General features: G+C 40.2%; 51 protein-coding genes and 2 tRNA genes (1 of these 53 cut by a window edge). 12 read left to right on the top strand and 41 right to left on the bottom strand.

Features of this window, described 5'->3' with window-relative positions:
* Positions 1-24: 24 nt before the first annotated feature.
* Genes ACPUEN_RS02235 through ACPUEN_RS02245 form a run of 3 tightly spaced genes read right to left on the bottom strand, consistent with a single transcriptional unit; the run spans position 25 to position 1,994 of the window.
* Positions 25-843 carry a DUF3822 family protein gene (locus tag ACPUEN_RS02235; RefSeq protein WP_425638208.1) on the bottom strand — a complete coding sequence of 273 codons (819 nt, stop codon included), beginning with the start codon at positions 841-843 and terminating at the stop codon, positions 25-27.
* An 11-nt stretch (positions 844-854) separates the two neighbouring features.
* On the bottom strand, positions 855-1,436 hold the full coding sequence (locus tag ACPUEN_RS02240) for a hypothetical protein (RefSeq protein ID WP_111613510.1): 582 nt from the start codon (positions 1,434-1,436) through the stop codon (positions 855-857).
* Positions 1,437-1,484: 48 nt separating this feature from the next.
* Entirely contained in the window at positions 1,485-1,994 is a 510-nt protein-coding gene (locus ACPUEN_RS02245) for an NUDIX domain-containing protein (protein ID WP_425638209.1), read from the bottom strand.
* Positions 1,995-2,008: 14 nt separating this feature from the next.
* On the opposite strand from ACPUEN_RS02245, the gene ACPUEN_RS02250 reads away from it, so the two are divergent.
* Both ACPUEN_RS02250 and ACPUEN_RS02255 read left to right on the top strand, forming a co-directional pair.
* Positions 2,009-3,472 (top strand): ATP-dependent DNA helicase, encoded by a 1,464-nt coding sequence (locus ACPUEN_RS02250; RefSeq protein WP_425638210.1) that lies wholly within the window; start codon positions 2,009-2,011, stop codon positions 3,470-3,472.
* Positions 3,473-3,599: 127 nt separating this feature from the next.
* Entirely contained in the window at positions 3,600-3,995 is a 396-nt protein-coding gene (locus ACPUEN_RS02255; protein ID WP_425638211.1) for a DUF1573 domain-containing protein, read from the top strand.
* 599 nt (positions 3,996-4,594) lie between these two features.
* Here the strand turns inward: ACPUEN_RS02255 and ACPUEN_RS02260 are convergent.
* The gene (locus ACPUEN_RS02260) at positions 4,595-5,293 is read right to left on the bottom strand and encodes a hypothetical protein (RefSeq protein ID WP_425638212.1); all 699 of its coding nucleotides are present in this window, start codon (positions 5,291-5,293) and stop codon (positions 4,595-4,597) included.
* A 553-nt stretch (positions 5,294-5,846) separates the two neighbouring features.
* Between ACPUEN_RS02260 and ltrA the strand changes: the two genes are divergently transcribed.
* Positions 5,847-7,127, top strand: a complete 1,281-nt coding sequence (gene ltrA, locus ACPUEN_RS02265; protein WP_425638213.1) for a group II intron reverse transcriptase/maturase — start codon at positions 5,847-5,849, stop codon at positions 7,125-7,127.
* Positions 7,128-7,221: 94 nt separating this feature from the next.
* On the opposite strand, the gene ACPUEN_RS02270 is transcribed toward ltrA, so the two are convergent.
* From ACPUEN_RS02270 to ACPUEN_RS02310, 9 genes are all read right to left on the bottom strand, one after another.
* Complete coding sequence (locus tag ACPUEN_RS02270; protein WP_425638214.1) at positions 7,222-7,644, bottom strand: hypothetical protein; 423 nt, start codon at positions 7,642-7,644, stop codon at positions 7,222-7,224.
* 294 nt (positions 7,645-7,938) lie between these two features.
* Positions 7,939-11,595 carry a DUF7149 domain-containing protein gene (locus ACPUEN_RS02275; protein ID WP_425638215.1) on the bottom strand — a complete coding sequence of 1,219 codons (3,657 nt, stop codon included), beginning with the start codon at positions 11,593-11,595 and terminating at the stop codon, positions 7,939-7,941.
* Positions 11,596-12,071: 476 nt separating this feature from the next.
* Complete coding sequence (gene merA / locus ACPUEN_RS02280) at positions 12,072-13,724, bottom strand: mercury(II) reductase (protein ID WP_027375687.1); 1,653 nt, start codon at positions 13,722-13,724, stop codon at positions 12,072-12,074.
* Positions 13,721-14,080 (bottom strand): heavy-metal-associated domain-containing protein, encoded by a 360-nt coding sequence (locus ACPUEN_RS02285; protein ID WP_027375686.1) that lies wholly within the window; start codon positions 14,078-14,080, stop codon positions 13,721-13,723. The genes merA and ACPUEN_RS02285 overlap by 4 nt, the downstream gene beginning before the upstream one ends.
* Positions 14,081-14,127: 47 nt before the next feature.
* Complete coding sequence (gene merTP, locus ACPUEN_RS02290) at positions 14,128-14,733, bottom strand: mercuric transport protein MerTP (protein WP_027375685.1); 606 nt, start codon at positions 14,731-14,733, stop codon at positions 14,128-14,130.
* Positions 14,730-15,107 (bottom strand): ArsR/SmtB family transcription factor, encoded by a 378-nt coding sequence (locus ACPUEN_RS02295; RefSeq protein WP_027375684.1) that lies wholly within the window; start codon positions 15,105-15,107, stop codon positions 14,730-14,732. Before ACPUEN_RS02295 ends, merTP begins: the two co-directional genes overlap by 4 nt.
* A 342-nt stretch (positions 15,108-15,449) precedes the next feature.
* Complete coding sequence (locus tag ACPUEN_RS02300) at positions 15,450-16,169, bottom strand: hypothetical protein (protein WP_425638216.1); 720 nt, start codon at positions 16,167-16,169, stop codon at positions 15,450-15,452.
* A 158-nt stretch (positions 16,170-16,327) separates the two neighbouring features.
* Positions 16,328-16,765 (bottom strand): hypothetical protein, encoded by a 438-nt coding sequence (locus ACPUEN_RS02305; protein WP_425638217.1) that lies wholly within the window; start codon positions 16,763-16,765, stop codon positions 16,328-16,330.
* Positions 16,766-16,897: 132 nt separating this feature from the next.
* Complete coding sequence (locus ACPUEN_RS02310; RefSeq protein ID WP_425638218.1) at positions 16,898-18,262, bottom strand: tyrosine-type recombinase/integrase; 1,365 nt, start codon at positions 18,260-18,262, stop codon at positions 16,898-16,900.
* Positions 18,263-18,448: 186 nt separating this feature from the next.
* Here ACPUEN_RS02310 and ACPUEN_RS02315 point away from each other — a divergent pair, with 186 nt between their 5' ends.
* Positions 18,449-20,194, top strand: a complete 1,746-nt coding sequence (locus ACPUEN_RS02315; RefSeq protein WP_425638219.1) for an ABC transporter ATP-binding protein — start codon at positions 18,449-18,451, stop codon at positions 20,192-20,194.
* A gap of 390 nt (positions 20,195-20,584) precedes the next feature.
* Here ACPUEN_RS02315 and ACPUEN_RS02320 read toward each other — a convergent pair whose 3' ends face one another.
* The 11 genes from ACPUEN_RS02320 to ACPUEN_RS02370 form a co-directional block, all read right to left on the bottom strand.
* Positions 20,585-21,274: an HAD family hydrolase gene (locus ACPUEN_RS02320; protein WP_425638220.1), complete on the bottom strand. Its 690-nt coding sequence runs from the start codon at positions 21,272-21,274 to the stop codon at positions 20,585-20,587.
* A 216-nt stretch (positions 21,275-21,490) separates the two neighbouring features.
* On the bottom strand, positions 21,491-22,405 hold the full coding sequence (locus ACPUEN_RS02325; protein ID WP_425638221.1) for an alpha/beta hydrolase: 915 nt from the start codon (positions 22,403-22,405) through the stop codon (positions 21,491-21,493).
* A 101-nt stretch (positions 22,406-22,506) separates the two neighbouring features.
* Positions 22,507-22,848, bottom strand: coding sequence for an L-rhamnose mutarotase (locus ACPUEN_RS02330; protein ID WP_425638222.1), 342 nt, complete (start codon positions 22,846-22,848; stop codon positions 22,507-22,509).
* Between the two features lie 185 nt (positions 22,849-23,033).
* Positions 23,034-24,350 (bottom strand): L-fucose:H+ symporter permease, encoded by a 1,317-nt coding sequence (gene fucP / locus ACPUEN_RS02335; RefSeq protein WP_425638223.1) that lies wholly within the window; start codon positions 24,348-24,350, stop codon positions 23,034-23,036.
* 31 nt (positions 24,351-24,381) lie between these two features.
* On the bottom strand, positions 24,382-25,146 hold the full coding sequence (locus ACPUEN_RS02340; protein ID WP_425638224.1) for an SDR family oxidoreductase: 765 nt from the start codon (positions 25,144-25,146) through the stop codon (positions 24,382-24,384).
* Between the two features lie 15 nt (positions 25,147-25,161).
* Positions 25,162-26,265 carry a PDDEXK nuclease domain-containing protein gene (locus tag ACPUEN_RS02345; protein ID WP_425638225.1) on the bottom strand — a complete coding sequence of 368 codons (1,104 nt, stop codon included), beginning with the start codon at positions 26,263-26,265 and terminating at the stop codon, positions 25,162-25,164.
* A 12-nt stretch (positions 26,266-26,277) separates the two neighbouring features.
* The gene (locus tag ACPUEN_RS02350; protein WP_425638226.1) at positions 26,278-27,108 is read right to left on the bottom strand and encodes an amidohydrolase family protein; all 831 of its coding nucleotides are present in this window, start codon (positions 27,106-27,108) and stop codon (positions 26,278-26,280) included.
* The gene (locus ACPUEN_RS02355; RefSeq protein WP_425638227.1) at positions 27,105-27,965 is read right to left on the bottom strand and encodes a fumarylacetoacetate hydrolase family protein; all 861 of its coding nucleotides are present in this window, start codon (positions 27,963-27,965) and stop codon (positions 27,105-27,107) included. Before ACPUEN_RS02355 ends, ACPUEN_RS02350 begins: the two co-directional genes overlap by 4 nt.
* 197 nt (positions 27,966-28,162) lie before the next feature.
* Entirely contained in the window at positions 28,163-28,921 is a 759-nt protein-coding gene (locus tag ACPUEN_RS02360; RefSeq protein ID WP_111613537.1) for an SDR family NAD(P)-dependent oxidoreductase, read from the bottom strand.
* A 61-nt stretch (positions 28,922-28,982) separates the two neighbouring features.
* Positions 28,983-30,062, bottom strand: coding sequence for a Gfo/Idh/MocA family protein (locus tag ACPUEN_RS02365; RefSeq protein WP_425638228.1), 1,080 nt, complete (start codon positions 30,060-30,062; stop codon positions 28,983-28,985).
* A gap of 23 nt (positions 30,063-30,085) precedes the next feature.
* Complete coding sequence (locus tag ACPUEN_RS02370) at positions 30,086-30,703, bottom strand: peptidylprolyl isomerase (RefSeq protein ID WP_425638229.1); 618 nt, start codon at positions 30,701-30,703, stop codon at positions 30,086-30,088.
* A 98-nt stretch (positions 30,704-30,801) separates the two neighbouring features.
* Here ACPUEN_RS02370 and ACPUEN_RS02375 point away from each other — a divergent pair, with 98 nt between their 5' ends.
* Positions 30,802-32,022, top strand: a complete 1,221-nt coding sequence (locus ACPUEN_RS02375; protein ID WP_425638230.1) for a GAF domain-containing sensor histidine kinase — start codon at positions 30,802-30,804, stop codon at positions 32,020-32,022.
* Here the strand turns inward: ACPUEN_RS02375 and ACPUEN_RS02380 are convergent.
* Together ACPUEN_RS02380 and ACPUEN_RS02385 are read right to left on the bottom strand one after the other, a co-directional pair.
* The gene (locus ACPUEN_RS02380; protein WP_425638231.1) at positions 31,997-33,151 is read right to left on the bottom strand and encodes a 1-acyl-sn-glycerol-3-phosphate acyltransferase; all 1,155 of its coding nucleotides are present in this window, start codon (positions 33,149-33,151) and stop codon (positions 31,997-31,999) included. The two genes, ACPUEN_RS02375 and ACPUEN_RS02380, sit on opposite strands and share 26 nt — an antisense overlap.
* A gap of 201 nt (positions 33,152-33,352) precedes the next feature.
* Positions 33,353-33,434 (bottom strand) — tRNA-Leu (locus ACPUEN_RS02385).
* A gap of 228 nt (positions 33,435-33,662) precedes the next feature.
* Between ACPUEN_RS02385 and ACPUEN_RS02390 the strand changes: the two genes are divergently transcribed.
* From ACPUEN_RS02390 to ACPUEN_RS02405, 4 genes are read left to right on the top strand one after another with little or no spacing between them, the layout of a single operon-like run.
* A complete protein-coding gene (locus ACPUEN_RS02390; RefSeq protein ID WP_425638232.1) occupies positions 33,663-34,241 on the top strand; it encodes a TetR/AcrR family transcriptional regulator in 579 nt (192 codons plus the stop codon).
* 45 nt (positions 34,242-34,286) lie between these two features.
* A complete protein-coding gene (locus tag ACPUEN_RS02395; protein WP_425638233.1) occupies positions 34,287-35,606 on the top strand; it encodes a TolC family protein in 1,320 nt (439 codons plus the stop codon).
* A 28-nt stretch (positions 35,607-35,634) separates the two neighbouring features.
* Positions 35,635-36,747, top strand: coding sequence for an efflux RND transporter periplasmic adaptor subunit (locus ACPUEN_RS02400; RefSeq protein WP_425638234.1), 1,113 nt, complete (start codon positions 35,635-35,637; stop codon positions 36,745-36,747).
* 32 nt (positions 36,748-36,779) lie between these two features.
* On the top strand, positions 36,780-39,953 hold the full coding sequence (locus ACPUEN_RS02405; protein WP_425638235.1) for an efflux RND transporter permease subunit: 3,174 nt from the start codon (positions 36,780-36,782) through the stop codon (positions 39,951-39,953).
* 174 nt (positions 39,954-40,127) lie between these two features.
* On the opposite strand, the gene ACPUEN_RS02410 is transcribed toward ACPUEN_RS02405, so the two are convergent.
* The 8 genes from ACPUEN_RS02410 to ACPUEN_RS02445 all read right to left on the bottom strand — a co-directional run bounded on the left by ACPUEN_RS02410 (position 40,128) and on the right by ACPUEN_RS02445 (position 48,441).
* On the bottom strand, positions 40,128-41,006 hold the full coding sequence (locus ACPUEN_RS02410; protein WP_425638236.1) for a phytanoyl-CoA dioxygenase family protein: 879 nt from the start codon (positions 41,004-41,006) through the stop codon (positions 40,128-40,130).
* Position 41,007: 1 nt separating this feature from the next.
* Entirely contained in the window at positions 41,008-41,619 is a 612-nt protein-coding gene (locus tag ACPUEN_RS02415) for a Pr6Pr family membrane protein (RefSeq protein ID WP_425638237.1), read from the bottom strand.
* Between the two features lie 49 nt (positions 41,620-41,668).
* On the bottom strand, positions 41,669-42,433 hold the full coding sequence (gene map, locus ACPUEN_RS02420; protein WP_425638238.1) for a type I methionyl aminopeptidase: 765 nt from the start codon (positions 42,431-42,433) through the stop codon (positions 41,669-41,671).
* Between the two features lie 52 nt (positions 42,434-42,485).
* Positions 42,486-43,292, bottom strand: coding sequence for an SDR family oxidoreductase (locus ACPUEN_RS02425; protein ID WP_425638239.1), 807 nt, complete (start codon positions 43,290-43,292; stop codon positions 42,486-42,488).
* 106 nt (positions 43,293-43,398) lie between these two features.
* Positions 43,399-45,243 (bottom strand): cystathionine beta-synthase, encoded by a 1,845-nt coding sequence (locus tag ACPUEN_RS02430; protein WP_425638240.1) that lies wholly within the window; start codon positions 45,241-45,243, stop codon positions 43,399-43,401.
* 154 nt (positions 45,244-45,397) lie between these two features.
* Entirely contained in the window at positions 45,398-45,802 is a 405-nt protein-coding gene (locus tag ACPUEN_RS02435) for a hypothetical protein (protein ID WP_425638241.1), read from the bottom strand.
* Positions 45,803-45,927: 125 nt separating this feature from the next.
* Positions 45,928-46,944, bottom strand: a complete 1,017-nt coding sequence (gene pelA / locus ACPUEN_RS02440; RefSeq protein WP_425638242.1) for a pectate lyase — start codon at positions 46,942-46,944, stop codon at positions 45,928-45,930.
* A 108-nt stretch (positions 46,945-47,052) separates the two neighbouring features.
* Entirely contained in the window at positions 47,053-48,441 is a 1,389-nt protein-coding gene (locus tag ACPUEN_RS02445; protein WP_425638243.1) for a DUF1593 domain-containing protein, read from the bottom strand.
* A 136-nt stretch (positions 48,442-48,577) separates the two neighbouring features.
* Between ACPUEN_RS02445 and ACPUEN_RS02450 the strand changes: the two genes are divergently transcribed.
* Positions 48,578-49,411, top strand: coding sequence for a helix-turn-helix domain-containing protein (locus ACPUEN_RS02450; protein WP_425638244.1), 834 nt, complete (start codon positions 48,578-48,580; stop codon positions 49,409-49,411).
* A 51-nt stretch (positions 49,412-49,462) separates the two neighbouring features.
* On the opposite strand, the gene ACPUEN_RS02455 is transcribed toward ACPUEN_RS02450, so the two are convergent.
* The 5 genes from ACPUEN_RS02455 to ACPUEN_RS02475 all read right to left on the bottom strand — a co-directional run bounded on the left by ACPUEN_RS02455 (position 49,463) and on the right by ACPUEN_RS02475 (position 53,682).
* Positions 49,463-49,738 carry a type II toxin-antitoxin system RelE/ParE family toxin gene (locus tag ACPUEN_RS02455; RefSeq protein ID WP_425638245.1) on the bottom strand — a complete coding sequence of 92 codons (276 nt, stop codon included), beginning with the start codon at positions 49,736-49,738 and terminating at the stop codon, positions 49,463-49,465.
* Positions 49,735-49,971, bottom strand: a complete 237-nt coding sequence (locus tag ACPUEN_RS02460; RefSeq protein ID WP_425638246.1) for a ribbon-helix-helix domain-containing protein — start codon at positions 49,969-49,971, stop codon at positions 49,735-49,737. The genes ACPUEN_RS02455 and ACPUEN_RS02460 overlap by 4 nt, the downstream gene beginning before the upstream one ends.
* Before the next feature lie 101 nt (positions 49,972-50,072).
* Complete coding sequence (locus ACPUEN_RS02465) at positions 50,073-50,585, bottom strand: DUF4943 family protein (protein WP_425638247.1); 513 nt, start codon at positions 50,583-50,585, stop codon at positions 50,073-50,075.
* 184 nt (positions 50,586-50,769) lie between these two features.
* The gene (locus ACPUEN_RS02470) at positions 50,770-52,191 is read right to left on the bottom strand and encodes an alanine/glycine:cation symporter family protein (protein WP_425638248.1); all 1,422 of its coding nucleotides are present in this window, start codon (positions 52,189-52,191) and stop codon (positions 50,770-50,772) included.
* A gap of 399 nt (positions 52,192-52,590) precedes the next feature.
* Complete coding sequence (locus ACPUEN_RS02475; protein WP_425638249.1) at positions 52,591-53,682, bottom strand: transporter substrate-binding domain-containing protein; 1,092 nt, start codon at positions 53,680-53,682, stop codon at positions 52,591-52,593.
* 473 nt (positions 53,683-54,155) lie between these two features.
* Here ACPUEN_RS02475 and ACPUEN_RS02480 point away from each other — a divergent pair, with 473 nt between their 5' ends.
* Together ACPUEN_RS02480 and ACPUEN_RS02485 are read left to right on the top strand one after the other, a co-directional pair.
* Positions 54,156-55,496 carry a DUF3748 domain-containing protein gene (locus ACPUEN_RS02480; protein WP_425638250.1) on the top strand — a complete coding sequence of 447 codons (1,341 nt, stop codon included), beginning with the start codon at positions 54,156-54,158 and terminating at the stop codon, positions 55,494-55,496.
* Positions 55,497-55,575: 79 nt separating this feature from the next.
* Complete coding sequence (locus ACPUEN_RS02485; protein WP_425638251.1) at positions 55,576-57,063, top strand: sodium:solute symporter; 1,488 nt, start codon at positions 55,576-55,578, stop codon at positions 57,061-57,063.
* 276 nt (positions 57,064-57,339) lie between these two features.
* Here the strand turns inward: ACPUEN_RS02485 and ACPUEN_RS02490 are convergent.
* Together ACPUEN_RS02490 and ACPUEN_RS02495 are read right to left on the bottom strand one after the other, a co-directional pair.
* Positions 57,340-57,413 (bottom strand) — tRNA-Pro (locus tag ACPUEN_RS02490).
* 166 nt (positions 57,414-57,579) lie between these two features.
* Positions 57,580-57,671, bottom strand: the 3' portion of a protein-coding gene (locus ACPUEN_RS02495) for a hypothetical protein (protein WP_425638252.1). Its footprint extends 298 nt past the window's final position; only the last 92 of its 390 coding nucleotides appear in the window; its start codon lies off the right edge, out of view; its stop codon occupies positions 57,580-57,582.

The following is a 57,671-nucleotide window of genomic DNA, read 5'->3' on the forward strand; positions in this document are numbered from 1 at the left end:
ACTGGTCTTTTGAGCGTTTTTCATTTAGTCAAATTGCCAATTGGTTTCAAAAAGATTGACGGACTTCAAATGCTTGAACCCATGGGTATAATTTTGATTTGCATGGGGACTAAGTAACCTGAAATGATGGAAGTAGGCTTTTCCCCATTCTTCTGTAATCTCACTTTCTGAAGTTGCTCCAAAAAGACTAATGCGTACGTGATTACGATCAAATTTAAGTTGCTCAATGAAAATCAGAGTATACTTCAAAATGTCTTCTTTTGAATCTATCGAAAACATATTGAAAGCTGCGAGCTCCTGATTGGAGAATGCAGCAACATAAATTTGATTTCCAAATATGCTAATCAAGATCTCCTGTCCGATCAGATTGAACCTCTCTTTGAATAGATATGACAAGAAGGATACAGAACCATGATGAAAAGTCAATTCTGAAAAACGTGCTTGGAGGGATTTTTTCAATTTCCCGGCTATTCCAGATAATATCTGAAGATTATTGCTGTCTAGAGGGGTGCTGAAATAACTTGTATTAGGGCGCTGTTCGCTTGCAAACGACAAATAGGTAGCCTCTTCTCCAGGCTGAAATAAAACGCCAGGCACAAGACTAAAATCAGGCTGATGGAGATAGATCGTAGCAGGAATGTCATTTTTCAACAAGTGATCAGATATGACCAACTGTTCCAATGAATTCCAGTCGAAATTTAAATATTCGTGTATACAAATATTTGTTTGGTTCTTATCCTTCGCGAAGATGAATAAAGAATCCGGATACAAAAAAAGTGATAGGTTTGATGCATCTTCTACATCGAACCTATCACTTTTAAATACTTTAAGATTACTTTCCAAAATAGGAGGTTTTATTTCCAGTTACCTTCGGTAGAGGCATCTGTTCTTGAACCTACTTTCAAAGCTTTCTCATTATTGTTCAGTCTTCTATCTGGATTGATTGGAGCAGGATCTCTAATCTCAAATACAGAGATTTCATAGGAGTTTCTTTCCACTTTGTCAGCGAAGAATTCAAATTGTTTTCCTCCAGAACCTGGTACTACTACCAAGGCGTCTAGGTTGAAATCAGGATATTTTCTTTCGTTAAATAAAGAATCAATCACAGGTACGGAACCCAATGTATCAAACTCTACTGTGACTTCCTCAGCACCATAATCTAGCACTTTAGTAGTCTCAGTTCTTTGTACAAGCCAGATTTGACCATTTTGGATGAAATTCTTTAATTCAGCCCAATTAGCAGCATATCGTCCATTGGAAGCCTGAAATGCCAACTCAGCATCTCTAAGCATTTGCAATTTTTCTATGATTGCTGCTTCAGTAAGAGCAATTCTTTTTTCGTCCTCAACTACGTCGTCAACACCTTTCCAGAGAAGGTAGCCAAGACCAATTGCCACTACGAAGAAGACCAAGGATAGTACTTTTGATAAATTCATTTGATAAATTTTTAAGAATCTGGGTAAGGTTGAAGGTTATAAATCGTGCTATTTTAGAGAATTATTTCCAAAATTAAAATATCCTCGCAACAATACTAAGTCCTCCAGTGATTTTATTCCCCAAAAGATTTGATGAAGGGCTTCATTAGGCAATGACTGGATTTCATTTATACTCATCCACTTGATTTCTTCAATAATTTGAGAATCTGGATAAAGCTCTGGATCCGTTCCTAGTGCTAATTTTCCTCCAATTTTCTCCACGAGAAAGAAATGTTCCATCGCGTGAAGAGGCGCTGCCAGGTATTCGTTAACGAAAAGATAAGCTTTTACATCTACATCTAGGCCAGTTTCCTCAGAAAACTCGCGTTTTAAATTTTCCGACGCACTACTTCCATAATGCATTCCACCGCCAGGGACTGACCATAACACGCTGCCGTTTCCCATTAAATGTTTGATCATCAGGATTTTTTTGTCCTCGATCAGAATGCCATTTACGCGGGATCTTAAATGATTTCCAAACTTTGCTTCGATTTCTTTGCTGATTTTGTCTTTTGGCATTTACATTCGTTTGTATGAGTAAAGATAAGGAGTCAATGCCGAGGCCTTCGACATTGCTGAGTAAATATTTCCCTTTTGAGCCAACCTCAGGCCAGGCTGCCTTTTTCTCTAAGATGGATAAGTTTCTTCTCATGGAGCCTGAGACAAAACCAACCTTCGTCTTACGTGGGTATGCCGGTACGGGAAAGACTTCTGTGATCTCGGCAGTTGTGAAAGTGCTCCCCAAACTATTCATGCGCTCGCTTTTGCTGGCACCTACGGGTCGTGCGGCAAAAGTAATGAGTAATTACAGCGGACGTGCGGCATACACGATTCATAAGATTATTTATAAACCCAAGGCGGAAGATGGAAGTTTGGGTGGGGGGTTTATTCTTCAAAAAAATTATTACAAGGACACTGTCTTTATCATCGATGAATCCTCCATGCTGGCAGATGATGGTGGTATGTCCGGTAATTTACTCGGGGATTTGATCAGCTTTGTTTTCCATGGGCAAAATAATCGGTTGATCTTGGTCGGGGATACCGCGCAGCTTCCCCCTGTAGGATCTGAATTTAGTCCGGCGCTGGAAGCAGGTTATTTACTGAGACATTTTAGACTGAATGCTGACTTTATTGAATTGACCGAAGTGATGCGTCAGCGTTTGGAGTCGGGTATTTTATTTAATGCCACTAATCTGAGACATCAGTTGCAGCTGGAGAAGCAGGAGATCCAAATTAGCACGAGCCAGTTTAAGGATATGTTCAAAATGACCGGTGAGCGACTGGAAGATGGGTTGAGGTATGCCTATGATAAGTTTGATACGGAGAATACGACGATTATTACCAGATCCAATAAAGCTGCAGTCCAATACAACCTATATATCAGGAGGACCATCCATTTTTTCGAAGATGAAATCAGCTCGGGAGATTTGCTAATGATTGTTAAGAATAACTACACCTATATGGCTGAGTCAGAAAAAGTGAATTTCCTGGCAAATGGAGATATGGCGGAGGTGATGAAAATCCGGAATTTCGAGGAGTTTTATGGTCTTCGATTTGCTACCCTTGAGCTTCGGTTGTTAGATTATCCAGACGAGCCCCATTTTGAGGCTAAAGTAATCCTAGATACCCTTTATTCGCCCAGCCCTTCCTTAACAAGAGATCAGTACCGTAGTCTTTATCAGCAGGTGTCCGAAGATTATGCAGATGTAGCCAGTAAAGTGGAACGAAAGGAGTTGATTCGAAAAGACCCATTCTTAAATGCATTGCAAATCAAATTTGCCTATGCGCTGACCTGTCACAAGGCTCAAGGAGGACAGTGGAAAGCAGTTTTTGTTGATCAGGGGTATTTGCCAGAAAATCAAGTGGATAAAGATTTTACCCGTTGGCTTTATACGGCTATGACTAGAGCTACTGAGGAATTATACCTGGTGAATTTTGCCCCGGTTTTCTTCGTGAAGCCAAAGGAGATACAGGATTCTGACTTGGATAGTTTTTAAAATAATTAAGCTTCAGATTATCTTTTGGCAAGGTATTTTCATTTTATTAAATCTTACAGCTTGAAAAACCGTTATTTTGAAGTTGAGACAAAAAATTGAATATTTGAAAACCAAATACTATAAACAGATGAAAAAATTAGGAATCTTATTGACAGTCTTTGTGATGGCGATCGCATTTAATGCAAATGCGCAGGAACAAAGTGGTGCAGTACTCACCTTCAAGGAAAAATCTATTGATTTTGGTGATATCACGCAAGGCGATAAAGTTGAGCATACATTTGAATTGACAAACACCGGAAGCACTCCACTAATTATTTCCAATGTGGCGGTAACTTGTGGATGTACGGCTACTAGCTGGCCAAAAGAGCCAATTGCTCCAGGTAAATCTTCCGAGATCAAGGTATCTTTCAATTCCGCTGGAAAAATGGGCAAGCAAAATTCAGTTGTGAGGATTTATTCCAATGCCTCTGAACCGATTGAGAAAGTATCCTTGATATCTAACGTTTTGCCAAAGACGAAGTAATCTTTAACTGAAAAGATAATAGTTAAGCCTCCCGAGAAAAAATCGGGAGGCTTTTTTGTTACAGATAGCCTGTCTCGTTTCGAAAATACCTTTGTAATAACTTATGAAGCCGAAGTTTTAACACAGCTTCCAATTGACTGGCTCAAAGGTATCACCAAGAAAACCTTACCATACAGCTTTGAAGAGCGACTTCAAAAACTAAGAGAGGTATGTATGAGCTGGGTAAACAAGTACCGATTGGCCAGTATTCAGGCCAAGCTCAAACAACTCGATGAATGGCTGAGAAATGCGCAGCATTCATGAACACCATTGAAAATAAACTCACTGTGAATAAACCGTCTCAGATATTGCATCTGGTCCGCAGCGGCGGATCAAAGTCTTATACTGGTCACAACAATTTCACTCTCTAGACTGAGAAGAAAAGGCTATCTAAGTATGTTGGACTATTACTCTAAATCAAAACCTGAGATTCAGTGAACCGTCGTATACTGCCTGTCCCGATACTTCGGGAAGACCCGTATCCCGCACGTGCGGGAGTGGTGTGAGAGGTGCACCGTGGGCTTATAGCTCACGGCCGTCTACTCGATTAGCGGCTGGCTTTATTTTTCAATTTCATAAATTCCTGTGTCAGTTACAATAAATGTCCCTAAGTCAGTCTCTTCGTATTGCCACAGTTTCTCTTCAAAAGTTTCAATTAGTTCGAGTTCCTTAGTTTTATTGTCAAATCTGAACAGCTTGTTATTTCCCATATTTGGGATGTAAACGAATTTTCCCTTCACAAATAAACTCTCAGGATAGCTTAAAGGGTCGTACTTATCGTCCCAAGTGTATTCTCCAATTTTATAAATCTCTTTTCGGTCGGATATCGAAACTTGAGTAACTGTCTGACCTGTCGGAAATGCAAGCCAAAGAAAATCTGGAAATTGGTAGTCAATGTCGTAAATCGGGTGTCCTTGTCCAATTTCGTCAGCTCCCCACTCAAGTATTCTTTTAGCGTTTTTGTCAAATCCGTGAATTACTCCTTCTTGATAAAAACAGAAATATTGGTTTCCCTTTTCGTCTTTTGTCAATTGGTAACTTTCGATGTTCGAGGGAAGTTGTTCTTCAATTAGTTTATAATTTTCTCCAACTGTCTCTTTAGCAAAATATTCTTTGTCTACTTGTCGAAGCTCCCTTGATTCACCAAATGCAAAAAAGTCGGGATTCGCTCCGTTATTCCAACTTATCGTCAGAATTTCGGACTTTCCAATATAGAAGTTTCCTGTCTTTCCCTTGTCTGTTATTTTCTTTAATTGCATTTCGTTTTTCTGCTTGCCGCTAACGGCAACTGTATGGTGTGTATCCCGCAGGGTATGCACTATACAGAATGTGTGTGCCCAGCATGGGCATCTGGTATCGAAGATACCAAATTATTCCAGAGGGTGGAAGTCCCTTGCAGGCGAGTTGGTGAAGCCTGTTAGTAAGCCGCAAGCTGGTTTGCCGTGAGGCATGCAGTGAAGGAAGCGGGACTACAAAATCCGGTACTGACGAACAGAAACGGCATACGGAGGCCATTTAGGGAGGGTGAGCAAGCACATCTTTGTAAAGCCTCTGACCAACAATCTCTAGGTGGTAGATGCTGCAGGAATCGGAGGAAGGAATATGTCCTTACCTGGGGAGATCTCTTACTTCACGAGTTGAAGTTTGAGAAGTCAGCAGAAGCCATAGTACGGATCGGGAAACGAGCCGATAAAGAGAATCGGAGGACTCACAAGAAAAGGAAGGGCTGAACATTGAATCGCGTCCAAATTCGGATAGGAATGCTGAAAATTCAGGATAGCCTACCCTTAAGCGGACAAGGAAAACAAAGTAATGATAGCGAAAGTACTACAATCCAAAAACCTGTATAAAGTCTACCGCCAAGTGGTGGGTAATAAAGGTTCATCGGGAGTGGATGGTATGCAGGTGACCGAATTGAGGTCTTTTATAGACCAACGTAGGACAGCTGTATTAACAGACATCCTGAAAAGGAAGTATGCACCTCAAGCTATCAGAGGGGTGGAAATCCCTAAGAGTAATGGAAAAACCAGATTACTTGGAGTCCCATGTGTAGTGGACAGATGGCTTCAACAGGCGGTTAGCCAACAATTAGCCAGTCGATTCGAACTAACCTTCGAAGAAGAGAGCTATGGTTTTCGGCCTGGGAAGAACCTACATAGAGCAATAACACAATCACTGAAGCACATCAACGATGGCTATCAGGATATTGTGGACATTGACTTGAAAGGATTCTTTGATGAGGTACAACACTACAAGCTCCTTCAGCTGATCTACAACAGGGTAAAATGCCTCACAACCTTGTGGCTGATCCGAAAGTGGCTGAGAGCACCGATCCAGATCAACGGAAGGCTGCATAGACGCAGGAAGGGAATGCCACAGGGAAGTCCCCTTAGTCCTTTGCTGTCCAATATATTATTGGACGAACTGGATAAGCACCTTAAAAGGAAAGGGTTAAAATTCGTCCGCTATGCCGATGACTTCAGTATCTATACCCAGTCAAAAGCAGCCGCCCAAAAAGTAGGAAATGAAGTCTATCTGTTCCTGAAGAACAAACTGGACTTGCCTATTAATAGGGAGAAAAGCGGAATCCGAAGACCCTCTGACTTTGAACTGCTAGGTCATGGCTTCGTACCTACCTACAAAAAGGGAGAAAAGGGCAAATACCAACTGGTAGCGAAAAAGCAGAGTTGGGAAAACCTGAAACGTAAGCTCAAAGGAATCACCAAGAAAACCTTGCCCTACAGTTTGGACGAACGGCTTCAAAAACTAAGAGAGATATGGATGGGCTGGGTAAACAATTACCGACTGGCCAGTATTCAGGCTAAGCTCAAACAGCTCGACGAGTGGCTGAGGAACCGACTCAGATATTGTATCTGGCATGACTGGAAGAAACCAGAGCGAAAACGTAAAAACCTGATCAGATTAGGAGTGGATCAAGATCATGCTTACGCATGGAGTAGAACCAGAAAAGGAGGATGGGCCGTGGCTCAAAGTCCCATACTGGTAACAACAATTACACTTCCCAGACTGAGAAGAAAAGGTTATCTAAGTATGCTGGACTATTACTCAAAATCAAGGCCTGAGATTCAATGAACCGCCGTATACGAGACCCGTACGTACGGTGGTGTGAGAGCCTCTCCCTACTAGTGTTTGCTAGTGGGGCTGGCTACTCGATTGGCAGTAGTTTTTAATCCAAGCTATATAAGTTATAGACCCATTTCATATCATTGAAATCAACATATAATTGATTTCGTCCGTTTTGACTATTCAGTCTTACCAGACGTACTCTACAAGTCAACCCATCTTCGTTCACGCAATAAAAAGACCAAGTGTCATCACCGTCAGAGTCGGTAGTTTTCCCTTCGTCTTCAGCGACATCATAAACTTGGGTTTCTTTAGAATAGATTGTGAATCTGTCCTTGTCAATGTCCATCACAACCAAAACTGAAGTCTCTTCCCATTCTGACCAATCACTCCATTTATAGTCATTTACTTTAGTTTTAAACGCAACGGAAGTTGTTTTCAATTTGTACACTTGACCATATGTCAAATTTGTCACCAGGATAATAAATCCTAAAAGGAAGATTGATTTCAAATGTCTTGATTTCATACTTGTCTTTTTTTATTTCAAATTACTGCCAACGGTTTGCGGCTTGGCGTAGTGGCGGATTTTCACCACAAATGTTGATACGAAGCACTAATGTTTGTTTACCCACAAAACTGTCATACGAAGCACTAAACCCGCCATTACGCCAAACCGCTGTTAGCTGCTGCCCTTCTTGTCTGTCGTGGGTTTCGCTGTCTTTGGTGCGGTTGGACAGACACACTCTTTGCCAAGTTTTGGTCTGTGGGTCGGCTTGTGCGACTTGGCAATGTGTGTGGCTGTGAAGCGTTGGCTTGTTTGTCATTTTACACTTTCTTCTATAATTTCAATTTCGTCTTTTGTCAAGCCATAAATTTCATAAACAGCCATATTAATTTTTTCTTCTAATTCTTTAGTTTTCTTTACATCACTCTTGTCTGTAGCTAAAATTGTCTGAACAAGTTTTTTGATTTCATTGTGTTTCGATGAGCTTTCCTTAATTGGTAGTTCACTCAAAAAAGTCTTTGAAATATTTACTGTCAAAGTAGATTTGTTTGAAAACATAACTGAGTAATACCAATTCAGAATTTTTGAGTTTAACAATGCTAAGAAATAGTCTAACGAAATAGTTGCATCATCATTTAAAACAAGATTATTTACTGAGTTAAAAGTATAATACTGGTTTCTGTCAATTGTGCAAGTTAGTGGGCTTGTCCCGCCACTAATTCTTTGAATTATTATTTTGTCTGAAAGATAAATTTCCTCTTCTCTTGCTCTGTTTAAAAGTTCTCTGTCGTAGTTGATGTAATTATTGTCGAAGGAAATATTATAACGTCCAAAGTTTTTACCATAAAGAAGTGGTTTGTATTTGCTGTTTACTTTTGAACTCTTTACATATTTGTCCTTATCACCGTCTATTCCAGGAGAAATGTATTTAAAGTAGTTATTCAAAGGATTAGAATTTGCTTGGATTTTTTCAATTAATTTAATTTCAATATCGTTGAGAAGAATGTTAAAAGTGAAACTTACATTTTTCCTAAACAAACTTTGAGGAATTTCCGACTTAGTGTATTTGCCTTTCTCAAAATCTGAAATGTCTTTTATAATCTTTGTCTTTCCTGTGCTCTCACCTTTTTCGTAACTAAAAATTACAGTTGATACTGTTGCTTCTGAAAACACATTTGAACCTAAGTCTACAATTTCGGTAATCTTGCAATTGTCAAGAAGAAAAAGTCTAACAGCTTCATAGGTTGTTGCTCTTAGAATATTGTTTGGAATAATGAACGAAAAAACGGCATTGTTTTTCATCAATTCAAAAGACCGCACCATAAATAAACCGAACAGATTTATTTTCCCTGTTTGGATATTCAAACCTTTTGAAATTGCTTTAACTGAATGCTTACTTAGAAAATCTGCAACGTAATTTTTATAAAGATTGTCAAAATCAGCTTCTCTTGTAAATACATACGGAGGATTACCAATTATTAAATCAAAGCCAACATAGTCGCCATCATTATTTAAAACTTCAGGGAATTCAAAACGCCATTCAAAAGCATTCTCAAATATTTTGTTTGCTTTTATATCTTCAATTTCTCCTTCTATTTTTTTTGTTTCTTCTGTCAGGTCTTTAACTTTTTTATTCCATTCCGCTTTTTCCTTTTTGCTCATTTCAAAAAGTTGCCCTTGATTTGTCAACCTAAAAAGGTCGCCTGATAATTTTCGTAACTTTTTTACTTTGGGGTCTGTCATTGAAATTTCACTTCTAAAATCCGATTTAATGTCGGCAATCAGTCGTTCCATTTCTTTTTTCTGTTCTTTACTTTCGGCATTGCGGTATGTGTCTACTGCAATACGATACATATCTATGCTCCATTTGCCTTTGCTCTTTTTTAATGCTTGGCTCAAATCGGCATCCATTGAGAAACGGCTCACTAAAGAGTTGCCGCATTTTATATTGATGTCAATGTTTGGAAGTGTTTCAAGTTCTGTGGCGTTTTTGTAGTAAGCATTTTTTAATAGTTCAATCCACAAACGCAAACGGCAAATTTTTACTGAGTTGGAATTGATGTCAACACCGAAAAGGCAATTTTCAATTATTGTTTGCTTTTCGTGGAAAAGCATTTCTTGTATTCTTTGACTTTCCTTGTTAGTTGGATTGTATTCAAATAGTTCACTTTCTTCGTCAGTTACAATTAGTTCATCATTTACAACTTCAACTTGATATTCTTTTAATCGTTTACCTTCTCTGTCTTGCAGAATTTTTAAGTCGTTTTTTACGGCAATCATTTCATTAAGTGCCGAAACCAAAAAATGTCCTGAACCAACGGCAGGGTCGCAAATTTTGATACTGTTTACAATTTCATTGGCTTCTTTGCGGTCTTCAATTTTATCGTAGAGTTCTTCAATGTTTTTACACTTCCACTTTTTTGTTTCGTTGAATTTCTGAACAACGGCTTTGCGAATAGTTTCACGACACATATACATTGTAATGAAACCCGGAGTAAAGAATGAGCCGTCTTTGTATCCGTTTATTTTCTCAAATATTAAACCGAGAACAGATGCGTTAATAAGTGCTTTGTTATCTTCTTGAATTTCTTCCGAACCTTCACTACTGAAATCATAGGCGTTCAAAAACTCAAATAAATATTCTAAAGTATTTAAACTTCCAGTTCGCTTTTTGCCTTGGTCATTCTTTAATACAGTAGTTGAAATAATTGGAATTTTCTTGTCATCCTTTAAGTTGCTAATGAATAAGGTTACTTGCTCTATGTCAGTAGGCTCGAAAAGTGATGAGTTTAGATATGGAACTTTTTCAAATGCTTTTTTTACATCATCGTTTCTGTCTTTAAACTTACGAGCCAACACTTGAAAGAACAAGCTGTTTAGGTCATCATAGGTTTTGATTTTATCTAAATTCAGAAAAGAATATGATTTGTCGCCTTTGTGATAAGTTATAAGTTGGGCTTCCAACAACTTTAAAAATAAAATCCTATTTATCCAAGTAATGCTTAATTCAAGTGCAACGCTGAATAATCTTTCTGGTATTGTGCTTCCGAATTGGCTTGGTTTTTCAAGACGGCTTAATTTATCTAAACTGTCAAGCTGAATAATTGCATCTTCGAGTATTGTTCCTGAATGTCTTTCGCCTGATTTATTTCTTTCAATAAGTTTTTTATTTCCTTCTTTGGTTTCGGTCAAGCCGATAATGTGCAACAACTCGCTATAAAAGCGTTTGTCAAGACTGTTGCTGTCGTTCGTGAAAGGAAGTTTTAAAAGATGTTCAGGTGATAAGAGTTTGAATAAAGCAATTAGCGAATTGTCGTCCGCTTTGTCATCATTGCGAAGTGGCTTTTGATAATCTTGAATATTGAAGTATGTAAATTCAATTTCTGCTGTTATGTCGGCAATAAAAGGCTCGGCAATTTGTTTGTAGAAAAAATCAGTTTTTGTGTCTGCCAAACGTCCGCCTTCAAATTCTGTAAATTGCTTTACGAGATTTTTGTTTTGAGCAAAAAGTCTATCGAATAGGGTAGCGTCAAAAATGAACCATTCGTTAATGTTGGTCGCTACCAAGTGTTTTACTTCAAGATTTTTATGTGTTATTCTTTCTCGTAAGTAGTAAAGCACTAATTCCTGAAACGCTTTTGCGTTCAGTTTTTTAGTGGTAATCATTTCTGATTTATTGGTCGGCTTTTTAGCTTCAATGATTACACCAACGGAACTTTTAGCCGTGTTTCCATTATGAATAACAAGGTCGTTTCGACCTTTAGTATTTATATAATGGTTTGGGTCGTAGTATGTTTTCTTTAAGAAGTCAATGACAAGGTTTTTATGAAACTCTTCGCTTTCGGTGTCATTTGTCCTGTCGAGTAAAGCAATTAGATTAGTCTTGAAACCTTCAATTTCAGTCCTGTTCGGTTTTACTTTTAAAAAGGCTTTGTTTAATGCCTTTCGTGGTTTCAATTCTATTATTTTCATCTACAATTTTATATTCTTTTTTCAGTCGGTTAAGATAAGTTTTTATGTCGAAACGGTGTCAGTGCGTTGGCGAAAAAATGGCTCTTTTGGTTTTGCGAAGGGTCGGCTTGTGTGTCGGGCAAAACCAAATGTGCCATTTTGTGCGGTTGGCTTTTCGGGTCGTTTTTCTGTCGGTTTGATGTTGCTCTGTCGGTCGTCATAGGGTTGCAGCTAACGGTTTCGTGTATGAGCAGTAGCGGATTTGAAAGTACAAACCTTTCAGTTTAGCACAAAGCTTATTAAAAGCACAGACCTTGATTTTACCACTTCACCCGCTATTGCTTATACACAATGTTGTGCGTTCGCCCTTTATTTTCAGTCGGTTTAGTAAATTTTCAAAGGTAGGATTTTTTGGGGTAGGGAAGGCACTCTCTCTTGCAAGTTTTGGTCAAGCGTTGGCTGGTGCGACTTGCAAGAGTGTGTGCCTTTGGGGCGGATTAACTGGCACAGCAACTTAATTTTGATACGTCTTTTCCGAAAGTTATTGCTGCTAATTTTATACCTTCTCCCAAAGTCAAATAAGGGTAGAAACTGTCTGCTAAGTCTTTCACCATTATTCCGTATTTGATTGCCATACTTAATTGTTGTATGAGTTCTCCACCTTCGGGTGCGACTACTCTTGCACCTATAAGTTTGTCAGTTTCCGAGTTACGAATGAGTTTGATGAAACCCCTTGTGTCGTTGGCTGCTATGGCTCTCGGTACGTCTTTCAATTCCAATTTTGACACTTCAAACGGAATGCCTTTTGATTCTGCCTGTGCTTCATCTAAACCTGCCCCTGCAATTTGTGGGTCAGTAAACACCACCCAAGGTAAAGAAGAATAATCGGCTTTATTATCTGTTCCTGAGAACGCATTTTCAACGGCAATTTTACCTTCAAAAGCGGCTGTATAAACAAATGCAGGGGTGTTGGTTACGTCACCTGCTGCGTAAATGTTAGGTAGATTGGTTTCCATTTTTTCATTCACAGCGATATGTCCGCTTTTGGTGAGTTCCAAACCAATGTTATCTAACCCTAATTGGCTTGTATTGGCTTTTGTGCCTGTGGCAATTACTACCTTACCTTTTTCTATAATTTGCGTAAATGAACCGTCAGGACATTTACAGTGAATGATGGTTTCATTCGCTTGTTTCTCGAATTTCACGGCTCTGAAATTAGGTAAGATTTCAATGCCTTCTTTTCGCATTTGGGTTTCCAATGCTTCACTGATGTCTGGGGTTTGTGTCCGTAGAACACGGTCGGTAAATTCAATGATTCGGACTTTAACGCCTAAACGATTGTACGCCATTGCAATTTCCAAACCTATGTAACCTGCTCCCATAATGGTCAAGCTTTCGGGTTTTTCTTCCAAGTCGAAAAGGGAAACGTTGGTCAAGTAGTCAATTTTGTCCAATCCTTCAATAGTCGGAATGTTGGTCGTAGCTCCCGCAGCAATTAAAAATTTGAAGGCTTTGTATTCCTTGCCATCAACCAAAATGGTTTTGTTGTCTTTGAATTTTGCCCAACCTTTTAGCATAGTCAGGTTTTCAAAATCGCTTACCACATCCATATATTTTTTCTCTTGAAGTGTGGCTACTAATTTTTTCTTGTCTTTGATGATTTGAGCGAAATCAATATCAACTCCTTTTGGCTTGATGCCTTCAAAGTTGGAATGTGTAGCGTGATAAGCCGACTCGCCTGCACGAATAAGATTTTTAGAAGGCACACAACCCACGTTGACACAAGTACCGCCAAAGTCCAAACCACCGTTTACCATTAAGGTCGATAATCCTAAACTTTCGGCTTTGATTGCTGCCGAAAATGCAGCCGAACCGCCACCGATAATGATTAAATCAAATTGATTAATTCCGCTGTTTCCATTATCAGGGATTTCACTTTTTACACGATAGTTTTTTGTGCCGTTGATGGTATTAATGATTTCTTCTTTGCTGGTTTTGGTAGGGTCAAAAGAACATTCGCAAGTAGCTTTTGGATAGCTCACATTAGCTTCTTTTACACCTTCATTTTTGGAAAGTAATTTTTCAATGCCTGTTGCACAATGGTCGCAGGTCATTCCTATGATGTCAAGTTTTATTATTTCTTTGTTCATAATGATTTCTCTTTTTGATTTTCCTTAATGATTTCGGCTTTATAGCCTGTCTGCTCAATAACCTTGATGATAGCGTCAGGATTTGTTTTCTTTGGGTCGTATTGGATGGTTGCCAAATCGCCCGGATATTCCACTTTGTGTTCAATAATGCCGTCCACTTCTTTGAGGGCATTTGAAATATGGTTGGAACAACCTGCACAAGTCATTCCCGTGATTTTCAGTTGCAGGGTCTTACCTTCTTGCTGTGTTGTATTTGCTGTTTGTGCTTTATTGTCAGTCGGTTTGCAACATTGTGCATTGAGCTGAGCAATTCCAATTAGGAACAAAGCACTCAATAGAATTAAATTCTTTTTCATTGTGTAATTATTTAATTAAGTTCTTAAATACAAAAGGCAAAAAAATACTATTTCTTGCCAACCACTTTGTAACCTGTACCGTTGATGGCTTCTTCAATTTGAGCGATACTCACTTTGGTTTGGTCAAATTCTACTTTGGCAATCGCTTCTTCATAAATCGCATCTACCTTAACAATGCCTGGCAATTTGTTCACATCATTTTCTACGTGTGAAGCACAACCATTGCAAGTCATTCCTTTTACATCAAAAGTTACCGTTTGGATGTCAGAAGCATTGACGATTACAACTTCCTTGTTGTCGTTTGAAGGATAGAAAATGTGTGCATAGTTTGGAAAAGCGAGCATCAAGGCTGCAAACACGGTTACAATTCCCAAGAATGTTTTGGTCTGCATAAAGGGTTTTTTTTCGTCTTCTTCGCAATCACATTGGATTTCTTCGGCTGTTCGTGGTTTGAGTTTCTGATACCAAGCAAAGCCCAATACCAAAACGGTGATACCGATTAGATAAGGTCTTGCTGGTTCCATCCATGAAAAGGTAGATGCCACTCCTGAAGCTCCTGAAATAAGAGCCAATACAGGTGTAATGCAGCAAAGTGATGCTGCTACTGCCGAAAGCACACCCGCTCCGACAAGTCTGTTGTTTTTCTTGTTCATACTGTTTCCTTTTTTGAATTGTTTATGATGTGTTTAAAAAATGGACGAAGTAAAGTAAGTTGCTCCTGTTTCAAAGAGTAGAAAATGGTTTGTCCTTCTCTTCTACCTTCAATGACGTTTCCGTCTTTTAGTTTTCTGAGGTGTTGCGAAACGGCAGGGATGCTCATTCCGAGAATGTCTGAAAGGTCGCAAGGACAAAGTTCGTTTTCTTCTTCTAAGAGAAATAAGATTTTTAACCTTACTTCGTTTCCTGCCAATGCTAAAAGTCCACTCAGTTGACTGAATGCCTTGTCGTTGGTTTGAAGTATTTCTCTACAATTGTCTATTTGAACCTTGTCGGCAAACACACGGATACACGATTGATTGTTTTCCATAATTTCCTTGTTTAGGATTTAATAACGCAGCAAAAATACAAATAGTTTTCTTATTTAAGCAAATACTTAATTATAGTTTTTAACAATTCTTCTTTGTCAGCGGTGGGTGATTTAGCTCTTTTGGTTTTTTAGCGTTGGCTTTGAGTGTCGGAAAAACCAAATGTGCTAAATGTGCGGTGGGTTTTTAGGGTGACGCACAACGGTTTGCAGCTTCCCGAAGGTGGCGATTTCAAAGCACTTCACTGTCAACCAAGCACAAACTTTGATAGTAGCACCAAGCTTGATTTAACCACTGAACCGCCACTTTTGGGTAGGTGCTGTTATGCGGTCGGCTTTCTTTTATTAGTCAAGTTGTATCTCAATTTTATTTCGTTTGGTGTCAATGTTAAACCAATTCTGTTTGTCTGGATTAGGCACACATTCTTTAATGTCTAAGTTTCTTGCGTATTTGCTTAATGCCTGGTCTCCAAATTTCAAAGTCAATTCATATTCTGTTTGTCCGTCTTTACCGATAAATGCTTTTAGGGTAATTTGTCTGTTGTCATTTACAAATTTTTGAGAATATGAACTGTCAGGTTGGTTTAATAAAATCCCGTCACACCAAAATCCTTTGATTTGGTCATTGTTTGAATACTCAAATACTTTACAAATTTCATATACTAAAAACTCACAAAAGTCTTGGTTAATAATTTTCTCCTGTCCGTTGTTTGATTTTTTTATTGAGCTATAATAGTTTAAGAAGCTTTCAACAATTTTATCAAAGTCTGATTGGTTGCAAAACTTTGTTGAAATGTCTATTAAGTCTGCAATGGAACTTCCTGCTTCAATTTGCCAAGCATTCTGTCCGTCAAATTCTTTTGTTGTAATTTTCTCAATGGTTAATGGAGTTCCAAAGTAGTCTTTAAGTTCTTTAATAAAGTCGGCAATTTCTTTTTGGTTATAAGTTGGCCAATCATTCATAGCGTTTAAGAACAATGTTGCAAATTCCTTTTCCTTATGGTCTTTTGCGTCAGATTCAACCATGTCAAAAAGTGTGGAATATGTAATGATTGTGTTGTCCATTGTCGTCATTTAAGCTGCCGCATAACGGTCTTGTATAACCGCAGTTACGGGTTTATATGCGTTAATTTTCGGTTTGGCACAGACATTAGCAATTCCGAGTGGATTCGGACGTAGTCGAATCCGCCGTAATTGCGGTTATACATTGTTACCTGCTGGCTTTAATTTCCATTTAGGTAGTCGTACTTCATTATTTCGTCAAGTTCATCATCAATATTTTCGTCAAATTTCAGATTGTAAAGCATCCATTCATTTTTAGCTTTATAATATTTGAAGATAAATCTTAAAGGTTGTCTTTCGTATTTTACAAGATATACCGAAACTTTTAGGCTTTCACCAAGTGATTTTTCGGTTAGTTTTTCAAATCCGATATATTCACCCATAAGATTTGCGTATTCTCGTAACTGGAATTTCACTTTTTCCGTTCCGTCCTTATTTTCGCCCATCCATTTATTAGTCCCGAATATATAGTCAAATGCAGAATCAGTATCTTTTTCATACATTTTAATAAATTTCGAAGTCAATTCTTCAGTTGAATTTTGGCTAAATGCAATTGAAGTCAGTAAAGTCAGACTTACTAGTAAAATTGTTTTTCTCATGTTTAGTTTTTGTTTTGTTCAGCTTGCAGGTAACGTTTGTATATCCCCAATTGGGGATATCTCCCCAAATTGGGTTGATATCCACAAGAACTTGGTGATATTTCTCATTTATTTTATGCTTAGTAAACTTAGTTAAATATCCAGATTATCCAAGGGGCTTTGTATTTGGTCAAATCCCTTGGTAGTGATATGGGTGTAAACCTGCGTGGTTTTTGGACTTTCATGTCCAAGCAGACTTTGAATGTATCGCAGGTCTGTGCCATTTTCCAAAAGATGCGTCGCAAAGGAATGTCTTAACGTGTGCGGAGTCACTTTCTTTCTGATCTTTGTCTTTGATACTGCCGCTTTTACGATAGATTCTATACTGGAGGAGGAGTATTTTATAGGGTTCGCCTTTGTACTACCTTGTCCTTCGAATAGGTAATATACAGGCCTTTCTCTTTTGATATATTCTCTCAATATCTCCAAAGTCCGCTTAGACAAGAGGGTGTACCTATCTTTTTTAGCTTTTGCTTGTTTGATGAATATCTGCATACGTTGGGAGTCTATGTCGCTGATCCTTAGATCAATTAATTCTGAGACTCTCAATCCTGCAGAATATATGGTCATTACTATTGCTTTATGCTTTAAGTTTTTCGTTGCGTTCAGTATTGCAATGATTTCTTCCTCACTGCAGACGACGGGAAGTGTTTTCTCCCGGAGGGGCCGGTCTACATGATAAAATTTGCGCTCACCTCCTTTTACTTTTTCGAAATAAAATTTGATAGCATTGATCGCTTGATTTTGGTAGGAACTGGAAACTCTTCGTTCGGTGACCAGATATCTCGAGAATTCCATTATTTCTTTTTCGCCCAACTGGTCTATTTCGAGAGCTGAAAAGTGATTGATGAATTCTTCAAATAGCGGAATATAGGCCCTGGCGGTACTGGGACTATACCTTCTTTCTTGTAATTTTTCTAGATAGGATTCCGGACATTTTTTATAATTGGATATGGATTCCCGACTTGCTTTAGGAGTTGTTAACTTTGGTTGCTCATTCACCTGTCTGAGACTCAAACCGAACTCTTTGATTTTTCTTTTAACTTCTTCTTCAAATTTTTCAGAATAGGGAATCGTCCACCACTTATTTTTCGCATCCCATTGATAATAGGGGATGGTTTTGATGTACTTGATTACCTCTGCAATGTAGCCGAAAACCAGCTTGATACGGCCTGAATTGGTACGAATCATCAGTACTTCATTTTGTTGAATGGGTTTGTCGGTGGAAGTTGGGTTAGGGATCTCTTCAGTGATCTCAAGTAGCTCTAACCGAGTCCCAAAATATCCGGTTAGCTTTTCCAAGTTCCCCGGATAATTGGGCAGTTCCCAGATGTAGTTTTGCTTATTCCATCGGACAAATGGAATCGACCGAACAACCGAAATATCAGCCTCATTTTTAGGCATTTTAAGAAGGATTTTTCTTCCAATTACACGGATTTCTATGGCTGTAGAGTACATGTTGAAAAAGTTAAAAATTCGTCTTACAAACTAATCCTTAGTAAAATACGCAAAAACGACTTTCAGTCGAAGCTGTTGGTTACAATCCTCTGAATTTGTTTTTTGGGGTTACTTCTCTGTTAAGTTCCTGTTGATTTGGAACTGTGCAATACTATTTGAGGTTGTTCACTCCAAACACACTATTTCATGGCCAGAACAGCAGAGCGCAAAGTCACCATGGGGCAGGTCTTTAAGACCATCATATGGCCCCGTAGAAAGCATTTATTTTTAGGCTTATTCCTGATCATCATCTCCAGACTGGCCAGCTTAGTCTTGCCAGGAGCCAGCAAAATCCTGATCGATGAAGTCATTCCTTCCAATGATCTCACCATGCTCAAATGGCTGATCGGAGGGGTGGTTTTAGCCATCGTCGTACAGTCGACTACTTCTTATGCACTGACGCAAATTCTCAGCGTGGAAGCACAAAACCTGATTTCCAAACTCAGATCTCAGGTTCAGGCGCACATCATCAAGCTCCCGATTCGCTTCTTTGACAATGCCAAAACAGGGGAGTTGGTTTCCAGAATTATGACGGACGTGGAAGGTGTTCGAAACTTAGTCGGGACGGGTTTTGCGCAAATGATCGGTGGGATTCTGACAGCTGTGATCTCCTTATTTCTTTTGATCAGTATCAGCCCGATGATGACGCTGTATGTACTGCTTCCGGTTGTGGTTTTTGGTCTGGTTTCGCTGAAGGCTTTCGGGAGAATTCGTCCTATTTTCCGTGAGCGTGGCAAAATCAATGCTCAGGTGACAGGAAGACTGACCGAGACACTTGGAGGGATCCGTGTGATCAAAGGTTTCAATGCCGAACAGCAGGAGATTAATACCTTTGCCAGAGGTGTGGATGAGCTTTTTCAGAATGTAAAAGCAAGTCTCACGGCAACGAGTTTCGTAACTTCTGCAGGTGCTTTATTGCTTGGATTAGCTTCTGCTGGCATCATGGGGATGGGAGGCTACATGATTATGCAGGGGGATATGACTTTCGGAGATTTCCTTGCCTTCACACTTTATTTGGGATTTATGATCGCGCCGATCGTGCAGATGTCCAATATAGGAAGTCAATTGACTGAAGCATTTGCCGGGCTGGATCGTACGGAGGAAATCATGAACACTCCGCTGGAGGCAGATGACCGCACCCGGAACCTCTCCTTGACGGAGTTTAGAGGGGACATCAAGTTTGACAAGGTTTCCTTCGCCTATGAGGAAAATAAGGATGTGATCAAGGAAGTGAGCTTTCATGCGCCGGCAGGTTCAGTGACAGCATTGGTAGGAACTTCGGGCTCTGGGAAAACGACTATCGCCGGTCTGGCAGCTACGTTTTTGAATCCTGATTCGGGCAAAATCACCTTGGATGGAAATGATCTGCAGATTGTAACCTTAGAGTCGTTTCGGTCTAGATTGGGAGTTGTTCTACAGGATGATTTCTTGTTTGAGGGTACGATCAGGGAGAATATCCTTTTCCCAAGACCAAATGCAAGTGAGGAAGATCTTCATAAAGCCGTCATAGCTGCTCATGTTCAGGAGTTTACTGACCGCTTTGAGGATGGTCTGGATACTTTAATTGGTGAAAGAGGAGTAAAGCTTTCCGGTGGACAGCGACAGCGAATCGCCATTGCACGGGCGATTTTGGCAGATCCTAGGATTTTGATTTTGGATGAAGCGACTTCTAATCTGGATACCGAATCTGAGACCTTGATTCAGGCGAGTTTGAAGGAATTGATGAAGGGTAGAACTACTTTCGTGATTGCTCACCGCTTGAGTACGATACGCCAAGCAGATCAGATTTTGGTGGTGGAAAAAGGCCATATTGTAGAGCGAGGCAAGCATGATGAGCTGATCGCGTTGGAAGGAAGGTATTACCAGTTGTATACGTATCAGTCGAGGATTTGAGAAAAGCAGAAGTCTAAAGTTAGAAGTCTGAAATCTTCGGTAAACGTCGTCAAGATGAGTTTTAATACTTAGTCCTGCAGAGCTTATTTTGTCATTTTTTGTGTTTTCCAGAAGGATTCTTAAGTTTCTATCCTTGCCATAAATCATTACCGAATTTCAGTTTTGTCCCATAGGGACAACTCGTCTATAGCCACGGGTTTCAACCCGTGGAAAATGATTTATAAATTATCTGGTGTTTTGGTAGATTTAACATCAATCGAAGATATGACGGTTCGCCAAAACCAATAAATGTTAATTTTTTGCCCCTAAGAACACATAGATTGATTTTTTTTTGTTAGCTCACCAGCGCTCTTGTGTCACTAACGGTTTTTTAAAATCACCTCAACATCCTCACATCCCTTTTATCAGCTGCAGCACCTCTGAGATGTGTTCGGCTTGTCGGAAATTGGCGTGTTTTACTTCATGGGCTATCATCTCATGCCCCCAGGTGATGTGGTAGGGAATGTGGATAGCGTGACCTCCAAGTTCCAGTACCGGTAGTACATCTGACTTCAGGCTATTTCCCATCATAAGAAATTCGGCTGGGGCTACATCAAGATGACGGATTAGCTTTGCAAAGTCTGCCTCCTTCTTTTCGCTCATGATCTCAATGTGATGGAAATAATGGTCCAAACCTGACTTCTTTAGCTTTTTCTCTTGATCAACCAAATCACCCTTGGTAGCCATCACAAGGCGATAATCCTGCTTTAACTCCTCCAAAACTTCTTCGACTCCCGGTAGTATTTCCACTGGCTTTTGCATCATGTCATAGCCGATTGCTAAGATTCTGTCAATCGCCTTTGCATTGATTTTATGGTCAGAAATCCTCAAGGCAGTCTGGATCATCGAAAGTATAAAACCCTTGATCCCATAGCCGTACAATCCAAGGTTTTCTATTTCAGTCAGGTAAAGTTCTTTGATACTGCTATGCCTAGGCATAAAGTTCTCCATCAAACTGGCAAATTCCTCCTCCGCTTCGCGAAAAAAGGGTTCATTCACCCAGAGCGTATCATCTGCATCGAAGGCTATTACTTTGATCATTTATGTTAATTGAAAGATTTTAAAATTGAATTGGTTGTAAAGTTGGAAGGTGGGAAAGTTGGCGTATCAAACTGAGCAGAGTCGAAGTTTTAGGTAGTTAGTTTTCTTAGAGCTGACCACTGTGACTGAAGACTAACAAACTGCGTCTGAACACTGCGACTGAACACTGAAAACTGAGACTTTGCAACCATATGACTTTGCCGCCTCACATCACCTTCACTCCAAATTCATCATCCAGTCCAACAACACCTCTCTCCATCCGTCAACAGGTCCTTTTCCCAAACCAAATCCAAACCCATGGCCACCCTTAGGATAGATGTGGAGTGAAGCTGGTACTTTGTGGGCATGAAGTGCTTTGTAATATAGAAAGCTGTTCTCAATAGGAACACCACTGTCGTCTTGGGCATGTACCAAGAAGGTAGGAGGTGTCTCAGCAGTCACATTCAATTCACCTGAAAAGCGGTCAATCAATTCCTGACTGGCATTTTCTCCGATTAGATTTCTTCTGGAACCTGAGTGTGCACTAGCATCTCTAAAAGAAATCACTGGATATGCCAGAATAGAGAAGTCCGGGCGTGCAGAAAGTGCATCGATAGCGTCTTTTGGTCTTTCTACCTCATGTGTATACTGCGTGCTGACAGTAGAAGCCAAATGTCCTCCGGCGGAGAAACCCAAAACGCCAATTTTTGAAGGATCAATCATCCATTCTGCAGCGTGATGTCTAGCCAATCTGATGGCACGTTGCGCATCGAGTAGGGGTACTTCTTTCGCGTCGGTCAGAGACTTGGAATCGGGAAGCCTGTATTTCACCACTATTCCTACGATGCCTTGCGTGTTTAGCCACTTGGCAAAGTCTCTTCCTTCCCAATCGTAAGCCAAAATGTGATAGCCACCACCCGGGAAAATGACGACAGCTTGGCCTGTACGCATTTGTTTGCTGGGTAGAAAAACTTCGATCTGCGGAATCTGAACATTTTCAATTCTGATAATTCCTTCCTCTACAGCTTTTTCCTCCAAACCCATATCCTTTTGAAGTGGGGGAGTTCCTTCCCAAAGTGGAAGGATGATTTCTTGGGCATGTACGAGGAGGCTGGTCGTAATTAAACAGAGTACTAATAGTAACTTTTTCATATGATTATAATTTGTCTTTTAAAGGCCATATGGAATCTCGCCTGGGAGATAATCATCCCTCTGTGTGTCGCTTCCGACATGCTCGATTTCATGTGTTTATTTTAGGCTTTGAAATCAAAAATCTTTTCCATTAACTGCCAGCGCCAATTGTCTGGAGTCCCTGGTAAATTGGTTTGGTATTGACCAAGAAAAGCTTCCCATTCCTGAACTTTCTCATTTGCATTGTCCAAGACAGCTTTCTTTTCGAAGGTAAAGCTTTCATCCCCAACCAGTATCATGCTCAATCTGTGACGCCAGCGATAGATACTCATCTGCACTATTCCTGCTACACGTATGCTTTCGAGGATTTCTGGAGCTACCGCTTTGTGACATTCCACATAAGCCTGAATCGCTTCCTCATCGTCTCTTAGATCGCAGATTAATACAAAGGTTTGGGTTTTCATTTTGGATTTAGGTTTATGCGATATGTGTAATTAAACAATGGGTTGGAGTTTTTGGTGTTTTTGTCGACAGTCCACAGACAACTGTCCACTGCCAGAAGTGTGAAACTCAAGACTTCTTTCTTTTTTTAACTAAAATGATTATTAATAATCTTCCAATTTTACAATCTTTCAATTGGTAAAACTTTTCAACCTTCCAACTTTGCCACTTTCTTAACTCTAAGGCTAAACAATAACACCATTACAAAACATGCTAAGGGAAGTATAAAGGAGAAATTGACCTCAGGCACGCCCAAAATCAACGTATCATCATAAGCAACTCCGCCGATATCCATAATCATTCCTTGCAGTGTAGGCATGATTGCGCCACCCACAATCGCCATCACAAGATATGCTGCTGCAAACTTTGAATCTTCACCTAAGCCGTCCAAGGCGATCCCATAGATAGTCGGGAACATCAAAGACATAGCAAACGAAATAGCAACTAAGGAGTATAATCCCAGCATGCCTGGGAGGAAAATAGCTCCTGCTGTGAATAGTATTGCGAGCACAGAAAAGATGCTGAGCAACTTGGTAGGTGAGATGTAGCGAAGCAAAAAGGTGCAAATCCAACGTCCTACCAAAAATATTACCAAAGCGGCATACCCGTAATTCACTGCATCGGCGATGGAAATGCCAAGTACTTCCGCGTATTGATAGATATAGGTCCAGACCATGATTTGAGCACCTACGTAGAACATCTGAGCAAATGTACCTTCAACGAAGTTTCTGTTTTTCAGCAAGCGCCCCATGGTAGCGCGGAACTCCACCTTTCCAGTTTCCTTATTTTCAGGCATTTTGACCAGCGCGATCACTACCAAAATCGCTATTACCACTAAGCCAAGCATTACATAAGGGTTTCGAATGATCAGCAGATCTGCTGTTCGGATTACTGCTTTAGCAGATTCATCCAGCGAGGAGAAAATGATATTCCCATCTGCATCGGTTGCATTCGATTGAAGGGCATTCAAGATAAACTGCTTGGCTACAAACAAGCCTGCCAATGCTCCCATTGGGTTGAATGCCTGAGCCAAATTCAAACGCTGCGTGGCAGTAGCTTCTGGACCCATGGATAAAATGTATGGGTTGGCGGTAGTTTCCAGGAAAGCTAAACCAAATGTCAGAATGTAGAGAGAAGCCAGGAAAAAACCGTAACTCTCCCAAGCTGCTGCTGGATAAAATAGCAAAGCTCCGAAACCATAAAGTCCCAAGCCCAATAAGATTCCAGTTTTATAAGAATACTTTTTGATAAAAAAGGCTGCGGGTAAAGCCATGGTAAAATAGCCCCCATAAAAAGCCATCTGTACCCAGGAGGCCTGGGTATTATTGAGTTCGAGGACTCGCTTAAATGCTGCCACCATGGGATTGGTAATGTCATTTGCGAAGCCCCAAAGAGCAAAAAGAGATGTAATGAGGATAAAAGGAAGGATTAATTCCTTGGGAACTAAGGCAGGTTTTTGGGTCATGGGTGGGGTTCAGGTTATGTGGGTTTCGAAGTTATAATGCTCGGTCGAGATGAGTGTATCCTCCATCTACAAAGAGATGTTGTCCAGTGATATGCCTGGCTTTATCCGAAAATAAGAATATCGCCATAGCTGCGATTTCTTCAGGAGTTGTCATTCGATTACCTAAAGGGATTTTGGCTGTGATCTCTGCAAGTCTTTCTTCAGGATTTGGAAATGTCTTGATCCAGTTTTCATAAAGTGGCGTGTATACTTCCGCTGGAATGATAGCATTCACTGTGATCTCGTAAGGTAGGAGTTCGACTGCCCATTCTCTGGTGAGAGAGAGCTGAGCGCCTTTGGCTGCGGTGTAGCCTGAAGTTCCTCCCTGCCCGGTTACAGCAGTTTTACTACTGATATTGACAATACTTCCCTTAGCTTTTTTCAAATGAGGCAAAGCAAAATGTGCCAAATGATAATAGTGATTTAGGTTTTTTGCAACAGATTTTTCAAATGCATCAGGGCTTCCATTTTCTAAGCCTACGCTATCATTTGCTCCTGCATTATTCACAAGCCCATCAATTCTTCCGTATTTTTCCAGTGTGAGTTTGACTGCTTTTTCTGCATCAGCAGCCTCGAAAAGTCGGATAGGAATCTGCAGTGCCTCACCTAAGGTGAGGATTTCAGCACCTTCTTTTTCGGAAGGATCTATCATCACTGGAATTGCACCTTCGGCAATCAATCCTCTGGAAATTGCTCCGCCGATACCTTTGGCTCCGCCAGAAATTAGGATGACTTTATTGGTTAGGTTTAGGTTCATTGTTGTTTTTATAGTTTAAACTTGGTCCCCCAATCTTTTTAATTCAGACTCCAGTTCATTTATGGTTGGCAAACTACTTTTTAAATTATCTGGAAGACTATCTAGAAACTTTATTTCACTAATTCCCATAGGCTTATTCATGTCTCGAAGAGCAAATTCTGCTTCTATATTGTTCTTGTCTTTGCACAAAAGAATTCCAATGGTTGGATTGTCGGAATCGTCTTTAATTAAACTATCAACTGCAGATAGATAGAAATTCAGTTTTCCTGCAAATTCTGGGATAAACTTTGTGTTTTTCAGCTCAATTACTACATAGCATTTGAGCTTAGTATGGTAAAAAAGCAAGTCTAGATAATAATCAGATTCACCAATTTCCAGATGATATTGGTTTCCAATAAAGGCGAAACCTTTACCTAACTCGAGTAAGAATTTAGTGATATGGTGGATCAGTTGGTTTTCAATATCAAGTTCTCTGTAGCTTGTATCTAAAGTAAGAAAGTCAAAAATGTATGGGTCTTTCAGGGTTTGGTTTGCCAGATCGGACAAGGGTTTGGGAAGAGTAGTCTTAAAGTTAGTGATCGAATTACCTGTTCTTTGGTAAAGTTTTGACTTAATCTGGCTATCCAAAACATCTCTACTCCAGTTGTTTTCGATGGTTTGCTGAATGTAGAAATTAGCTTCTGTTCTTGTTTTTATTTTATTGATTATCAGCTTTATATGCCCCCATGGGATTGAGGGGATAGTAGCTTTATCCATTTCGTCCCCAAGCTGGGGGCTAATTGAATTATAATCACTTTCTAATTCGTCCCCAAGTTGGGGACGAATTAGGGTTTTAGGTTTAGAGTTTGAGTTGAAATAGTCGTAAAAAAGACGACAGTACTTGAGATTAGTGACAGAAAACCCATTCATGTCAGGGAATTCACTTCTTAGATCTTTTGAAAGAGTGCTCAAGAATTTAGTGCCCCATTCCGTTTGTTTCTCACTAATGGACTTGCCTAGATCCCAATAAAATTGAATCAAAATTGAATTTACTGTAACAGCCGCTTTGATCTGAGTAGAGCGGATTGTACTCTTGAGATCTGTTAGCCATTGTTTGTAATCTGAAGAAAGTAAGTCCATAACCTCACTAATTTATAATCCAATCCCGTAAAACTCCGCCGCAGTATTTCCCATGATTGCTTCTTTTTCTGTTTTGGAAAGTCTATCGGTAAACCGCTCCACCACTTCCAAGACCTGTTCGTATTCTCCTGCGATTTTGCACACAGGCCAATCGCTTCCAAACATCAGTCGCTTCGGACCGAAAAGCTCCAAGACCACATCCAAATAAACTTGTAGCTCTGTTGCCTTCCAATTCTTCCAATCTGCTTCGGTGATCATTCCAGACACTTTACAGGAAATATAATCCCGCTCGGCAAGTGGAGCCATTTCCTTTTTCCACTCTCTCCAAATACCCAGTTTAATATTTGGCTTGGCTATATGGTCGATTACAAAAGGTTGTTCCGGTGCTTTTTTAACAAACTGATATGTGGCTTCCAATTGATTGTGAAAAATCAGAATGTCATAAGTATAACCTCGCTTTCCGATTTTCTCTATGCCTCGGATAAACTCCTTTCGAAGCATGTAATCGACCGGTTTTGATTGAAGAATCTCTCGATAACCTTTCAGTTTTTTTTGCGAAGCAAACTGATCCAAATCCTTGTCTACATCATCACTTCCCAAGTCTACCCAGCCTACGACAGCTTTGATTTGCTCGTATTCTTCAGCGAGATCACATAGAAAGGCAGTTTCCCGGAAACTCTCATCTGCCTGCACAGCTACACAACCGTCAATTTTATGTTCCTTTAAAATTGGGATCAGATCATCAGGAAGAAAATCACGTTGGATCACCTTCATGTCGTCGGTGATCCAGGAGTGTTTTTCAGGATTGTATTTCCAAAAGTGCTGGTGGGAATCCAGTCTCATGCTTCAGGATCGTTGATGGCAGTTTGTCTAGCTTCTCCAAGTCCTTCAATGCCAAGTTCTACCACATCACCCTCTTTCAAGTAAGTAGGAGGGGTAAGGCCGAGACCAACGCCTGCTGGAGTTCCGGTAGAAATCACATCGCCAGGAAGCAAAGTCATGTATTGACTCAGATGCTCGATCAATTCGGGAATATCAAAAACCAGGTCAGAAGTATTGCTATCCTGAAGCATTTTGCCATTCAGTTTTAGCCAAAGTCTCAGGTTATGTGGATCTTGAATTTCTGTTTTGGTAACCAAAACTGGCCCAAGTGGAGCGAAGTTGTCTGCACTTTTGCCTTTGACCCACTGACCTCCGTGATGTAGCTGGAAATCTCGCTCAGAGACGTCATTATGTACACAGTAGCCCGCCACATAATCCATTGCATTTTCCTTGCTCACATATTTTGCTCGTTTGCCGATTACCACTGCCAATTCCACCTCCCAGTCCGTTTTTACCGAATTCTTAGGTATTAAAATAGGGTCAAATGGGCCGCACAGTGAAGAAGTGGCTTTCATGAAAATGATTGGGACTTCAGGTACTGCCATACCAGATTCTATGGCATGTTTACGGTAATTCAGCCCTATGCAAATGATTTTGGAAGGTCTGGCAATAGGTGAACCCAGTCTGGAATCTGCAGGTATTTCGTTTAGATTTTCTTCGTTGGCTTCCAGCCATTCCTGAAGTCTCGCTAGTCCATTATTTGCGAAAAAGTTTTCGTTCCAGTCTTCCTGAAAACCAGAGCAATCTAGGTATTTGCCTGATGCACTCTGGATTCCTGGTTGTTCTTTACCGGCTTCGCCGAATCGTATAAGTTTCATTTTTAAGTATTAAGTAGTTAGTATCAAGTATTAAGACTCAAGATATTAGATTTTAAAGAAAGGAGATAGGAGAAGGGAGATTAGAGATTGAGCCAAGAGCCTATATAAAAGAAGTTTGAGTAACTAATTAAATTGAGCTAAATAAATGCGTTGAGGCTTTCAATCTCAAATCACAAATCGTAAATCTCAAATCAACTTCACATTTTCAGCCCCAAGAATCCTCCATCAATCGGAATATTCGTTCCTGTGATAAATCCTCCAGTTTCTGCACTTACAAAATAGGCAAGTTCAGCGATTTCTGAAGGGGTTGCCATTCTACCAATAGGCTGAGTTGCAGCTAGTTTTTCAAACATTTCCTTCTCTTGGCCTGGATAATTTTTGGCCAAAAAGCCATCTACAAATGGCGTGTGAACTCGTCCTGGAGATAGGCAATTACAACGAATCCTGTCTGCTACATAATCTCTGGCCACGCTTAAAGTCATGGAAAGTGCCGCGCCCTTGGTCATGCTATAAGCAAATCGATCTGGAATACCGATTGTCGCAGCGACAGAAGCCATGTTTAGAATTGAACCTCCACCATTTTCTTTAAGTTTAGGAAGCGCCGATTTGATGCAATTGAACATGCCCTTTACATTCACCTGAAAAACCCGGTCAAAATCTTCAGAAGAAGTAGTCTCTGCATTTCCGATATGGGAAACTCCGGCGTTATTGATCAAGGTGTCTATTTTGCCGGGAATGGACTGAATTAGGGTTTCTGCCTCTGCTGGATCTGCTACACTTCCACACAGAAAAGTCACATCAAAACCTTTGCTACGCTCATCCTGAGCTACCTTTTCTCCACTATCAGGATTGATATCTATGAAGTAAACTTTCGTGTTTTTGGCTGCAAAAAGCTGGACCATAGCTAGGCCAATTCCGGAAGCCCCGCCTGTAATAAGTACTGTTTTATTTTTCATGTCGTTTCCAAAAAGGAAAAATAGGGTCTTTGGCCTAGACTCCCAAAATATATTCTAAAGATTATAAGTTAACTGTTTCTCCGGTTTTCACCGATTCGTCACAGGCAAAAGCTATTTTCAGACTGTTCAATGCATCTTCCAAGTGGTCGTCTAGATCGATATTCTCTTGAATTGCTTTTAGAAAATACTTTTGCTCCCGATTGCAAAGTTCCTGGTGATTTGGCTCGTCTTTCAGATCTATCCAGTTGTCAGGCTTGGTAAATTTGTTTTGCGAATCAATATCAGCATGATGAACCCGGATGGATTCTGTCTTGGTATGGGAATCCACATTATCTGATTGTCCGCTAACTCCAGCATTCTTTGCAGTGATGGAAACTGATCCTTTCGGACCGAAAACGTCTTTCACAAAAAAAGCAGTCTCACTCACCATCGGTCCCCATCCTGCTTCATACCAACCCACCGAACCATCTTCAAAGCGAATCTGAAGTTGGCCATAATTGTAGTTGTCAATTGAAATATCTTCGGTAAGTCTAGCGCCAATTGCAGAAACTGAAACAGGTTTTGATCTCGTCATCTGGCACATCACGTCTATGTAGTGCACACCACAATCCACAATCGGACTAAGGCTTTTCATTAAGTTCCGATGCACATCCCACATGAATCCTTGACTTTGCTGATTGAGATTCATACGCATCACTAATGGTTTGCCGAGTTTTTCTGCTTCGGCTATAAAGCGGATCCAAGAGGGATGGTGCCTCAAGATATATCCTACGACTACCTTTTTGTCCACTTCTTTGGCTTTTGCAATAATCCGCTCGCAACCACTGATGGAATCTGCAAGTGGCTTTTCTATGAAAATATGGCAACCAGCTTCCAAAGATTTGAGGGCAAATTCCTCATGGGTATCAGGATAGGTTGAAATACTCACTGCATCGGGATTGGACTGAGCTAAAGCTTCATCGAAGTCTGAAAAAAGTGGATACTCAGCATTAAGTTGCTTATTCAATTTACTATTGGAATCACCTCTGGATACCAACCCACAGATTTCAAATTCAGGGAAATTGTGGTAAGCAGTAGCATGGGCAATTCCCATATTTCCACAACCAACGACGAGGATTTTGATGGGTTTAGAGGTACTCATTAATTTTTTTGGTTTGGATCAGCTTATTGATTCTTTTGAGTTGTCAACTCGCTATAAGCTGATTGGCTTATTTGAATTATTTTCACTTTGAGAGGAATAGACTTTATTGGTTCATCATTATTATCTCGCTTTGCACGAACAATTTGCTCTATCGCACTCATCCCCTTAATCACCTGACCAAAAATCGTGTAATCTCCATCGAGTCTGGGAATTCCTTCCGGGTTTTGTACAATATAAAACTGGCAGCGAGCAGATAGTTTTCCCGGATTGTCATCTCGCCCGGCACCTACGGCTCCATAAACATGCTTTAATTCAGGGACGAACTCAGGCTCCAAGAGATATTCTGGATCACTAAACCCTTCGGGAGTATCTGGACACCCTCCCTGCGCCACAAAGTTTGGAATGACACGATTAAAGGTCAAAGAGTCCCAATAGCCAGCATTTGCGAGTTCGATAAAGCTTTCTTTATGATTGGGAGTTCGATCATCTAGTTCGATCAAAATCTCTCCATAAGGGGTCACAATCTGACCAACCAGGACATTTTCATTGGATGTCTGTGCAAAGGATTTACTTTCTGAGAAAAGTAAAATGCTACTAGCTAAGAATAAATGAATTACTAACGATCCAGATAATCTATTCATTCGTAAATACTTGATTGGAGAAAAAGTAATTGCCATTACATTTGGATAGGGAATTGAAATAAGGATTTTTTGTGTCTGTGATTATTAAAAGTAGTAAAATGAATCAAATATCTTCCTTGCATGAGACTGAATTAGAAAGGCTATTAGCCCTAAGTAATCTGGGAATTGATTATTATGAGCCAAAGCAAGGATTAAATTTTCTTACGGAGTTAGCCGCTAAAATCAGCGGAACAGAAATTTCTCTAGTCAATCTTATCGATTCATTTACCCAATGGAGTGTGTCCTCCTATGGGATAGATATCACTCAAATGCCGAAAGAAGACTCTGTTTGTCAATTTACAATTCAAACTCCCGGCAACGAAGGTTTTGAAGTAGGAGACTTGAGTGCTGATGAACGCTTCAAGCACGTCTTTTATGTGAGAGATGCCCCAAATCTCAAATACTATATGGGAGTGCCCTTGACCTCACCAGAAGGATATAATCTTGGAGCGCTCTGCGTTATGGATAGTCAAATAATGCATCTATCTGAAGAGGTAAAGGATGTTTTGAGATTGATAGCGAGACAAATTGTTGACAGATTGCGAGTAAATAATTTGGTAGCTAATCTGAAAAATAAAGTAAAAGAGGCTGAATTGAACCAGAAGAAATTGGCTCATGATATTCGAGGTCCAATAAGTGGGGTGATTGGTTTGACAGATTTAATCCTTGATGAAGAATTGGCTGCTAGTTCTCAAGAGATAAAAGAATATACTGAAATGATCAAGCAAAGCAGTATTTCCTTGCTTGATTTGTCAAAGGATATTCTTTCAAAAGAATTTGATGATAACGCCAATCGAAGCCCCGAATTAAATGAGGGAGAAACCAACTTGGTAAAACTGAAAGAAACGATTGTGCGTCTTTTGGCTCCTCAGTTAAAAGTAAAAAATATTGACTTCAATGTGCTACTAGATCAGGAGAATCAATTTGAGTCTTTCTCTAAATTATATGTCCTTCAGATTTTAGGGAATTTACTTTCCAACTCTATCAAATTCACTAAAGCAGGAGGTATAATTACCCTAAAAATGAACCTGACGCGAAATGAATTGGATTTGATTCTTGAGCTGATTGTTGAGGATAATGGAATTGGTATGAGTAGTTCTAAAGTAAGCGAAATATTAGATGACGGAACATCTACTGATGAAGGAACTCGAGGAGAAATTGGGTTTGGGTTGGGTTTGAACTTGGTTAAACAGCTCGTAAATCAACAAAATGGTATCTTGGAAATTGACTCCAAGCTAGGCGTTGGAACTAAATTCAGGATTGAGATGAAGGTGAATTAGTTTGCAATGCTGCTTTTTGATTGTTGACAGGATTAGCATACATCGACAAAAAGCTTTGAATCAGAAATTCATTCTTCGTATTTACTTTTTCAATCATCCTTTTTTCGAAGGACTCTTTTTCGGCTGCAGTATAGAAGTTTACATACTCCTCATCTCCATAAAGTAGGTCGTGAGCAATATAATTGCTTGGCCATAATTTATAACCAGACCATATTTTCTGATCAATGCATTCGGCAAGTTTACTGAGTTTATCAGGCTGACTGAGTTCCATTTCAGAGATTGCTTTGATTTCCTTATCCAAAATACCATTTACCTGAAGGTGGATTCTCTTTTTGGTACCCATGATTCCTCTGAGAAGATTGAGAAAATCCTCATTTTCACCTTTCACATATTTCTCATCCCTGGACTTGGCTAGCCATTCAGGCATTTTCAATACGTCCGTAGGATCATATTCGTAGGAAATAGAGATTGGAACAACTTTAATTTTTTCAAAATAACCAAATGGATTTTGACCTTCTTCTGCGAGCGTTAGCATTTTCAAAACTCCACGGTGAGTAGCATCATTACCGTCCTTGGTGCGACCTTCCCGCTGCGCTGTCCAGACAGATCGATTTTCAGAAATCAGAGATTTTTTAATATAAGCTGAAGCCATCTGCGAACTTTCTAACAAAGCTCTTCCTTGGAGCCCGCGCTTAATGGCAAAATTCCTGTTAAGTCTTGAAAGTGTATGTAAAAATGGTTTTTGGATCAGATTATCTCCAATAGCAGAAGTAGTGAGGATTAGACTGTTTTCATAAAGGCAGGAATTCAGCAAGGAAGTATCCAGAATAATATCTCGGTGATTAGAAATAAAAAGGTAGGCAGTATTGGGTTGCAAGAGCTCAAAACCACCAGTACTTAATCCATCTGAGCTTTTTTCAATAACCTTTTGTACTCCCGGATAAATGAAGTTCACCTGAAAGTCGCGCAGCGAATGTGTATGAACCATTAAGTCTTTCCAATGCTCCGTAGAATCGTTTGGAAACGTAAAACTCATCATTGCCTCCAGCATAGGATCATTTACAATCTTTCGGATTGCAGCATTAGCTTCCGCATCGTAAAAAGGCCTGATTGAATCAAATTGCGACATAACTATCTATTGGGTGGTCTGCAAAAAGCAAATTTTAGCTTAGAAATCTAAGCTAAGTTACATCTATCGCAGTTAATTTGTATTAGAACTATCTAATGTGGTGATTATCGGGGGAGAATTCGGGAGGGTAATAATAATTACAAAAAAGAATTTTAGTTCTTGAAATTAAAAAACCTCCCAGAAATCTCTGAGAGGTCTTAGTGCGGATAGAGGGACTCGAACCCCCATGCCTCGCGGCGCTAGATCCTAAGTCTAGTGCGTCTACCAATTTCGCCACATCCGCAGCTATTTTCAATTGGGTTGCAATGTTAGTGATTCTAGTGTCGAAAAAATATAAAAACGAAAGTTTAAATCCGATCATCTGCTTTGGTAGCACAGAACCAATTCATTATCAACGGCTTTATTTTTCAGTCCTTTTTTAAATTTCACCGTTCTTAAATTTCCTAAATAATTTCCTCAATAACTGGAACTATTGCCAGTCCATTATGATTGAACGTTCATTCAGTCAATTATGGAAAATTTATTAGACAAGAAACAGAGCATCATTGAAAGCGCTCTGGAATTAGTGCATGCCAATGGATTTCATGGATGTCCTGTGAGCCAGGTAGCGAAAAATGCCGGTGTAGCTGCAGGTACTATTTATACCTATTTTGAAAATAAGGAGGATTTGATCGTGGGAATCTATGACTATGTCGCCGAAAAAATCACCTACTATTTAGCTGAAAGGGACGATGATTCCTTGGAATTCGAGAATAGGTTTTTCAATTATTGGAGGAATTTCACTGAATTCTATGAGCAGCATCCTGCCATTCATGGATTCTATGACCAGTTTTTGAATTCACCTTTTAATTCAGAGAAAGTTCAAAATCGGCCAAATATGTGGCATGAATGGGCTCACAAGTTTTTTCAGTCAGGTATGGACGAGGGAGCTATACGTGCGACTAATCCGGTGATTCTTTCCATTTTGGTCAATACCAATATCACTTCAACCGTGAGGATCAAAAAGAATTTTAAAACCAAGCTCGCAAAAACAAATGTGAATCTTGACGAAATATCTCAACTAATCTGGGCTGGGATCAAAACTGCTTAACCCAATAAACCTTTTTTAAGTTATTACCAACTAATTATTAATTACATGTTTAACAAACGTTTACTGTTGGTCGGATTGAGTGTACTACTCATGACCGAAGCTGTCTACAGTCAGGAAGAAAGTACAGTCGGCCAAGGCGTGTTGACCTTGGATCAGGTGATAGAATTTGCGCTGGTGCAAAGTCCAATTATCCGGCAAGCACAAATAGATGAGCAAATAGGGGATAGAGATATCCGGTCAAATTTGGCTGAATGGTATCCCCAGATCACCGCTTCGGCAGCTGGTGCCTACAATATCAAGCTTCAGCAGCAGATTATCGGCGAACAGTTGATTACGTTTGGTCAGGATTACAACTCCAATGTGTTATTGCAGGCAGATCAGACACTTTTCAACAGAGATCAGCTTTTTGCCACCAAGACTTCTAAGTATTACCGTCAGCAATTGCAGCAGGTAATAGAAAATGCACGGATCAACACGGTCGTTGATGTTAGTAAGGCTTTTTACTCCATTCTACTTTCCGAAGAGCAACTAAAAATTCTTGATCAAAATCTCAGTCGGTTAGAGAAGCAGTACAAAGATGCATATAGCAGGTTTGAAGCGGGCTTAGTGGACAAGACAGATTATCAGCGTGCCTCAATTGCCCTGACCAATGTGAGAAGTGATCGAAATAGAGTTGCAAACTCTTTTGATGCAAAGTATGATTACCTCAAGCAACTAATGGGGTATCCGGATAGTTTGGATTTTGTTATTGAGTTTGATGTGCAGGGAGCTGCAGGCAAAATTGGGGAAAATACCGCAGAACCATTGATGATGGAAAATCGGGTGGAATATCGATTGATGCAGACACAGCAAACGCTAAATGAGATCCAGAGAAGCTATGAAAAGTGGAATTACCTTCCGGAAATGTCTGCCTATTACCGATATAATTGGAATTACTTCAACAACACTTTCTCAGAACTGTACAGGGCTGCTTTTCCTGTTTCTTCGGTAGGTATCAATCTGGCAATCCCTATTTTTCAAGGTGGCAAAAGAGTTCATAGAGTAAAAGCAGCTGAACTGCAGGTAGATCGCGGCAAAATAGAAATCGAAAATCTTAGTAATCAGATTAAAACGGAGTATTCAATTGCTCTTGCAGACTATAACAGTAGTGTCTACGAATGGCAGCTCATTAGAGAAAATATGGAGATGGCAGAGGATGTTTATGACATCATTAAGCTTCAATACGATGAAGGAATCAAAGCTTACGTGGAATTAGTCGTAGCAGAGACAGACCTCCAAACAGCCCAGATTAATCATATCAATGCATTTTATCAAGTGTTGGAAGACAAGCTTGATCTAGAGCGAGCATTAGGAACTATCAAATAATTCGAATCCTCTTAAAATTTTATACCATATGAACTTATCATACAAACTTGCAGCTTTTTCGGTCTTGGTTTTAGCAGGATTCTCCTGCGGTCAAAAGGAGCAGGCAGAACAACAGGCATCACCTGCAGTGCCAGTTACCACCTACACGGTAGTTTCCAAAACGGTGACAGGAGTTGATGAATATCCATCATCATTGGTTCCGCTAAATGAAGTAGAAATAAGGCCTCAAATTGGAGGTTACATCACAAACATTTATGTAAAAGATGGCCAGGAAGTCAAAAAGGGGCAAAGACTATATGAGATCGACAGAAGTAAATATGCAGCTTCGCAGCAGCAAGCCAAAGCACTGGTAGAAAGTGCTGAAGCCAATCTAGCGAGATTGTCCAAGGATTACGATCGCTATAAGAGACTGGATGAGCAAGAGGCTATTGCAAAGCAGCAATTGGATCATGCTGAAAGTGCTGTGTTGGACGCAAAAGCACAGCTTAGCTCAGCCAAAGCTCAACTGGAATCAGCAAATACAGATTATCAATATTCAGTTTTAACTGCCCCATTTGATGGCACAGTGGGGATATCTCAGGTGAGATTGGGATCACAGGTTTCTCCAGGTCAGCCGCTATTGAATACCCTTTCATCTAATGATCCTATGTCATTGAATTTTGTAATCAACGAACGCGAGATTCCTAGATTCAATAAGTTGCTGAAAGCAGAAGACAATCCCGATTCACTTTTTAGAATCAGATTCAGCGACAATAGTATTTATCCTTTCAACGGTACATTCACTACGATTGACAGAGCTGTAGGACGGCAATCCGGTACCATTGCACTCCGAGTTCAATTTCCTAACCCCAACAGGGACTTAATTGCAGGGATGACGGTAAACCTGATGGTTCTTAATCAGGATTTAGGAGAGCAAGTAGTGATTCCTTACAGAGCCGTAACAGAGCAAATGGGTGAGTATTTTGTCTATCTGGTACAGTCTGATAATACGGTGAAGCAGCAGAATGTGATTCTTGGGACTCAAATAGGAGATGATATTGTGGTGAGATCAGGAGTACAAGAGGGTGCCAAAATCGTGGTGACTGGTATTCAGAAATTACGTGAAGGTGCTCAAATCACTGAGCAAACAGCAGCTCAATAAATGATTTTTTCAACAGACTTGATTAATTACTAATGATATCAGACGTATTTATAAAACGGCCAGTAACAGCAATGGTGATTTCTATCGTCATCGTGCTGGTCGGTGTTTTGGCAATTTTAAATCTGCCGGTCACTCAATATCCAGACATTACCCCGCCGGTAGTTTCTGTTTCTGCCAACTACACTGGAGCGGATGCGCGGACAGTTGAGCAGACGGTAGCGACACCAATAGAGACCCAGGTAAACGGTACTCCGGGGATGGCTTACATTTCATCGAATAATACCAGTACCGGTCAGATGCAGATGAACGTCACCTTCGAAGTAGGGACGGACATCAACATCGCAACATTGGATGTCCAAAACAGAGTTTCTATAGCAGAACCATCTCTTCCAGAGGCCGTGCGTAGACTCGGGGTGACCGTGAGAAAAAGAAACCCATCCATTATGATGGTATTGAGTATCACTTCACCGGAAAGAACTCACGACAGTAAATTCCTTTCCAACTATGCCAATATTTTCATCAAAGATGCACTTCTCCGTGTGAATGGAGTGGGGGATATTACACCAATTGGTCAGGATTTCAGTATGAGAGTTTGGCTCAAGCCAGACAAATTAGCACAGTATGGCATTACAGCGAAAGAAGTGACAGCCGCCATTCAGGAGCAAAACTTACAAGTTGCCGCTGGAAAAGTGGGAAGTATGCCGCAGTACGATACACAGGTTTTTGAATATCCAATTACCGTAAATGGGCGACTGGAAAGTTCGGAAGAGTTTGAAGATATCATCTTGAGATCAAATCCAGCAGATGGATCTTTGGTTTACCTGAAGGATGTAGCCAGAATCGAGTTAGGTCAATTTGACTACAGCAGGTATTCTACCTTGGATGGAGAAGAAGCTGCGATTTTGCTTGTCTACCAAGCTCCAGGAAGTAATGCTTTGGAAACTGCCGAGGGCGTTTATGCTGCTCTGGATGAATTGAAAAAAAGCTTTCCTACTGATATGACTTACACGGTTCCCTTTGAATCCGTATCCGTGGTGGAAGTCTCCATCAACGAAGTAATGAACACATTCGTGGAAGCATTGATCCTAGTGATTATCGTTGTATTCCTGTTCCTTCAGAGTTGGAGAGCAACATTGGTTCCAGTGCTTGCGATACCTGTTTCTATCATCGGTACGTTTATTTTCTTCCCGTTACTTGGATTTACCATCAATACACTGACCCTCTTTGGTTTCGTGCTAGCCATTGGTATTGTAGTGGATGATGCCATCGTGGTGGTGGAAGCCGTGCAGCATTACATTGATTCAAAGAAGATTTCGGCTAAAGAAGCAACCCGCTTGGCTATGAAAGATATCACAGCGCCAGTGATTGCCATTGCATTGATTTTGGCAGCGGTATTTATTCCGGTAGGATTTATTCCAGGTATCGTGGGTAGAATGTACCAGCAGTTTGCGATCACAATTGCAATCTCCGTATTGATTTCAGCATTCGTTGCCTTGAGTTTAACTCCTGCATTGTGCGTTCTCTTGCTGAAACCTTCTGAGGTGAATGAAAATGGTAAGGGCCTGAATAAGTTCTTCTACAAATTCAACTTATGGTTTGAGCGTACAACTGCCAGCTATACGAATGGTGTCAGAGCCAGCATCAAAAGAGCTCCGCTGGTTTTGATTTTACTGCTATGTATTTTCATAGGAACCTTTGGCCTGTTCCAAACGAAACCAACAGGATTTTTACCTACTGAAGATGAAGGGCGACTTTATGTGACGCTTCAACTTCCAGAGGGTGCATCAAGTAACCGAACTCAGGCGGTTATGCAGCACATGAATAGCATCTTGGAAGAAACTGAAGGGATCAATCATGTCACTGGTATTGGTGGATTGAACGTGATCAACTTTTCTTTCAAACCAAATGCGGCTACTTTCTTTGTTCAGATGGACCCTTGGGATGATAGAAAAGATCCCTCTCTCCAGCTTAATGGCATGTTGGCGACTTTAAACCAGAAGTTCGCTGCTATTACAGAAGGAAATATCGTTGTGGTTCCGCCACCAGCGATTCCAGGTTTGGGTAGTACGGGAGGTTTCAGTTTTATGTTGGAGCAACGATCTGCTACGGGTGATATTAAAGAGTTTGAAGCCACTATGGGGCAATTCATCGCTGCCGCAAATCAGCGTCCTGAAATTGCCATGGCCTATAGTTTCTTTACTGCCAAAACTCCTGGATACCATGTGACTGTGGATAGGGAAAAAGCCAAGAAATTGGGTGTTCCGCTGACTGAAATTTTCAACACGATGTCTAATTACATGGGAAGTTCTTATGTCAATGACTTTACTATTTACGGAAGAAACTTCCGGGTGGTAGCCCAAGCCGATACTGCTTACCGAGCTGGAATCAATAATCTGCAGCAATATTATGTCAAAAGTAATGGAGGAGAATCAGTTCCTTTAAGCGCCTTGATCAGCTATGAAGTAGTAGAAAATGCTCCGGTGATTTCTCACTATAATCTGTTCCGATCAGCTGAAATCAATGGCAACGCTGCACCTGGATATAGTTCTGGGCAAGCAATGGCAGCGCTGGAAGAAGTAGCGGCTGAAACCTTGCCTGCCGGGTACGGCTATGATTTTTCTGGTTTGAGTAGGGAAGAGCAATCCTCTGGAAACGCAACTATTCTAATATTTGCCTTGGCGATTGTGCTGGTTTCTTTGCTATTGGCAGCGCTGTATGAAAGCTGGTCTGTGCCTTTCTCCGTCCTGCTGGCTTTGCCACTTGGAGCTTTTGGGGCTATAGTTGCATTGCATTTTCTTCCGAAATTGGACAATAACATCTACGCACAGATTGGTCTGATTACGCTGATTGGTTTGGCCGCCAAAAATGCCATTCTTATTGTGGAGTTTGCCAAAGAACGGGTGGATGTAGGAATGCCACTACTTCAGGCGACTTTGGAAGCGGTGAAATTGAGACTTCGCCCGATTATTATGACTTCGCTGGCCTTTATTCTTGGTGTGGTTCCTTTGGCTATTTCCAATGGAGCTGGTGCTGTGGCAAGGCAGACGATTGGTTTAACGGTGATTGGAGGAATGCTTGCTGCTACCTTCTTGGCGATCTTCTTTGTGCCAGTCCTATATGTGGTGATCACCAAAATCGCCTATGGCAAAAAGACCCTAGCAGAGCTGGAAGCCAACTATGATCCAAGTAAGCACGAGAATCATTAAGTAGGCTAGTTATTTAAAATCGAAATCCCCCCCAAAAGCCATAATGCGCTAGATGGGGGGATTTTTTTATCCTAGAGCTTGCAGAGGAAGCATAGAGTCGATGCCTGATGCTATCTGAATTTATCTTTACAAACTGTCATATCTATGCAGAACTAGTCACACTGGATATTACGACTAATCATTGATAGGGAAACCATAATTGGCAGGAATAGGGGGCTCCCGATGTTGAAGGATTTGCTTGATTTCTTCTTCATCACTTTTCAAATCTTGTGGAAGGGACTCTAGAAAATCTTCTGGCCATATCACAGTTGATCTTCGTTTCACAATCCCCATCCAACGCCTACGTAATTCTGCCCATTCTTTGCTTTGAACACCTTGATCCAATATGGCGGCAGCTGGTCTCATTTCTACATAAATTGTTCTTCGAATGCCTTCTTTTCTTTTGACTTGAGATGCGTGAAGAACCATCATGTCTTGAATTAAGATATCTCCTGCCTTTACTGATGCACTCACCCGATTCGGGACAGTATATCCATGTTTTTGTGTCAATTTCCCTATGTCCTGCACTTCGTGTTGACTGTGTGGGACATAATCGACACATCCATCTCCTATGTCAGCGTCATCGAGGTAAATTCCAATATTTAGGTAAGGGAACTTACGAGAGTGTGGCGCATCCTGATGCCATGAAATGAAGGATTGTGGATGATTGTGTTTGAATAGCACGTCGCATTGCAAAGGCACTACATCTGGACCACACAGATCTTTTGCGATCGACATCATTATAGGAGAAGCCAATAACTCCAATACAGCTTCAGGGTAAACTCCCAATAAATCGTTAACTCTGGCAAGTAATGGCTTATCCTTCTCTTCGATAAAACTTGCGTTAGGAATGGGGGATGAGTTGGTATAGGATTTTAGCATTTCCTCATTTAGCTCAGCTATCAATTCTTGAAGGGTTGAAAGCAAGTTTGCTGGGAGAGCATTGGGTAAAACCAAAAATCCTTTTTCAAGAAACTCCGCTCTTTGCTCAATCGTGATAGTTTGAATATTCATTTCATCTTCTGATTAAAGATTTACCTAACCCAACAAACAAGGTAGAAATCAGAGTAAAAAGGAGTAAAAGGACGAGCGAATTTATCAGTACAGTGGTCATACCTAAACTGGTCACATCAACAAAGGGATAAGGGTAAAAGTTGGAAAAACTTCCTCGGACTAAAATATATAGTAGGTATGCTATCGGGTAAATTGCCCATTTAAAGATCTGTGAATAGTAAACTGATCTGGTCTTTTCATACCGTGCCCAGAATACAATTACCAAAACTGGAATGATAGAATGAAGTATTTCATCAACCAGCATTTGAAGTCCTTCGGGTTGCCAGATGTGTCTGAGCGCTACCTGATAAACTATACCTACCATGAAAATATAGACTGTGATTGCAGTAAGTATCCCAGCGTTGTTGATTTTACTGTCTTCTAGATTTTTAGCTAAAGTTACCCGAGTAAAGTATAGCGCAACAAGCGTGTTTGTCAATATGGTGAAAAAGCTGAAAAATCTAATAACTGCTTCAGGAATAGGAGTGACACGGTTTTCAAGCATTAAAATGAATTGAGTTATCACTGCAAACCATCCAAGCAGAGCAAAAAATAAGGCTAATTTTTTTTTCATTGTGCTAGTTGAGTTTGAACAAAAATCTGTTCATAAGGTGAAAGTAGGCTTAATCCCAAAACCCATTCGCTTCAGTCAAAACAACCGGTGCGCCATCGGTGATTAGAATTGTTTGTTCATGTTGAGTGACAAATCCACCTTTGTTTCCTACCAAAGTCCAGCCATCCTTCTCTGTCACAGCGACAGTGGAATTGGTGGAAATGAAGGTTTCTATAGCTACAGTCGTATTTTTCTTGAAGCGTTCTCTGTTGCTTTTGACCCTGTAGTTGAGTATGTCTTCAGGCCCTTCATGTAAACTTCTACCTACTCCGTGACCAGCCAAGTTTTTAATGACTTTAAAACCAGATTTTCTAGCTTCAGTTTCTATGATAAAGCCAATGTCAGCGATCTTTACTCCACCCTTTATGGCATTTATGGCTTTTTTCAAAATGTTCTGCGAGGCATCTACAAGTGGTTGATGATTATGAATATCTCTACCGATCACGAAAGAACCTCCGTTGTCTGACCAAAAACCATTCAGTTCTGCGGATACATCGATATTGATCAAGTCACCTTCCTTCAAGATTATTTTCTCAGATGGAATGCCATGTGCCGCTACCTTATTTACACTAATGCAGGTGTACCCGGGGAATCCATAGGTCTCAAATGGCGCTGATTTAGCTCCGTAACTTTTCAGGATTTCACCTCCGTATACGTCAAGTTCCTTGGTTGAAATTCCAATTTTGGCATACTCTATCATCAACTTTAGTGTAGTAGCCACCACTTCACTGACTTTTTTCATTCCGATCAATTCGGATTCTTTGGTGATTGACATATTCTTTTGTTAAAAATCAATGTAAAGTTACCCTTTATTGCTTTTGTAAGACTTAGTTCTTTCGACCGACGAAGTGCTCCATTGTTTTGTAAATGCCCATGACAGATCCAGCAAACCAGTCAAAAGCATTTATTGATAAGATACCTTGACCAATTCGGGTAAGTCTGTAGATATAGCCGGGTAGGGTTAGCATTCTTACGTTATTCTCGATTGCCTTAACGATGGTCAATGAGGCCGCCTCTGGTTCTAGAATTGGGATTTTGGATTGCACCCCGTCAAACATGCCTGTATTGATGTAATAGGGCATGATCGTGGTGATGTTAATGTTTTTGTTCAGTTGCTTCATCTCCAGTCTGAGACTATCTGACCAACCAATCAGCGCCCACTTACTAGCTGCATAAACAGACATTTTGGGATTGGAAATCAATCCTCCTGAAGAAGCAATGTTGCAGATATGACCAGAGTTCTGAGCTATCATGTCTCCCAGAAATTCGCTGCTGACTAACATGGGTGCGGTGGAGTTGATCTCCATAGTTTTGGTAATATCTACAGGCGAATGCTCATGGAAGTATTTGCCGACTACTATCCCAGCGTTGTTTATTACCACATCGACTATACCTATATCATTCTTGACATTAATAGCTGTTTGCTGTATCTCTTGTATGTTTGAAACATCCACTTGGAAGCCAACTACTACGCCTAGATGAGTAAATTCAGCGATAGTGCTATCTATGCCAGCTTGGCTTATGTCCCAGATGATTACCTTGGCCTTTCGCTCTAGCATCAGACGAGCCATTATTTTACCAATACCGGATGCGCCACCAGTAATCAACACTATTTTTCCTGCTAAATCCTTCATCTTTTTTTGGTGGGTGAATAAAATATAAAGCTGTTTTAGTAATGATTATGTGGTTTGATCTTTTCTCCTAAAGTTAAAAAGGAGGCATTAAATACCTCCTTTTTTATCAAATCTCATCTACAAATTTCTGAAATACTTCTTTGTGACGCTTCAGGTCCATGATTGGCGAGAGTGAGGCTCGGATGATGTAGTCCTTATCACCTTCCTTCGTCGTGCCTTGAGTTGAGGTGGCAGGAATGGTCCAATAACATCCTTTTAGCTGCCCGTAGCTCACGCAGTACTTGCTTTCATCTGGGATCTCAGTGATCATCATGTTGATCAACTTTAGATTTAACGCTCTTTTATATGCCTCTTTTTCTTCAGGAGAGTTTCCTTTTGTGGGAAGATCCAATGAAAATACGGAAGGTGTAAATCCTTGGTCTGCTAATTCCTTGGAGACAAAATTGATTTTGGCAGTGGGTAAAGTTTTCTGAATAAAGTTGACAAAATCATGGGTATTCACGTAAGCGTCTTTGATCCGCTGATTCATGGATGGCAATTGCTTGGCTAAAAGTTCGTACTGAAGTGATGTAGCTTCGTTGTCGCAAAGCTGGAGGTGTATCGCTATTTTATCCATCAAAGCTGCTGCTAGATTATTTGCGACGCAGTACCCGGCGGTACACTTACCGCCACTCGGGAATTTAGAGCCACTAGCATAAGATATGGCTTTCACTGTGGAGAGTATTTCACCTTCGCCTAAGAAAAGATAATTGGGACAGAAAGTTTGATCTAAAATGAATACCGAAGCAATTGCATTTTCGCCAGTTGGCGTTTTGCGTTCTTTGCTTAAAACAGCTTTTAGTTGCTCAAGGTTAGGGACTTCAACTCGTGGGTTTGTTGGGATTTCGGCGATGATGTAAGGAATCGCGTTTTCAGCTGCCAATCTTGTAAGAATGGTTTCTAGACTTTGCACCATATCGTTGTCACCATCAACGGGCAAATCCACCACTTCGACTAGGTCAATACAGGCTGCTACACGCCTAGCTTGGTCATTTGTGCCACCGTAGCAGTTCGGTGGGACTATGAATTTGATTGCTTTGCCAGGGTGATTTTCCAGGGCATCATGAACGAGTCCCATCATGATCGCATACTGCATTGAGAGACCACTAGATGCCGCTAGCGGGCTTGTCGTGGTTCCCGTGATAGATTGGATGGAAGCTAAGACGCTCGCTTTGTCAGTTTCCACAGAATTGCCTAGGGTAGGGGATGCTTCTTGTCCGATGAGAGACTTCAACGCCAAAAGACAATTTTCAGGAGTCATCGCAATGGTTTCTCTTCTGCGCACATGCTGAATCTCTGAAATATAGGATGAGTTTCTCTCTCCGTTTGCTATCAAGACAGTGCCTAGCTCCGAGTGAAGATTGATGGAGAAATCAACTCCTGTAGTTAGATCACTAGCACCGAATTGTTCTTTATGTGAAATAAAAATCGTACTTCCTTCAAAAGTTGGGATTTCAGACCCTTGCTCAATCTGCTGCAGATCGAACTTGTATCCGTAAATGTCTCTTACTAGTTCGGCATCAAAAAAATCCGGTAAATCTCCTGTGTGAAGGATTTGTGTGTTTCTGTTTTCTAACAAATTCTTTCTGAGGACAGCTAAAATAGGAGTCGTTTTCGACGAGAAACTGATAATATTTTCTGAGGGTTGGCTTATTGACTTTGCGATAGCCCACTCCAAAACACAAGATAAAGGATGGCCTAAGCGGATATAGTCATAGGTAGTTGGCAGTGCGTTTAAAGCATGCGTAGAAGCGTTGTTTTCTCTGAATAAGCTCTCAAATTGATCTAAAAATTGAGTTTTTGCCAACTCTTCATTGTAAATATCTAAGCGGTGAGTGGTGAGTGTGAGCCAGTCCGATGGCATGTTATGGATTACCTCTTCTAGATAAGTTTTTACTTGGGTACTGAACATATTCTGTTTTTTTTGAGTCGGTAGTTATTCTTTCAATGAGTTATCAACCCCCTTGGTTCCTTGACTGATTCAGTTATTTAGAAACCGGAAAAGAGAGCAGCTGCTAATATTTTGATAAATAACAGGATGCGATTTACGGTCAATGCTTTTTTTTCTACTTTCTTGCCAAAGTCCTGATAAATACGAAGGAGAAAAAGATAAAAAATAGCCAGTCATTTGCACCATAGATGGTATAGAAAATTCCGGCCATGTTGTCTTCTGCATAGATTGCGGCGAGGTCATTGTTCATGAGCCATTTGGCCCAGACGAAGCCGTAGATGAGTTTTTCTATAGCGAAAACAGCGACTAGCCAGTTTACTTTTTCAAAATCTTTAGCTATTGCAATATAGGCAAGTCCCCAGATTACAATCATGACCAAACCAAAATTTGACATGACTGCTGGGTCAAACTCAGCAATGGTCGAATTGGTAAAGAATCTCGAAAAGGTTAATACTCCACCGATATTCATCAGGCCAGCGGCAATAAAACCGTAAGTGATAGTTTTGTCTTGAATCTTCATGTATGAATTCAATTAAATTTCATCAAAACTAGAAAGAATAGCACCAATTACATTTCAAGATTTTAATTTGGGTTTAAACTAGTATTTCCATCAAAAAATCCGACAATTTCTAATCGGATTTCAACTTAGTTTTCTTCCACTTTTTTCTTCCACTCTGGATATGCTTTCAAGACTTTCTCAGGAGCATTTACATACCAACTATATCCATTTCGACGCTCATATCCGATTTCAGCAAGCGAGATTTTCTTGATGCCATCCCGATCGCAAAAGAATGGTTGGGCAGTTTCAAGATCATAAAAACGTCCCCACATAAGAGGAGCATTCTTATCTTCTACGACTATCCGGTTCTTTCTGCCTTCACTGTCGACTTCGGTTTCTAGTTTGATCCCTTCTATTTTATGAGCTTCAAACCAGTTAACAGCACCATCGATGGCAGCTATTACTTCATTTGAGGGCTTATCGAGTTCCATTAAAAGCTGGACTATGCCTACAGATTCACTTCCGCTAAATGAAGGAAGTTCGTAGGAACGGGCTTTGGCCGGGGCGAGCGTTATTTCATCGTGCTGTGCGCACCAGACGGTAGGTTCACCATTCACTACGATTTGAGTTTTTAGGATGATTTCAATTCCTGCATCAAATGCCTGCTGTGCTTTTGTTAGTTGCTCTGGACCTAGATTTAAGGCTACATACTTCTCATCACCAGAATAAATCTCTTTGAGAAATTTCATGGTATTGACCATGGCGTCATCGTTGTAGGTGATTTGCATGGAATAGTCTCCGTTTCCCCCGCGAATAGGAAAAAACTGTGGCCAGCCACCATTATCATATTGTGAAATAAAGATGTAATTCAAGCCTTTTTCAAAAGCCTGCTTATATAGTTCGTCTTGTTGGTGAGCATAAACCTTTGCAAGAAACCGCATTTCGGTGATCGTAGCACCATTGTCGAATGTGCTTCCGATTTTGGATTTATCACTTTTGATTTTAGCTCTTTCATCATCAGAAAGTGGGATGTGATACTCTTTATTTTTCTCCCAACCTCCTATATCCTTTTGCGCTAGCATCACATTTTCAGCCACTGCTTTCGCTTCGGCTGAGCCATACCAAGCTTCAGGCATTTTAGTAGCCACATCCTTCCATCTCATAGTGAGATAGTTTGCTTTTTGTACAAATGATGCAGTTAACAAAAAAGTGAGAAATAGGGAGGCAAGAGGGATAGATTTCATGGGGGTAATTTATTGAAAATCTGACTTTTATTTTACTTCAACGATAACTCTTCTGTAACTGGTCAGTTGTGGTGATCCATTGTCAGTAACCTCACAGATGATGTGAATGGTCTTTCCTGAGGAGTCGGGAGGTAAGGTGAATTTGATGCTATCCGATTCATTAAAGGGTATGGTAGTTTCACCACTATAGGTGCCTGCTTCAGGAATAATCCACCATTTAAAGCTCAGCTGGTCACCCTCTTGATCGTAAGATTTTGAGGCATCAAGTAGTATGTTTTGACATTTTTTTGCCTTAACTCTAAGGATGTCGATACCTTCCATTTTATTTATTACCACGATCGGGTTCCGATTACCTTTTCCCTCGTCGGCCCAGTCCATTCTGGCTGCGAAATTATTAAAGGTGGCAGGGTAGAAGTAACTTTCATACTTTCTGGATACTTCAGATTCGGGGTCTTGATAATTTCTGAAGGAAGAGGTTTTTCCATCTTCTGTTAGACCAAATTGGAAATAACCGCCCGAACTCACTTGAGAAGGAACCATCGGGTCATTCAATCCATTTGGCATGAGGTGCAAAAATGCCGGTGTATCACCTTCCACGCCATATTTGTATTTAGGATAGACTTTTCCCAGATTTCCATGAGATTGTATATGCTCTGCATATTTTTCCCAATTAGCCTTTCCTGTACCGTTTTGATATTTCCAGGCAGATTCATCCCAGATAAAGAGTAAATCGTCGGCGAATTCTCTTCGCATCCACTGATGCGAACTGATTTCATACGGAGTCTTTTGATCCCGATCTTGGTCCGTGATCGTATAGACAGGGATTTTGTGTAGGAATTCTTTCAATTCTGCCTCAGACCTTTCTTGTTGGACTTTCCAGATTGCCTGAGCAACAGTATTTCCACCTCCCCAAACAGTGATCCAAAGTGGTCGTTTATCTGGTTCATCAGCAAGTTTGATAATCAATTCACTTCCAGGTGAATTGTTGTTTGCTCCAATGAATTCCTGACCTCTGTTTTTGCTCCCGAATACGGTGATGCTTCTCAAATAATCAGGACTTGGCCAGTAACCAATGGTTTGAGCAGATTCATCATCTTGAAAACCTGTTTGACCAGATCGCTTCATCAAATTAGGCAAGTCCATTTCATAAGCATCAATAGCATCATGAATCAAGTCCATGAAATCATCTCTGGTTTTATCGAGGCTCCAACCCGTGGTAAAAATGAGCCCCTCGATTTCATATAAATCTGCATGAACCAGCAATCTGACCAGAGATTCGCTATCATCCGTTTCCCATGTGGAAACATCCGTGAGGACGACTATTCTGGGTTTTGGGGTTGACTCTATTTTCTGCTGCGAAAAAAGGGTTGATGAGAGGGCTAATGCAAAAACTAGAGAGAAGAATGAGGTTTTCATGAATTGGGTCTATTGTAGATAAGTTCAATTTGAGATTTGGTAACAAATTATAGAGGAATTACTATTTGCTTCAAATTTATTCTCGTATTTATGGAAAAACTACATACATTTCTACATAAACCTATCGTATTCCCAGATGATAAGCAGTTTTGATGAACGTAGAAATGAGTTTAAACCGTATGGATTGACTTGTGAGCTATGGTCCCCAAGTCTAATGAGAAAGCCAGATCGGCACAATGAGATAGAAATCAACTATTTTCCTGAAGAGGGAATTACTTATCTTTTTCAAGGAAGGAAAGTGGTTGCGCCTCCCCGCAGGCTTACAGTTTTTTGGGGTTTAGTTCCGCATCAAATTATTGATTTTGAGAAAGCGAATCCTTATTACGTTTGTACAGTACCTTTCTCTTTGTTTTTAGAATGGAAGCTTTCTACCGCATTTGTGGATAGTTTGTTAAAAGGCGAAGTGATTTTTGAGGACAAGGAAGAAAATTCAAACTATGATGAGTTTCTTTTTAAAAACTGGCTGAATGATATTAATGGAAATGGTTCCACCGAAATTGCTTTGCTTGAAATCCATGCTCGACTAAGCAGAATGTCTATTCGTAAGTTGTCATCTGAAAGAAAAGAGCAGGTAGCCATGCAAACCAATGAAATTAGCCATGTGGAGAGGATAACTGTTTTTATTGCTCAGAACTATTCCGAACCAATAAAAGTCTCTGATATAGGTCAAGCTGTAGGTTTGCATCCAGATCATGCAAATTCTATTTTTAAAAAGACCTTTGGGAGTACGCTTAGTGAGTATATCACCGAAGAAAGAATTTCCCACGCTCAGCGAAAGTTGGTAGCAACTGATAAAAGTATCACTGATATTGTGTTTGACTGTGGGTTTAACTCTATCAGTCGCTTCAATGCAGCTTTTCTGAAAATAAATGGATGTACTCCCAGAGAATATAGGAAGAGGTATAAGTAGATTGAATGTGCAAATCACACTCCGTAGTAATCACATTGAAACCTCAGGCATTTAAAACTCTTGTCGCCCTATAATTCGAATTATTTCAGGTAAGCCGTCTGATCTAAGTTTAAAGTAGATTGTGTCGGCTCCACAAACACAATAGCGATATGATTCTCGTATATGCGAAGCTTCAGGGAATTGAGATGGACTTTTGCCAATTCTTTCAAAACAAATAAATAATGCATCATAATATTTGTTAGGCTGGTTTTCTCCGAATTTGCTAAAGCCGAATCGGTAAATTCGAATTACATCTTCTTCGGCTTTTTGGCTTAGCAAATAATTCATTTCAGACCTTTTTTTGCCAAGATTAGAATTTCTTCTTTTGTTTTATTAGAGTACCCACTCTCTTCGCCTTTGATCAGTTCTAACCGAAGCCAATCTATATTTTCCTGACGCTTACGCTCTTGCCGAATTAAGTCATTTACTAGCTCGCTTTTGCTGGCGTATTCTTTTGTAGCGACTTTTTCTTGAAGCCAGTTATCATTTGGCTCTGTTAATGAAATACTTTGTCTTCCCATGATAGTTCTGTTTGGTGTAAATATACACCATATTTGCATGTTATGGGGTGTGGCATTTTGATAAAAAAATAAAGATCAGCTCCTCGAATGCAGAGTAAAGTTTAATGCCAACGAAATTCTGTTTCCCCTAACGGATCAATATCCTTGAATTCATCAAAATCTTTGTCCTTGTTGCTTTCCCACCAATCAAAATAGGATTGAGCTACACTTGCACGAACGGCATCGCTTTGTTCTATCCATCCAAAATCTACCTTATAATCTACCACCGGGTTTTGCGATGGAAAGGTATGAAACAGGTATTTGGAGTTTATCGCACGTGCTCGGATAGATTCGATAGTCCATAGGACAAACATTCCTAAAGTACATTCCAAAGTCAAAGAGGAGGAAAGCGTATTGACTGGGAAGTTATTAATTAGTAGACTTTCATTTCTATAAGCTAGAAGTGATGGTATGTCACGAGAAGAAAACTCCGGCAATTGGTCAGCATCGTATTTTCCTTGCTTTAATAACTCCACATACCTTTCTACTGAAATATTAGAAGGATCTGAGTCATCCTCGCATCCCAGAAAAGTCAGTAGAAAGAGGCAGGCGATGATGGTTTTAAGAGTTTTCATTTTCTTAAAATAAGTTGGTCAGTAAGTATCGATTTCGGCTTTCTTTCCTACAAATTAAGTATTTAGCCATAACGATCATAAAAAAAAGCCGACAATTAACTTGTCGGCTTTTGAAAATAATATCCTTTATGAATAGGGTGTCTGCTAATCTACGCCCTCTGCGAACTCCGCAGTTAAATAATCCCTACTTCCAGAAATCAGCATTGTCAATACCGGCATCCTTAGCAATAAACACTGGATCCTTACCCTCTTTTTTCTGTCTTTGATAATCCTTCAGCGCTTTGAAAGCTGGCTTTCGAAGCAGTATGATTGCTATAATGTTCAGCCATGCCATTAGACCTACGCCGATGTCACCCATGGTCCATGCCATTTCAGCTGTTTTGATAGATCCATAGAATGTAGCTGCTAAAATTGCAATTCTGAGTACCCAGATGCCCCATTTATTATTTGTCTTTCTGATCAAATAACTCAAATTTGTTTCTGCGATATAGTAGTAGGCCATAATCGTGGTGAAAGCGAAAAACAGCAATGAAACTGCTACAAATCCTGCACCTAAAGAAGGAAATTGGGAAGCTACTGCAAACTGGGTGTATTCGGGTCCGAAGGCTACACCCGGGAGATTTTCTACTATGAAACCTCCATCTGGATTGACGACATTATACTGACCAGTGAAAAGGATCATCAGCGCAGTGGCAGTACACACAAACAGGGTGTCCACATAGACTGAAAAGGACTGAACCAATCCTTGCTTCACTGGATGGCTTACTTCTGCAGCTGACGCTGCATGTGGAGCTGTTCCTTGCCCAGCCTCGTTGGAGTAAATTCCTCTTTTCACACCCCAAGCGATAGCCATACCAAATACACCACTAAATGCAGCCTCCATATTGAACGCTGACTTGATGATTAAAGCAAAAATTGCTGGTACCTCGGTGATATTGATACTAATAATCACAATAGCCATCAGAATATATGCTGCAGCCATAAACGGAATTACGACTTCGGCTACTTTACTGATTCTTTTTACTCCTCCTAGAATAATCAATGCCATGAATGCAGTAATTACCACTCCAGTATAGAAAACAGGCACGTCAAAGGCATTATTCATACTCAATGCGATGCTGTTACTTTGTACTCCAGGCATAAAAAGAGCTGTGGCCAGAATGGTGGCAAAAGCAAAAAGCATGGCATACCATCTTTTGCCTATCCCTTTTTCTATGTAATACGCTGGTCCTCCTCTGTATTCTCCGTTATTTACTTCCTTATAGATTTGGCCTAGGGTGGATTCTACAAATGCCGATGAAGCACCAAGAAAGGCAATTACCCACATCCAAAAGATAGCCCCCGGGCCACCCATTGCGATAGCAGTAGCCACTCCTGCAATATTTCCAGTTCCTACTCTTCCAGAGATTGCTATTGCAAAAGCCTGAAATGAAGAAACACCCTCCTTAGAAGATTCCCCCTTGAATAGGAGTGTAACCATTTCTTTAAGATAAGTAACTTGCAAGAATTTGGTGGCAAAGGAGAAGTAAACTCCAGCAGCCAGGCAAAGAAAAATCAGAGCATTGCTCCAAACTACTGCATTAATAGCATCTACTATTTCTTTCATATGATTATAATTTGTCTTTTAAAGGCCATATGGAATCTCGCCTGGGAGATAATCATCCCTCTGTGTGTCGCTTCCGACATGCTCGATTTCATGTGTATTTAATTTGATTTTTATCGTCACATGTAATCTCGTATACCTGACACTCACGATTTTGCAAGTTGTTTTCGATATACTCGATTTCATACTTAGATTTTAAAACTTAAAATTTCTGTAAGTAAGTGTGATTTGGGTTTATTTTGAGCCCGAAGAAAAGAAAAAATATGCGATTAAAGCAGAAGAATCATTTTAAATGGACGTATTTCTTGATTGATAGCCTATGATAATTAGGTCTAGATGGAAAAAGCTTACTTTTTATTCAGAAAATCAACTATAAAATTGCCTAACTCCAGCCTTTCGCACCTACTCGTCTTTCTCCAAGTAGTTGTTTATTATTTTTTCGGTTTCCTGTTCTTCGGATATCTCGAGTAATGCCCGGTTGACTTCATATACTAATGATGAGTTGATAGGGAAGGCAAACCCATAACCCTGTTTGAAATATTCAGCTTTAGCGAGATAGAAATTTTTGCCTTGATTTTGCTTGATGTAATAGAGAAGTTGAGGTCTGTCATAAACCACCGCCTCTACTTCGTTTTCTTCGAGCTTTTCCATTGCCTCTTGAAGGGAATTTGAGGCTATGGTTTTTGCTTTGCTTTCTTTCAGAAAAGCCTCCGAAGGGGAGCCGGCAAGTGTTGCAGCCTTCTTATTTGAAAGCTGTTCTATATTCAGAATGGTTGAAGCTCCGAGTGAGTTTAGCGTCAAGGTACTTGCAATGCCTGCAACCATAGAAGTAGCGAAAATGATGGAGATAATAATCCAAGTACCCGTTATTATTCTCCCTACAAGAGTAACTGGAGCCTTATCTCCGTAACCTACTGTACTCATGGTCACCACAGCCAGCCACATGCCATTTCCGATTCCATTGACTGGATCTTTTGGGAATTGCTCTGGGGAATTTTTTCTTTCGGCAAGCCAAAGTAAAGTGCCTACAAGAGCTAGAATAAATAAAAACAATCCTACGGCAATCAATAATTTAAAGCTGAAAAAGGGCTTTATTTTTTGCCAAAGTGTGAGTTCATCTGACCTGGAAACTATGGACAAACTTGAATTGTAAAACGGCTGGGAAAATCGCATATGCTCAAGCCTGGATGAAGTTATACTAATAGGACCGACGACTACATCTACCATTTCTTTGCTCAGGTCGCTAAGTGCGGTCTCTACTTTATCAAAATATTTATACCGATAGTTCCAGCCCTTTTTGGCAGCCAATTCCTCCCAGATATCTATCGCGATCCCTTTGTTTTCTACATTATTAGGAAACACAAAAGGCTGACTTCCTGCTACCCCTACAAGTAAAGTATCAGCAGAAGTGATTTCTGCTTGCGCAAAAAGATTAGTAGTAGTTAGAGATAGGATTAAAGCAATAAGGTAACAGTAGATCGTTTTGGATCTCATAATTTAAATTTTTGGATTTTCTGTTTTTTGCTCGAGCTTGTTAAAGCAAATTGCAGTGATTAGCTAGCCGAGTTGTCAAATCAAATAGGGTCAACCTGAAGGAATGATGGGCTCTTAATAAATTGATTTTACTAAGAAAATAAGCCAAAACAAAGTAAATCAGGCAGTTTTTGCTAGCTGAGATGGACTGACCTACCTAGTGATGAACAAAAGTGTGGCTTTAGAATGGTGATTAATTGTATTCAAAAAGCCACAAGACTTAGGTTGGATAGAAGCTGGAGAAAAGATGCTGGATGTCTATTGCGCTCCTCCAGCCAATTTTACTAACTCAGATAGAGGAGGGGGTCTGAACTTGACATATAATTGGAGATGATATGTATTCAAAAATTAAAATTTCAAGTTCCACAGTTTTCTTATTTCAGCACCTTTTCCTGATTTTTATATCAGTTCAATGCAAACCAAAGAATCCAACCATGACTGAGAATAAACCTGAGCTTCAAGAAACCCAATTGACCTTTGGACCAACAGGACATATGTTGAATCAAAGACAGGCTTTTTCTCCCGATGACAAATTTTTGGTATTCGATTCTAGAAATGACGATGCGAAAATTGGAGAAAATCCATCAATCGGTCTAGTTAACCTTGAAACAAAGGAGCTTAAAACTATCTATGACCTAGAAAATCAGACTGCTTTTGGCCCCGGCGTAGGTGCTGTTAGTTTTCACCCTAGTCAGAATGAAGTGGTTTTTATCCATGGGTTAAAGAATGCTTCCGCAGCCCAGCCTTACACGTTCACAAGACGCTTTGCTATGAAAGTTGATTTGGATAAACCGGAATCATCAGGGCCAATGGAAGCAAGAGATATAAATCCTCCATTTACCAAAGGGGCTTTACGAGGAGGGTCCCACGCCTATTCCTACAGCTCAGATGGATCGTTGCTAAGTTTTACATACAACGATGAAATTCTAGAGAAAGAATCAAAATCTAATCCGGAAGTTCATGACCTGCGAACTGTAGGAGCATTGCTTATTGGAGAGGAGGTGGCTATTGAGGGGGCAAAGAATGAGGAAAACTTTGATGGGCTGAGCTTTGCAATATTACTGGCAAAAGTAATAGTCAATCCTAAACCCGGATCTGATGAAATCAACAAGGCTTATGAGGAGTGTTGGGTTGGAAATGCCGGTTATAAAAAGCCAGATGGGACAGTTCAAAAACATGCATTGGCCTTCCTAGGCGATGTAGTTTCTAAATCTGGAAAAAAGGTAACGGAAGTATTTATATCTGACATACCTGAAGATATTTCTGCTTTAAAAGCCTCCGTTTCTGCAGGAACAAATGCCAGTTTGCCTTCTTTGCCTCATGGAGTAACGCAAAGAAGATTGACCTACACAGCAGATGATTTAAACCCGGGAATCCAAGGGCGCAGGCAATGGTTGAGAAGTTCGCCGGATGGAAACTCAATTTACTTTTACAAGAAAGATGATTCTGGTACAGTTCAGATTTATTCTGTCTCACCATATGGAGGGGCAATCAAGCAGATTACCCATAATGACTTTGCTCCAAATACTACTTTTGGATTGAGTGCTGATGGGAAATACATTGCCTACGGCGCCGAAGAAGCTATTTTTGTTACTTCAGTAAATGATGGTGAGACTCAACTTGTTTTACCAAGACCCACAAGTTCCAATTCACAACTCAGTAATATCAACTGGGCAAATGGAAAATACACCATTGCCTATAACAGAAAAATAGAACTGAATGGAGCGACTTATTATCAGATTTTCACCTTAGATCTCTCAGAAATTTTAGGCTAATTGTAGTTCTTGATTTTGACTTAGTCAAGTTCCTTATACAGTCAATGCATTTTTAAAAACCCGTAATAACCTAGCTTCCATGGATTTACCCATTATAGATTTAATAGTTTTTTTCGTTTACATGGCAGCTATAGTGCTATTTGGGATTTCTTTTTCATTCAAGAAAAGGACTTCTCTGGAATATACTACCGGTGGAGGCCGACTTCCGAGTTGGGCGATTGGGATGTCTATCTTCGCTACGTTTGTAAGTAGCATCAGCTTTTTAGCACTTCCGGGCAATGCCTATTTATCCAATTGGAATGGCTTTGTGTTTAGTCTATCTATTCCTTTCGCAGCATGGATAGCTGTCAACTATTTTGTCCCACTTTATCGTAGGCTCCAGAGTGAATCGGCTTATTATTACCTGGAAACACGTTTTGGCTCCTGGGCCCGAGTGTATGCCTCTATATGCTATTTGCTGACGCAATTGGCCAGAATGGGGGCTATTATGTATCTCTTGGCACTTCCGATGAATGCTTTATTTGGTTGGAGTATTCCTTTGATCATTATCTGCACTGGAGTGAGTGTGATTATTTATGCGATGCTTGGAGGAATAGAAGCTGTGATTTGGACGGATGCAATTCAGGGAATCGTATTGATTGGAGGTGCTTTACTTTGCTTGATTGTCATTTTGTTTTCTATGCCCAATGGACCAGGAGAGGTTTTTACGATTGCATCCGAATCGGATAAATTTAGCCTTGGCAGTTTCAAATTCAATTTTATAGAATCGACTTTCTGGATGATTTTGATTTATGGACTATTCATCAACCTTCAAAATTTTGGAATAGACCAAAGCTATGTTCAGCGCTATATCACTGCCAAAACAGAGAAAGAAGCTGTGAAATCTACCTGGTTGGGTAGCTTGCTTTACGTTCCTGTTTCTTTGCTTTTTTTCTTTATCGGAACAGCCTTATTCTCTTACTATCAAGCGTTTCCAGAATTATTGCCTAGCGATTTACGATTGGCTGAAAATGCAGATAAAGTCTTTCCGTATTTCATAGTTTCGGGACTTCCAAAAGGTGTAACTGGAGTATTGATCGCTTCCATTTTTGCTGCTGGAATGAGCACGGTTTCCACCAGTATTAACAGTTCTGCAACTGTTTTCCTATCAGACCATTATAGGAAATACATTCATAAAAATGCTACTGAGAAGCAATCCATGTGCGTGCTTTTTATCAGTTCATTCGTCATGGGCGGAGCTAGTATTTTAGTGGCTCTGGCATTCAATGGAGTAAATTCCGCTTTGGATGCATGGTGGGCACTTTCGTCGATTTTTAGTGGAGGAATTCTTGGATTGTTTTTGCTGGCCTTTGTTGTGAAAAAAGCTTCTAGCAAAGCCGCCACACTCGGGGTGTTATGCGGTGTTGTGGTCATAGGATGGATGAGTTTATCAGCAGTGGTTTTGAAAGGAACCAGTTTGGAAGGGTTTCAAAACACGCTACATACCAATTTGACCATAGTGATGGGAACCCTGACAATTTTTATTGTGGGATTCATTTTGACATCACTTTTTCAAAACAAAAAATAGTTTTAAGGTTATTCAAAACATTCTCTACGAGTAACTGATGTTTGCCCCGGTATGAAAAATAGCTGGGATTTAAGCACAAAAAAAAACTCTAAAATTAATCAGAGGCTTTAGTGTCGGGGTGGCAGGATTACTCATACGCGCAAAGCATGCCGCACTACCCCTCGTGAAACTTCGCTACGCTTCGTTTTCAAACCTCGGTTCTCATCCTGCCTATGTAAGACCTCTTAGTTTTATTTAGGCAAAAAAAAGCCCGAGATATTAATCTCAGGCTCTAAGTCGGGGTGGCAGGATTCGAACCTACGACCTCCTCGTCCCAAACGAGGCGCGATACCGGGCTACGCTACACCCCGAGCTATTTTATTCTTGATCCTAGACTTGCTCTTGAATCGGTTGCAAATGTAGTAAAATTTATTTCTGACAAACACTTTTTTCAAAATGAAATTGAAAAAAATCGGAGATTAATTTGACGGATTTATAGCACTTAATTAAAGTGCATTGAAAATGAGATCAATAGCTTTAATTGACAATGAAAAACTCTAACCTTAATCGCACATTTTCAGGATCTGTTTCGTCTAGTTTAAGCTTATAAGTGTAATATCCATTCGAAA

Origin of the sequence: Algoriphagus yeomjeoni (assembly GCF_049821175.1) — a bacterium.
Lineage (GTDB): Bacteria > Bacteroidota > Bacteroidia > Cytophagales > Cyclobacteriaceae > Algoriphagus > Algoriphagus yeomjeoni_A.

Bases quoted from the DNA above. Each gene is read 5' to 3' on its own strand.
- ACPUEN_RS02270 (WP_425638214.1), bottom strand. From the start codon at position 7,644: ATGAAATCAAGACATTTGAAATCAATCTTCCTTTTAGGATTTATTATC.
- ACPUEN_RS02405 (WP_425638235.1), top strand. From the start codon at position 36,780: ATGATATCAGACGTATTTATAAAACGGCCAGTAACAGCAATGGTGATT.
- ACPUEN_RS02300 (WP_425638216.1), bottom strand. From the start codon at position 16,169: ATGGACAACACAATCATTACATATTCCACACTTTTTGACATGGTTGAA.
- ACPUEN_RS02320 (WP_425638220.1), bottom strand. From the start codon at position 21,274: ATGATCAAAGTAATAGCCTTCGATGCAGATGATACGCTCTGGGTGAAT.
- ACPUEN_RS02445 (WP_425638243.1), bottom strand. From the start codon at position 48,441: ATGAAAACCTCATTCTTCTCTCTAGTTTTTGCATTAGCCCTCTCATCA.
- ACPUEN_RS02295 (WP_027375684.1), bottom strand. From the start codon at position 15,107: ATGGAAAACAATCAATCGTGTATCCGTGTGTTTGCCGACAAGGTTCAA.
- ACPUEN_RS02325 (WP_425638221.1), bottom strand. From the start codon at position 22,405: ATGAAAAAGTTACTATTAGTACTCTGTTTAATTACGACCAGCCTCCTC.
- pelA (WP_425638242.1), bottom strand. From the start codon at position 46,944: ATGAGATGGAAGGATGTGGCTACTAAAATGCCTGAAGCTTGGTATGGC.
- merA (WP_027375687.1), bottom strand. From the start codon at position 13,724: ATGAACAAAGAAATAATAAAACTTGACATCATAGGAATGACCTGCGAC.
- ACPUEN_RS02285 (WP_027375686.1), bottom strand. From the start codon at position 14,080: ATGAAAAAGAATTTAATTCTATTGAGTGCTTTGTTCCTAATTGGAATT.
- ACPUEN_RS02345 (WP_425638225.1), bottom strand. From the start codon at position 26,265: ATGGACTTACTTTCTTCAGATTACAAACAATGGCTAACAGATCTCAAG.
- ACPUEN_RS02370 (WP_425638229.1), bottom strand. From the start codon at position 30,703: ATGAATAGATTATCTGGATCGTTAGTAATTCATTTATTCTTAGCTAGT.
- ACPUEN_RS02395 (WP_425638233.1), top strand. From the start codon at position 34,287: ATGTTTAACAAACGTTTACTGTTGGTCGGATTGAGTGTACTACTCATG.
- ACPUEN_RS02255 (WP_425638211.1), top strand. From the start codon at position 3,600: ATGAAAAAATTAGGAATCTTATTGACAGTCTTTGTGATGGCGATCGCA.
- ACPUEN_RS02275 (WP_425638215.1), bottom strand. From the start codon at position 11,595: ATGAAAATAATAGAATTGAAACCACGAAAGGCATTAAACAAAGCCTTT.
- ACPUEN_RS02250 (WP_425638210.1), top strand. From the start codon at position 2,009: ATGAGTAAAGATAAGGAGTCAATGCCGAGGCCTTCGACATTGCTGAGT.
- ACPUEN_RS02480 (WP_425638250.1), top strand. From the start codon at position 54,156: ATGACTGAGAATAAACCTGAGCTTCAAGAAACCCAATTGACCTTTGGA.
- ACPUEN_RS02415 (WP_425638237.1), bottom strand. From the start codon at position 41,619: ATGAAAAAAAAATTAGCCTTATTTTTTGCTCTGCTTGGATGGTTTGCA.
- ACPUEN_RS02455 (WP_425638245.1), bottom strand. From the start codon at position 49,738: ATGAATTATTTGCTAAGCCAAAAAGCCGAAGAAGATGTAATTCGAATT.
- ACPUEN_RS02330 (WP_425638222.1), bottom strand. From the start codon at position 22,848: ATGAAAACCCAAACCTTTGTATTAATCTGCGATCTAAGAGACGATGAG.
- ACPUEN_RS02470 (WP_425638248.1), bottom strand. From the start codon at position 52,191: ATGAAAGAAATAGTAGATGCTATTAATGCAGTAGTTTGGAGCAATGCT.
- ACPUEN_RS02380 (WP_425638231.1), bottom strand. From the start codon at position 33,151: ATGTCGCAATTTGATTCAATCAGGCCTTTTTACGATGCGGAAGCTAAT.
- ACPUEN_RS02410 (WP_425638236.1), bottom strand. From the start codon at position 41,006: ATGAATATTCAAACTATCACGATTGAGCAAAGAGCGGAGTTTCTTGAA.
- ACPUEN_RS02460 (WP_425638246.1), bottom strand. From the start codon at position 49,971: ATGGGAAGACAAAGTATTTCATTAACAGAGCCAAATGATAACTGGCTT.
- ACPUEN_RS02315 (WP_425638219.1), top strand. From the start codon at position 18,449: ATGGCCAGAACAGCAGAGCGCAAAGTCACCATGGGGCAGGTCTTTAAG.
- ACPUEN_RS02430 (WP_425638240.1), bottom strand. From the start codon at position 45,243: ATGTTCAGTACCCAAGTAAAAACTTATCTAGAAGAGGTAATCCATAAC.
- ACPUEN_RS02400 (WP_425638234.1), top strand. From the start codon at position 35,635: ATGAACTTATCATACAAACTTGCAGCTTTTTCGGTCTTGGTTTTAGCA.
- ACPUEN_RS02310 (WP_425638218.1), bottom strand. From the start codon at position 18,262: ATGTACTCTACAGCCATAGAAATCCGTGTAATTGGAAGAAAAATCCTT.
- ACPUEN_RS02485 (WP_425638251.1), top strand. From the start codon at position 55,576: ATGGATTTACCCATTATAGATTTAATAGTTTTTTTCGTTTACATGGCA.
- ACPUEN_RS02435 (WP_425638241.1), bottom strand. From the start codon at position 45,802: ATGAAGATTCAAGACAAAACTATCACTTACGGTTTTATTGCCGCTGGC.
- ACPUEN_RS02365 (WP_425638228.1), bottom strand. From the start codon at position 30,062: ATGAGTACCTCTAAACCCATCAAAATCCTCGTCGTTGGTTGTGGAAAT.
- ACPUEN_RS02240 (WP_111613510.1), bottom strand. From the start codon at position 1,436: ATGAATTTATCAAAAGTACTATCCTTGGTCTTCTTCGTAGTGGCAATT.
- ACPUEN_RS02475 (WP_425638249.1), bottom strand. From the start codon at position 53,682: ATGAGATCCAAAACGATCTACTGTTACCTTATTGCTTTAATCCTATCT.
- ACPUEN_RS02425 (WP_425638239.1), bottom strand. From the start codon at position 43,292: ATGAAGGATTTAGCAGGAAAAATAGTGTTGATTACTGGTGGCGCATCC.
- ACPUEN_RS02375 (WP_425638230.1), top strand. From the start codon at position 30,802: ATGAATCAAATATCTTCCTTGCATGAGACTGAATTAGAAAGGCTATTA.
- ltrA (WP_425638213.1), top strand. From the start codon at position 5,847: ATGATAGCGAAAGTACTACAATCCAAAAACCTGTATAAAGTCTACCGC.
- merTP (WP_027375685.1), bottom strand. From the start codon at position 14,733: ATGAACAAGAAAAACAACAGACTTGTCGGAGCGGGTGTGCTTTCGGCA.
- ACPUEN_RS02355 (WP_425638227.1), bottom strand. From the start codon at position 27,965: ATGAAACTTATACGATTCGGCGAAGCCGGTAAAGAACAACCAGGAATC.
- ACPUEN_RS02305 (WP_425638217.1), bottom strand. From the start codon at position 16,765: ATGAGAAAAACAATTTTACTAGTAAGTCTGACTTTACTGACTTCAATT.
- ACPUEN_RS02350 (WP_425638226.1), bottom strand. From the start codon at position 27,108: ATGAGACTGGATTCCCACCAGCACTTTTGGAAATACAATCCTGAAAAA.
- ACPUEN_RS02390 (WP_425638232.1), top strand. From the start codon at position 33,663: ATGGAAAATTTATTAGACAAGAAACAGAGCATCATTGAAAGCGCTCTG.
- ACPUEN_RS02340 (WP_425638224.1), bottom strand. From the start codon at position 25,146: ATGAACCTAAACCTAACCAATAAAGTCATCCTAATTTCTGGCGGAGCC.
- ACPUEN_RS02450 (WP_425638244.1), top strand. From the start codon at position 48,578: ATGATAAGCAGTTTTGATGAACGTAGAAATGAGTTTAAACCGTATGGA.
- ACPUEN_RS02360 (WP_111613537.1), bottom strand. From the start codon at position 28,921: ATGAAAAATAAAACAGTACTTATTACAGGCGGGGCTTCCGGAATTGGC.
- ACPUEN_RS02260 (WP_425638212.1), bottom strand. From the start codon at position 5,293: ATGCAATTAAAGAAAATAACAGACAAGGGAAAGACAGGAAACTTCTAT.
- ACPUEN_RS02245 (WP_425638209.1), bottom strand. From the start codon at position 1,994: ATGCCAAAAGACAAAATCAGCAAAGAAATCGAAGCAAAGTTTGGAAAT.
- ACPUEN_RS02465 (WP_425638247.1), bottom strand. From the start codon at position 50,585: ATGAAAACTCTTAAAACCATCATCGCCTGCCTCTTTCTACTGACTTTT.
- fucP (WP_425638223.1), bottom strand. From the start codon at position 24,350: ATGACCCAAAAACCTGCCTTAGTTCCCAAGGAATTAATCCTTCCTTTT.
- map (WP_425638238.1), bottom strand. From the start codon at position 42,433: ATGTCAATCACCAAAGAATCCGAATTGATCGGAATGAAAAAAGTCAGT.